The sequence below is a fragment of the Solimonas soli DSM 21787 genome, assembly GCF_000474945.1.
GTDB lineage: Bacteria > Pseudomonadota > Gammaproteobacteria > Nevskiales > Nevskiaceae > Solimonas > Solimonas soli.
Window position 1 is genome coordinate 168,557 of the sequence record NZ_AXDW01000007.1, and the last position, 53,940, is coordinate 222,496.

Sequence of the window (53,940 nt, forward strand, 5' to 3'; positions counted from 1 at the left end):
CGAGGCGCCTTCGCGCACGGTGACGAGGCGGTCCTTGGGCGTCATCACGCGCGACACCGGCTCGTCGTAGCGCGTCTCGAAGCGCACGTCGCGGCTGGTGACGATGCCGACCAGCTCCTTGCCGTCGACCACCGGCACGCCGGAGATCCTGTTCTTGCGCGTGAGCTTGACGACCTCGCCGATGGTCATCGTCGGCGGCACGGTGATCGGGTCGGTGATGACGCCGGCCTCGTGCTTCTTCACGGCGCGGACTTCGGCGGCCTGGCGCTCGGCGGTCATGTTCTTGTGCACGATGCCGAGGCCGCCTTCCTGCGCCAGCGCGATCGCCAGCTTGGCCTCGGTGACGGTGTCCATCGCCGCCGACAGCAGCGGGATGTTGAGGCGGATGCCGCGGGTCAGCTGCGAGCTCAGGTCGACCTGCCGCGGCAGGACTTCCGAATAGGCCGGAAGGAGCAGGACGTCATCGAACGTGAGTGCTTCGGACTGGATGCGCATGGCGGCTGCGGTCGTCTGGAAGCGCGCCATTATAGCGTAAAGCCGGACCCGGCGGCGGTCGCCGGGACGATCGCCTATGCTTGCGCGATGCCGATGCCTCCAACCGCGGACCGCAACGCCGGGCGCACGATCTACCAGGTCTGCGAACTCGCCGACGTGCTGCGCGGCCTGATCGAGGACAGCCTGCCGCGCGTCTGGGTGCAGGGCGAGATTTCCAATTTCTCGCGGCCGGCCTCGGGCCACTGGTACTTCACGCTCAAGGACGCGCGCGCCCAGCTGCGCTGCGCGATGTTCAGGAACGCCAATCTCTACGTGCGCCCGCAGCCGCGCGACGGCGACGCCGTGCTGATCCGCGCGCAGATGAGCTTCTACGCCGCGCGCGGCGATCTGCAGCTGATCTGCGAACACCTGGAGCCGGCCGGCGAAGGCGCGCTGCTGCGCGCATTCGAGGAACTCAAGCGGCGTCTCGCGTCCGAAGGCCTGTTCGACGAGCACCTCAAGCGCGAGCCGCCGAAGCGGCCGCGCGCGATCGGCCTCATCACCTCGGGCACCGGCGCCGCGCTGCACGACATGCGCACCACGCTGGCGCGCCGCTACCCGATCGCGCCGGTCTATCTGCTGCCGGTGCCGGTGCAAGGCGCCGACGCGCCGCCGGCGATCGTGCGCGCCCTGCAGCAGCTGCCGCGTCGCGCGCCGGTCGATGTCATCCTGCTGGCGCGCGGCGGCGGCTCGCTCGAGGACCTGTGGGCCTTCAACGACGAGCGCGTCGCGCGCGCGATCCGCGCCTGCGCGGTGCCGGTGATCTGCGGCGTCGGCCATGAAGTCGACGTGACGATCGCCGATTTCGCCGCCGACCTGCGCGCACCGACGCCGACCGCCGCCGCCGAACGCGCCGCGCCGGACATCGCCGACTGGCTGCTCAGCCTGCGCAGCCTCGATCAGCGCATCGTCGCCGCCACCGAGCGCCGCCTGCAGCGCGCCGCGCAGCGCGTCGACGAACAGAGCGAGCGCCTCCATGCGCAGCATCCGGGCCGGCGCCTGCACGAGCGCCGCGCGCGCCTGCGCGAACTCGACGCGCGCCTGCGGCGCGCCGCCGCGCAGTGCCTGCACCGCCTCGATCGCCAGCTCGATCATCGCCTCAGCCTGCTGCATGCGCAGGCGCCGACGCGCCGTCTCGCGCAGGCCCGCCACCGGCTCGAACGCCTCGAAGCGCGGGCGCAGGAGACGCTGCGCCTGCGTGCCGCCGCCGCACGCGCGCGCCTCGAACGCGCCGACGCCATGCTGGCGAGCCTCAACCCGCGCGCCGTGCTCGAACGCGGCTACGCGATCGCCCTCGACACGCAGGGCCGGCCGCTGACCGATGCGGCGCAGACGCAGGCCGGCGCCGCGCTGCAGCTGCTGCTGGCGCGCGGCAGCGTCGACGCCAAGGTCGAGCGCGCGCGGCCGGCTGCGCCCGACACACCGTCCGAAAACCAAAGATAATGCGCGGCCTCGCCGTCGCCGCGGCATCGGAATCCTTTCCGTCGCGCGCGGTCTGATACGGACGAACGGCCGCGCCGGGCGCGCGGCCGCATCACCATAAGAGACGTTCAAGAGACCCATGGCCTGGTTACAGCTGCGCGTCCACACGCGCCACCCCGAATTCGCCGACGAGATCCTGCAGGCGCACGGCGCCGCGGCCGTCAGCTTCATCGATGCCGTCGACGATCCGGTGCTCGAACCGCCGCCCGGCGAAACCCCGCTGTGGGCCAACACCGTCACGCTCGGCCTGTTCGCCGAAGGCACCGATCTCGAATCCGTGCAGGCGAGCCTGCGCGAGCTGCTGCCGGACGGCGGCGAGGCGCGCTTCGCGACCGAGCTGATCGAGGATCAGGACTGGGTGCGCGTCTGGCTCGAGGATTGCCCGCCGCTGCCGTTCGGCCAGCGCCTGTGGGTGGTGCCGCGCGAGAAGGTCGGCGAGGTCACGCAGGCCGACGCGGTGATCCTGCGTCTCGATCCCGGCCTGGCCTTCGGCACCGGCACGCATCCGACCACGGCGCTGTGCCTGCAGTGGCTCGCGGAGCTCGCCGAGCGCGGCGAGCTGGCCGGCAAGACCGTGCTCGACTACGGCTGCGGCTCCGGCGTGCTGGCGATCGCCGCGCTGCTGCTCGGCGCCGAGCGCGCGGTCTGCGTCGACATCGACCCGCAGGCCCTGCTGGCGACGCGCGACAACGCCGCCGAGAACGGCGTCGCCGACCGCATCGTCACCCTGCCGGCCGAGCATTTCGTGCCGCTGCCGGCCGATGTGGTCGTCGCCAACATCCTCGCCAATCCGCTGATCGCGCTGGCGCCGCGCCTGGCCAGCTCGATCCGCGGCGGCGGCCGCCTGGCGCTCGCCGGCCTGCTCGATCGCCAGGCCGGAGACGTGCGCGCGGCCTATGAACCGTGGTTCGACTTCGACGCCGACGCCAGCCGCGACGGCTGGACGCGCCTCGCCGCGCGCTGCCGCATGCCGGCGCTGATCAATCTGCGCCGCATCGATGCCGGGCTGCTGACCTCAGGCCAGCCGTGGCCCGAGCAATTCGGCGTGCTCGCCCAGAGCGGCGTCGACTTCGTCATCAATCTCGCCGCCTCGACCTCGCCGAACTATCTGCCCGACGAGGCCGCGCGCTGGCAGGCGCTCGGCGTGCGCTACGCGGCGCTGCCGATACCCTGGGACGCGCCGAACGCCGAGCACGTCGAGCGCTTCTTCGAACTGATGGACAGCCGGCGCGGCAGCCGCACGCTGGTGCATTGCGCCCTGAACCTGCGCGCCTCGGTGTTCGTCTACCTGTATCGCGTGCTGCGCCGCGGCGAGGCGCGCGACGGCGCATCGGCCGACCTGCACGCGGTGTGGACCCCGGACGCGGTCTGGCAGAAGCTGATCGACGACACGCTGGCGGCGGCGGACGGCTGAACGGGCCGCGTTGCGCGCCGGCCTCCGCGTATCGCCGTCCCAGACGCGGCATCGCGATGCCGGGCGCAGGGACTGTCACAATCGGCTTTTGCAGGCGGCGCGACGAGAGTATTATTGCCGCCCCCTTTTTCCGGTCAGGCCCGCGTCCACGCGCGACGCGGGTTGGAGACTCAAGTTATGTCATCGCTCCGGTCTTCGGACATCAAGCCGCTCGGCCACTCGGTCTCCGACAGCCTGGACGATTTCTTTCGCACACTGAACGGTCACGCGCCGAAGAATCTCTACGACCTGTTCCTCGATCAGGTCGAGCCGCCGCTGCTGAAGGCCACGCTGCGCTACTGCCACGGCAACCAGTCGCGCGCCGCCGAGATGCTCGGCCTCAATCGCGCGACGCTGCGCAAGAAACTCAAGCAGCACAAGATCAAGCCGGACGCGCCGAACTGAGCGGCGTCCCGCGTTTCCTCCTCTTCCGCTTCACACGAGCCGCCGCCCGATGACCACCACCGACCGCGCGCCCGTGCGCCGCGCCCTGCTCTCCGTGTCCGACAAGGCCGGCATCGTCGAGTTCGCCCGTGAACTCGCGGCGCGCGGCGTCGAGCTGCTGTCGACCGGCGGCACCTACAAGCTGCTGCGCGACTCCGGCCTCGCGGCGATCGAGGTTTCCGCGCACACCGGCTTTCCGGAAATCATGGACGGCCGCGTCAAGACCCTGCACCCGAAGATCCACGGCGGCCTGCTCGGCCGTCGCGACATCGACGGCGACGTCATGCAGCAGCACGGCATCGCGCCGATCGACCTGCTGGTCGTCAATCTCTATCCCTTCGAGGCGACGGTCGCCAGGCCGGATTGCACGCGCGAGGACGCCATCGAGAACATCGACATCGGCGGCCCGGCGATGCTGCGCGCGGCGGCGAAGAATCACGCCTGGGTCGCGGTGCTCACCGACCCGGCCGACTACGCCGCGCTGCTCGCCGAGATCGACGCCGGCGGCACCACGCTCGCCACGCGCTTCCGCCTCGCGACCAAGACCTATGCCTTGACCTCGCGCTACGACGCCGCCGTGTCGGCGTACCTGTCGAGCCTGCACGACGACGGCAAGCGCGATGCCTTCGCGCCGATCCTCGGCCTGCAGTTCGAGAAGCTGCAGGACATGCGCTACGGCGAGAACCCGCACCAGCGCGCCGCCTTCTACCGCGAGCGCAACGCGGAAGCCGGCACCGTCGCCGCGGCGACGCAGATCCAGGGCAAGGAACTCAGCTACAACAACATCGCCGATGCCGACGCCGCGCTGGAGTGCGTGAAGTCGTTCGGCAAGCCGGCCTGCGTGATCGTCAAGCACGCCAATCCCTGCGGCGTGGCCGTCAACGAATCGGGCATCAAGGACGCCTACGAGCGCGCCTTCCGCACGGACCCGACCTCGGCCTTCGGCGGCATCATCGCCTTCAACCGCGAGCTCGACGGCGAGACCGCGAAGCTGATCGTCGAACGCCAGTTCGTCGAGGTGATCATCGCGCCGCGCATCAGCGCGGCGGCCCGGCAGGCAGTCGCCGCCAAGCAGAATGTGCGCCTGCTCGAATGCGGCGACTGGCCCGCCACGCGCGCGCCGGCGCTCGACTACAAGCGCGTCGCGAGCGGCCTGCTGGTGCAGGATCGCGACGATCTGATCGTCACCCTCGACCAGCTCAAGGTCGTCAGCCGGCGCGAGCCGACCGAAGCCGAGCTGCACGATCTCGTGTTCGCCTACAAGGTCGCCAAGTTCGTGAAGTCGAACGCCATCGTCTATGCGCGCGAGCGCATGACGATCGGCGTGGGCGCCGGCCAGATGAGCCGCGTCTATTCGGCGAAGATCGCCGGCATCAAGGCCGGCGACGAGAAGCTCGAAGTGCCCGGCTCGGTGATGGCGAGCGACGCCTTCTTCCCGTTCCGCGACGGCATCGACGCCGCCGCCGCCGCCGGCATCACCGCCGTGATCCAGCCGGGCGGCTCGATGCGCGATTCGGAAGTGATCGCCGCCGCCGACGAGGCCGGCATGGCCATGGTCTTCACCGGCATCCGTCACTTCCGGCACTGAAGGCCGCACAGCGCGCGCACCACTGCGACATCGAGGCCGGCAGCGCCTTTTTCGCTTGCGCCGTGATAAATCCGTGAGGCTAATGTCACAACGGCGGCGTGCCGCTTTGTCTAGACTGCGGAGCCGTCGGCGTTTTGCGCCGGCCTTCCACCAGGACAAGGGGACCTCATGAAATCCGCAGTTCTCGCCGCGCTCGCCGCGGCCAGTCTCGTTGCAGCCGGCGCCGCCACCGCGGCGCTGTCGGCAGGCGATCAGTTCAATCTCGAGCAGATCCGTTCCGGCAGTCCGGGCGGCATCCGCGCGGCGTCGCAGAACATCGAAGCGGCGCATGCGGCACCGATCGAAGTCACCGACGCGCTCGCCGAAATGCTGCTGAAGAACCAGACGCAGAACAGCAACAGCTTCGTCGACGCGCTGTCCTGGGCTTGCAAGGCGCTGGCCGCCACCGGCAACAAGCGCTACTACACGACGCTCAAGCAGATCGACGACAACGCGCAGGCGCACAAAAAGACGCGCAAGTACTGCGGCAATGCCGCCGAGGCGCTCGGCGGCGCCGACGGCGAGCAGTACGCGCCCGGCATGGCGGCGAGCAGCGTCGCGGCACCGGCCGCCAAGGGCGGCGGGGCCGCCGCGGTGACGACGGCCGGCGACGGCAGCTTCAAGCCGATCACCGAAGTGAAGCCGGAAATGTCGCAGCAGCAGGCCTTCGCGATCGCCGGCCCGCCGACCTCGAGCAATGCGCACGTTACCGGCAAGGCCTGGATCCCGTTCAACTTCAAGGGCAGCGATTCGTATCGCACGATCGCGCATTACAAGGGCCAGGGCCGCATCATCTTCTCGAACACCAGCGCCTACAGCACCGGCCAGCGCGTGCTCGAAGTGCAGATCGATCCGAACGAAACCGGCTACTGAAACGCGCCGCGGCGCAAGGACAAAGGGCGTGGCCGCGGCCACGCCCTTTTTCGTTTGCGCCTGCGCTGCCTTCAGCGCCGCTCGAGGCGGATGTCGCCGCTGAAGGTGTGCAGGTCGATGTTGCCGCGGCCGCTGCCGAGCGTGGTCGACACCTTGCGGATCTCGCCGTCGTCGCGGTCGTCGCCGAAGCCGTTGCGCAGGGCGCCGCTGAAGGTCTTCATCGTCAGCCGCGCGTTCGGCGCCTTCGGCAGATGCAGCTCGATGTCGCCGGACAGCGTCTCGGCGCTGAGCGTGGCGGCGTCATCCAGGCTCAGGTCGAGATTGACGTCGCCCGACACGCTCTGCAGCGTGACGTCGCGGAAGCTGCCGCCCTGCACCGCCAGCTCGCCCGACACGGTCTCGGCCTTGAGCGTGCCGCGCACGCCGCTGGCGCGCAGATCGCCGCTCACCGAGTTGAGCGTGGTGTTGAACGACGGCGCCCTGACGGTCAGATCGCCGCTGACGGTGCTGGCGTTGATCTCGCCGCTGCCGACGTCGAGCCGCACGTCGCCGCTGACGCTCTTGGCGGCGATCGCGCCGCTCATTTCGGCGACGCTGATGTCGGCGCTGACCGCGTCGAGCTGCAGCTGCGCCCGCGCCGGCACGCGCAACTCGAGATGCGTGTCGTCGACACTGCCGCGCACGCGGCTCGGATAGCGCACGTTGATGTTCAGCGTCTTGCCTTCGGCGCTGATGTCGAGCTTCTCGACGTCGGCGCCGAGCGTGCCGCTGATCGCGACTTCGTTGCGGTCCCAGCCATGCACGACGATCGAGCCGGCGATGTTGTTGACGCTGACCGTGCCGTCGTTCGCCAGCGGCCGCGTCTCGTTGATCGGCGAACCCTCGCGCGCCCAGGCCGGCACCACCATCAGCAAGCCGAGCAGCATCGCGCCTACATGTTTCTTCATAGCGAACTCCAGCATTTCCGTTTCCATCATCAGGTGGCCTGCGCCGTCAGCAGGCGGCGCAACTCGTCGCTGCGCGCCTCGGTCGTCAGCAACAGGCGCCGCAGCGAGGCCGACTCCGGATCCTGCTGCAGCGCCTTGCGGATCTGCGTCTCCGAGCTGCGCGACAGCTGCAGATTGGCCTTGACCAGCGCGCGGCTGCCGGGCACCGCCTGCAGGTTCGCCGCCGGCATCGCGGCGAACGCCGCGGTCGTCGACGGCGCCTCGGCCGGCGGCAGCGGCCGCAGCACGCCCATGCCGACCACCACCGCGACGCAGGCCGCGGCGGCAAGGCTCATCCAGGCATTCGCCGAGACCGCGCTTCTCGGCCGCGGCGCGATGCGCGCCTCGATGCCGGACCACAGGTCGCGGCCGGGTTCGAGGTCGACGCGCAGCTCGCGCAGGCCGGCGATCGGCGCCTCGACTTCGTCGTCCCGCGGCTCTTGGGTGTGGTGCCTCATGACAGCCATTCCTTCATCAGTTTGCGGGCGCGGTGCAGCTGCGCCTTCGAGGTGCCGACGGCGATGCCGGTCAGCGCGGCGATCTCCTCGTGCGCGTAGCCCTCGATGTCGTACAGCATCAATACCGTGCGCGCGCCCTTCGGCAGCCTGGCCAGGGCGCGCTCCAGATCGAGACGATCGCCGAGGCGCTGCTGCGGATGCTCCGACGATGCGAAATCCGCGCCGCCTTGGTCGCCGGCCTCCCCGGCGGCGTCCTCGAACGTCACCCAGCGCTTCAGCAGACGATGCTCGCCGAGCACGAGATTGACGGTCAGCCGATGCAGCCAGGTCGCGAACTGCGCCTCGCCGCGAAAGCTGGCGAGCTTCTCCCAGGCGCGCACGAAAGCGTCCTGGGTGTATTGCTCGGCCTTGGCGCGGTCGCCGTCGACGAGCCGGACGCAGAGACCGAAGATGCGGCCGACATGACGACGGTACAGCTGCTCGAAAGCGCGCGCGTCGCCTTTCGTGGCGCGCTGCACGAGTGCTCCGTCGTCCGTCTCCGCGGCGCGCTGTTCGACCGCCTGCACGTCCACCCCCTGTCCGGCCACCGGGCCGTCGCGACCGCGCAGCCTAGCACCGGCCTCGCCATCCGCCCGGCGCGGCCAGGGCAGCGCCGCGGCCGCGGGTGTCACGAGATCGTAGGTGCCCGCCGTCATGGTCGCCGCAATGTCCATATGTTGTGCTGCATAGATGCGGCGCCGCGGAAAAGCGTTTAAAAATGCCGCGCCGCCCCTGAACGAATGCCCATGCGCCGCCTGCCGCGCTTCCTCGACGTGATCCGCTCCGTGCTCGCCAGCACCGCCGCCGGCTGGCGCGGCACGCTGGCCCTGCACCCCGCCGGGCGGCAGCCGGCCGAGCCGCTGCGGCTCTACGACATCGAAGCCTGCCCGTACTGCCGGCTGGTGCGCGAGACGCTCAGCGAGCTCGATCTCGACGTGCTGGTCTATCCCTGTCCGGCCGCGGTCGCCGCCGGCGGCAAGGCGCAGTTTCCGCTGCTCGTCGATCCGAACACCGGCCGCACGCTCTACGAGTCGGCCGACATCGTCGAATATCTGGCCGCCACCTATACCGGCCGCGCCGGCGGCCTGCGCGCACGCGCCTCGCGCGCCGCCGCGCAGCCGCTCGAGCTGTACAGCTTCGAGGCCAGCCCGTACTCGCGCCTGGTCCGCGAGCGGCTCTGCGAACTGGAGCTGCCGTATCTGCTGCGCAACGCCGGCAAGGGCCGGCTCAGCGACATGGGCGCGCCGTCCTGGCGCGATCGCGTGTTCAAGGGCGCCAAGGGCAGCAGCCGCAACCGCCGCGGCCTGCTCGAACGCAGCGGCCACGTGCAGCTGCCGTATCTGGTCGATCCGAATACCGGCGCGGCGCTGTTCGAGTCCGCCGCCATCCTCGATCACCTCGACGCGCACTATGCCGCCTGAGACGACGACGCGCGTGCGCGAGCCGGTCACCACCTGGTATCTGGAGATGCGCGCGCCCGGCGCGCTGCGCCGCGCCCGCGTGCCGCAGCCGGCGCCGCCGATCCTGCGCGCCGCGCAGGCGCTGCCGATGTTCAGCCGCTTCCTGTACACCGCCGTCGGCGGCCACTGGCACTGGCGCGATCGCCTCGGCTGGTCGTATGCGCGCTGGATGCGCTGGCTCGATCGCCCGGAGCTGCAGACCTGGGTGATGTACGTCGACGCCACGCCGGCCGGTTACATCGAACTCGAGAAACAGGCCGGCGACGACGTCGAGATCGCCTACTTCGGCCTGATGCGCGAATTCACCGGCCGCGGTCTCGGCGGCCATCTGCTGAGCGTCGGCATCGAGCGCGCCTGGGAGCTGGGCGCGCGTCGCGTCTGGGTGCACACCTGCACGCTCGACGGGCCGCACGCGCTCGCCAACTACGAAGCGCGCGGCCTCGTGCGCTACCACGAGGAGACGAAGATCGTCGAACGGCCGGCGGCACCGGACGGGCCGTGGCCGGGCTGGGACGACGAGGACGCCGGCCGTGGCGGCGGCTAGCGGCCTGGCGGTATTCGGCGCCGTCGCCGCCGCGCACGCGCTCGGCGTCGCCAGCCCGGGCCCGGACTTCGCGATCGTCACGCGCCAGTCGCTCGCCTACGGCCGCGCCGCCGGCGTGTGGACGGCGGCCGGCATCGGCAGCGGCATCGTCTTCCACGTCGCCTATGGCCTGTTCGGGCTCGGCTGGCTGCTGCGCACCTGGCCGGCGGCCTTGAACGGCATCGCGCTGGCCGGCGCCGGCTTCCTGATCTGGATCGGCGCCCGGGCGCTGCGCGCGCAGCCGCTGACCGAAGCCGGCGACGACGCCACGCGCGCCGCGCCGGGCGGCTGGCGGCGCAGCTACGCGATCGGCCTCGTCACCAACGTCCTCAATCCGAAGGCGACGCTGTTCTTCGTCGCCCTGTTCAGCACCGTGGTCAGCACGCCGATGTCGACAACACTGATGCTCGCCCTCGGCCTCTGGCTGCCGCTCGCCACCTTCGGCTGGTTCGCGAGCCTCGCCCTGCTGCTGTCGCACGCCGGACTGCGCCGCGCGCTGCGCCGTCACGCGCATCGCCTCGACCGGGCGATGGGCGCCGTGCTCGTTTCGCTAGGCATTTTCGTCTGCGTGCGCACGCTGGGCGCGTGGTTCTATCGCTGAGGTACGGCGAGCACGGATGGTGCGAGATCGGCCCGCGCGGCAGGCGGATTAAGGCCGGGGCTTGGAGATGGCGCGCCAGAGCATCTCGAACAGGGGATTCGCCTGCGCCACCAGCGAGTCCTTCATGCCGCGATGCACGTGCATCTGGATGACGCGCGCCAGCGTGCCCATGATGAAGTCGAGCACGTACTTCTCCTCGACCTCGTCGGTGATCACGCCTTTCTCGCGGCCTTCGCGCAGCACCTTCATGAAGGTGCCGAACAGCTGCGGATTGTCGAACTGCTCGTGCTTGCGCCAGGTGTTGACGTAGACCGAGCTCATCTGCATCTGCATGAGCTTGGGATTGCGTTCGTAGAAATCGAGGCACACCCAGAACACCTTGCGCAGGCGCTCCTTGTAGTCCTCGATGCCCTGCAGGTGGTCGAGCATGCGCGCCGCGAGCTTGCCGAGCCAGGCGTCGAGGCTGACGAACAGCAGCGCTTCCTTGCTGCCGTAGTACTTGTAGATGGTCTGCAGCGAGACGTTCGCCGCCCGCGCGATTTCGATCAGCCCGACGCGATGGAACTCGCGCTCGGCGAAGACCTCGAGTACGGCCTGCTCGATACGCGCCCTGGTGGCGGCGTCGAGCTGCGCGCGATCGGCGACCGCGGCATCGCTGCGTCGCATGTCTCTGCTCCTGTAGGACCTCGTTCACCGGCAATTCAGTAATGCTTGTTACGGCTTTTTCCGCAGCGCGCCATACGCTATGGTATTGCCCCACGCCGCGCGGCCCCGATGGGCATTCCCGAGGCGCGCCACGCCGGTGGTGCAGCGCAAACCGGCGTGCGCGGGGCGTCTGCCTCGAAGCGAATGGTAATTATGATTACCTTTGCCTGCAAGCGCCCGCGACGACACGATTTCATTTCGACGATGTGGAGGTAGCCATGTTCAGCGCCCTGATGAAGTGGATGCAGGCCAGGAAGATCCTGCCGCAGATTTCCGACACCGAGCGCCAGGCGCTCGAAGCCGGCTCGGTATGGATCGACGGCCAGTTCTTCGGCGGCAAGGCCGACTTCGAGAACATCCTCGCGCAGCCCTACGGCCGGTTGACTGCCGAGGAGCAGGCCTTTCTCGATGGCCCGGTCAACGAGCTGCTGGCGATGTTCGACCGCTACGAGATACAGCGCACCAAGCGCATTCCCGACGAGGTGATCGAGTTCATCAAGAAGAAGGGCTTCATGTCCTTCCTGATTCCGAAGCAGTACGGCGGCCTCGAGTTCTCGACCCTGGCGATCTCGACGATCATGGCCAAGCTCGGCGGCTACAACGCGACCATCGGCACCTTCGTCGTCATCCCGAATTCGCTGGGCGCCGCCGAGCTGCTGAAGCACTACGGCACCGAGGCGCAGAAGCAGGCCTATCTGCCGAAGCTCGCCAGCGGCGAGTACGTACCCTGCTTCGGCCTGACCGAACCGACGGCCGGCTCCGACGCGGCGAGCATCAAGGCCGAAGGCGTCGTGTTCCGCGATAGCGACGGCCAGCTCAAGATCCGCATGAACTTCCGCAAGCGCTACATCACGCTCGCGCCGATCGCCAATCTGGTGACGCTGGCCTGCCGTCTCAAGGACCCGGACAATCTGCTCGGCAAGGGCGAGGACGTCGGCATCAGCTGCGTGATGATCCACAAGGGCACGCCGGGCTTCACCAGCGGCGATCACCACGATCCGATCGGCGATCCGTTCTACAACGGTCCGCTGCTCGGCAAGGACGTGGTCGTGCCGGTCGACAACATCATCGGCGGCGTCGACTATGCCGGCCAGGGCTGGCGCATGCTGATGGAGCAGCTCGCCGGCGGCCGCATGGTCTCGCTGCCGGCCGGCGCGGTCGGCGCTGCGCGCGTCGCCGCGACCACGGTCGGCGCGTACTCGATCGTGCGCCAGCAGTTCGGCATCTCGATCGGCCACATGGAAGGCGTCGAAGACAAGATCGGCAAGATCGCGGCGCTGTCGTACATGATGGAAGGCGCGCGCGTGTTCGGCTGCACGGCGGTCGACCACGGCATCCAGCCGCCGGTCGTGTCCTCGGTGATGAAGGCCTACACGACCGACATCAGTCGCCAGCTGGTCACCGACGCCATGGACGTGTTCTCCGGCGCCGGCGTCATGCAGGGACCGAACAACATCCTTGGCATGGCCTACAAGTCGGCGCCGGTGTCGATCACCGTCGAAGGCGCCAACATCATGACGCGCACGCTGATGATCTTCGGCCAGGGCGCCACGCGCTGCCATCCGTATGCGCTCAACGTCGTGCACGCGGTCGAGAACAACGACGTGCCGAAGTTCCGCAGGAACCTGCTCGGCTGGATCGCGCATTTCATCGGCGGCATCGCCCGCGCCGAATGGCACTGGCTGACGCGCGGCGCCTTCATCAAGGTGCCGGACGTCGCGCCGGAGACGCGCAAGTACTACAAGCGCATCGGCTGGTCGGCGGCGCGCTTCGGCGTGCTGACCGACCTGGCGATGTTCGCGATCGGCGGCAAGCTCAAGGCGCGCGGCAAGCTGACCGGCCGCTTCGCCGATGCGCTGGCCTGGCAGATCCTGGCGATCGGCGCGCTGCGCCGCTTCGAGGCCGAAGGTCGCCGCAGCGAAGATCTGCCGCTCGTGCAGTACGCCTGCGAGTACGCGCTGGCGCAGACGCAGGAGGCCTTCGTCGGCATCTACGCGAACTTCGACGGTCCGCTCGGCGCGCTGATGAAAACCATCATCGCCTTCGAGGTGCGCGCCAACCCGGTCGGCACGCCGCCGAAGGATGAGCTGTCGGCGCGCGCGGCGCGCACCATCCAGCAGTACGGCGCGCAGTACGAACGCCTCGCCGAGAACGTCTTCCTGCCGAGCGACGCCAGGCTCGGCATCGGCCGCCTGCTGCGCGCCTTCAAGCTGATCAGCCAGACGCAGGATCTGCACGAACGCGTCGTGCAGGCGCAGCGCGCCAGGAAGCTGCCGCGCGGCCATGCACCGGGCGAGATCGCCGATCAGGCCGTGCAGGCCGGCGTCATCAACGCGAAGGAAGCGCAGCAGCTGAAGGACGCGCTTGCCGCACGCCTCGAGGCGATCGAAGTCGATGTGTTCACGCCGGAACAGTACTTCGGCGTGATCAACGACCAGGGCGGCGTCGAGTACCGCATGGCCGCCAACGGCTGAGGCGCGCCGGCAGGGCCGCGCCGTTCGTGGCGCGGCCCCGCCGCTGGTCGCATCACGGCGTTGGCGTCGTCAGTCGTCGCGTTTGATCGTCACCGTCACGCGCTCGGTTTCGTTGACGGAGCCGCCGTCAAGGGGAACCGTGCGCACGGATTGCGAACTCACGCTGCCGCTGCGCGGAATCAATATCGGTCCGTAGCTGTGATCGGCATTCAGCGGCAGCGCCGGCACCGACAGCGGCAGCAGAACCGGCGTGTCGGGATAGACCGCAGTCTGGCCGTCCCATCGTTGGACCGTCGCCGTCACCTCGAGCGGGATCAGCCGGTAGCCGTAGGCGTCCTGGCCGTAGGCGTGCAAGGTCAGCGAGAGTGAAGTGCTCGGCGTGCCGCTCTTGGTGCGGACCACGGGAATGGACAGGCCCCACACGCCCCATGGCGAGGTGTTGTCCTCCGGTACCCAGGAGGTGTGGTTGCTGCGGGTACCGCCGTTGCCATCGCTGCTGCTGAGCGTCTCGTCCAGCGTCGCCGTGCTCAGGTGCAGGTCGGAAATCAGCTGCGGCTCGTTAAGGCCAACGGTCGTTTCGCCTTCGACAATGGTGTGCTCGTTGGTGTCGTACGTCGCGCCGCCGGTCGACCAGCGTCCGCTGCGCGTGAAGTCCTGGCGGAAGCCGACCTTGAAGCGCGAGCACTGCGGCAGGATGTCCTGGAGTTCGGCGGCCTTGTCGCCGTGCCCGAGCAGCTGCAGCTGGCGGATGGTGCCGAGCATCAGCTGCAATTCCGGCGGGCCGCCGATGCTCCGGCATTGTTCGGCGACGTAGTCCGCATACGTGTCGAGCAAGCTGCTGATGCGCCCCTCGAGATCGCTCGCCACATCCGCCAGCGGACCGCCCGGCGCCGCGAGGCCGGTCAGCGCGGCATTGCGCAGGAAGCTGAAGCCGATCTGGATCGCCGCCGGAATCTGCGCCGGATCGCCATAGGCCGCGGCGAAGGCCGGCACCACGACGTCGTTGAAATAGCCGCGCAGCGGCGCCAGCTGCGGGCTCTCGTCCGTCTTGGCGACCGGTCGGGCAGCGAGCGGCCGCGCCGAGCGTTTGGCGGTGGTGACCGACGCCAGCGCCTGTGCACCCTCCCGCCATTGCGCGGTGAGCAGCGGCGCCAGCGCTGCGGCGAGCTGATCGCCGGTGTCGGTCGGCCAGGCGGCTGCCAGCGCCGCCTGCTGGTCCGCTGTCGCCACGGCGATGCCGACGATGCCGAGGTGATCGATCTGCATCGCCGGTCGCGACAGGCCGGTGCCGAAGTTGCCGTTCAGCAGCGGCACCAGATGCAGGTTGGCGCCGTCGCTGTCGGCCACCACGCCCACCAGCTGGTCGCGATCGACGCCGGCCATCACCGCGTCGGGGATGATGAAGCTGACGGTGATCGGCTTGTCGGCGAGCAGCTCGGAAGGCTCGACCCGGAGCGCCGCCAGCACGGCGCTGACCGGCGCGCCGAGATCGGTGATCTCGGTCAGCACGAGGCCGACTTCATCGCGAAAGGCCCCGCCGGGGAATTGCAGCCACGTTTTCGTGCCGTTGCCGTGGGTCAGCGCCGCGGTGCCGGACCAGGTGTCGGCCGGTGCCCAGGAGATGATCGCGCGATCCTGCTGGCTGCCGTTCACGGGCGTCGCGGCGAGGGGCGCCGGCGGGTGCGGGAAGGGCTCCACCGCGCCGGCGAGCGGCTGCAACCCGCCGGAGGCGGCACCGGCGATCACCGTCAGCTGCGCGGCGCTGCTCGTCACGCTGCCGGCGCTGTTGCTGACGACGGCCGAATACCAGCGGCCGTTCATGCCGGTATCGGTCGCGCCGGTCGCGTAGCTGGCGCCCGTCGCCCCGGCGATGTCGGTCCAGTCCGTGCCGTTGTCGGAGCTGCGCCACTGATAGGCCAGCGGCGCCGTGCCGCTGGCGACGACCGAGAACGTGGCGGGCGCCGGCGCGGTGACGGTCTGCGCCTGCGGCTGCGTCGTGATCGCCGGCGCCGTCGCCGCCGGCGGGTCGCCGTCGCCATCGCCGCCCGCCGGCGCGGACCCGTTCGATCCGTTGCCGCAGGCCGCCAGCGCCAGCAATGCCAGGGCGCCCAGGACCCCGCTCATGCCTTTCATCACGATCTCTCCCTCGAGGTGCCGGCACAATGCCGGTTCAGGGATACAGATGCGGAAAAACACGCCGCTTCGTACACGCCGCTGAAAATTTTTCTGGGATGATGGAGCCGGCCGCCGAGGCCGGGAGGGGCATCGATGAGGCCGCAGGCTGCCAGGGCATCGATCACCCAGTTGCTGGCGCGCGCGCGGGACGGCGACGCGCCGGCGCTGGATGAGGCGTACGCCGCCGTTTACGGGGAACTGAAACGCATCGCCCACCACCAGCTGGGGCGCGAGCGCGGCGCGTTCGACACCACCGCCCTCGTGCACGAGGCCTACCTGAAGCTCGCCGCCGGTGCACGACCCTCGGCCCATGACCGTCACCACCTGCTGTCCCTGTCGGCGCGCGCCATGCGCCAGGTGCTGGTCGATCACGCCCGCTACGTCCATGCGCACAAGCGCGACGCCGGCGCGCCGACCCTGAGCTTCGAGGACGCGATGGCCGCCACGACCGTCGACGCGCTCGACATCCTGACGGTGGACGACACCATCCAGGCCCTGCAGAACGTCGACCCGCGCATGGCGCGGATCGTCGAACTGCGCTGCTTCGGCGGCTACGACGTGACCGAGATCGCGCAGATCATGGCGCTGCCCGCCTACACCGTGCGCCGCGACTGGCGCAAGGCGCGCGCCCTGCTGCTGGCGGAACTCGGGGCATGAACGGCGGCGGCCCGGACCTGCGCCGCGCGCTGCAGGTCTTCGAGCAGGTCGCCGATCTCGCCGGCGCCGCGCGCGACGCGCAGCTCGATGCGCTCTGCGCCGCCGATCCGGCGCTGCGCGACCGGGTCGAACGCATGCTGGCCGCCGATGCGCGTGCCGACGATGCCGGCGACGGCCCTGCGGCACGCTGGAACATCGCGCTGCGGGCCGCGGCCGGCGACGATCCGATGCTCGGCCGCCTCATCGGCGCCTGGCGGCTGGTGGCGGTCGCCGGCCGCGGCGGCATGGGCGTGGTGTACGAAGCCGAACGCGCCGACGGGGCCTATGCGCAGCGCGCCGCGCTGAAGCTGATCCAGTCGAGCGTTTCAGCGGGCGTCCGCGAGCGCTTCCTGCGTGAACGGCAAGTGCTCGCGCAGCTGCGTCACGCGCACATCGCCGCGCTGCTCGATGGCGGTTTCAGCGACGCCGGCGAGCCGTACTTCGTCATGGAGTACGTCGACGGCCTGCCGATCGACCGCTGGTGCGACGCGCGCCGGCTCGGCGTGCGCGCTCGTGTCGAGCTGTTCGCGCAGGCGCTGGGCGCCGTCGGTTACGCGCACCGCAACCTGCTGGTCCACCGCGACCTCAAGCCGTCGAACCTGCTGGTCGACGCGGCGGGCCGCGTCAAGCTGCTCGACTTCGGCATCGTCAAGCAGCTGCAGGATCCCAACGTCACGGCGCTGCCCGATCGCGCCGCCACTTTCGCCTACGCGGCGCCGGAGCAGTTGCACGACGCGCCGATCACCACCGCGACCGATCTCTGGCAGCTCGGCGTCGTGCTGCACGTGCTGCTGTCCGGTTCGCACCCGTTCGGCGTCGCGCCGGCGATGCCGCTGGCGAAGCAGCTGCAGCAGATGGAACGCCCGCCGGAAACGCTGGCGCAGGCCGCCGCCCGGGCCGGCGACGCCGCGCTCCAAGCGCGCGGCGCCGGCAGGCCGGCCGATCTCGCCCGGCAGCTGCGCGGCGGTCTGGCGACGATCGTCGCCACCTGCCTGCGGCGCGATCCGGCACAGCGCTACGCCAGCGTCGATGCCCTCGCCGCCGACCTGCAGCGCTGGCTGCAAAGCCGGCCGGTGCTGGCGGCGAGAACCAGCCGCCGCGAGCGGGCGCGGCTCTGGCTGCGCCGCAACCGCCTGCTCGCCGCGTCCGTGGCGGCGGTGACGGTCGCCCTGCTCGCCGGCACCGGCGTCTCGCTGTGGCAGGCACGCCAGGCGCAGCGGGAGAGCGCGCGGGCGCGCGAATCGCTGCAGTTCCTCGCCGACACGCTGGCCGCGGCGGCGCCGGAACAGGCCCTGAGCCGCGAAGTCAGCGTGCGCCAGCTGCTCGACAGCGCGCGCCGGCAACTCGAGCGGCGCAGCACGACCGACCCGGCCCTGCTGCAGCCGGTGCAGCGCATGCTCGGCCGCCTGTACTTCTCGGTCGGCGATTTCCAGCGCGCCGCGCAACTGCTCGACGCCGGCACGCACGCTGTCGCGCCGCGCACGCGCGACGCGGCGCTGTCACTGGCCGACGATCTGATCGTCTATTCCGATGCCCTCGGCAACCTCGAACAGGGCGCGGCCAGCGTGGCGGCCTCCGAGCGCGCCGCCGCGCTGCGCGAGCGCTTCGCGCCGGACGATGCGGAACAGCAACTGCGCGCACTGGCGCATCAGACGCTGGGGCACGTCGAGAAGTACGGCTGGGAGGCCTGCCGCCGGCGCGCCGAACAAGCGCTGGCCATGGCCAGGCGCCTGCCGAATCCGCCGGTCGACGTCATGCTGCGCCTGTATTCGGATCTCGGCAGCGTCGCCAATTTCACCAACGACCGCAGCCGCCTGCTGTCGATCAGCGAAGAAGGCCTAGCCTTCGCCGACCGCCACGACGTCCCGCTCGAATCGCCGCTGCGCTTCAGCTTGCTCAGGAACCGCATCGAGGGCCTGATGCTCGATGGCCGGGCGCAGGAGGCGGAAACGCTGAGCCGCGATGCCATCGCCATGATCGAGAAGACCGGCGGCGTCGGCAGCACGCGGCTCGGCGTGCTGTGGAGCGCGCTGGGCATGGCCTTGCGCGATCAGGGCCGCTACCGGGACGCGCTGACGGCGATGTCGCGCGCGCACGAACTCGTGCGCGCGGACCATTCCGGCCCGCGCAACATCGCGGTCTCGCTGAGCAACATCGCCATGCTGCAAACGATGCTGGGCGATGACGCCAAGGGCCTGCGCATCGCCGACCAGTCGCTCGCCGAGCTGGACCGCGCCGGAGTCGGTGCCGAGGATCCGTTCCGCGTCTCGCCCGAGCGCATCCGCGTCCATGCCCTGCTCGCAAACCATCGCGTGAGCGAGGCCGCCGCGCGCCTTCAGACATGGCTGGAAATTGTCCGCCGCACGCAGGGCGCCGATTCCGAGGCCTATGTCAGTCTGCTCATCGAGAAGCTCGAAGCGACCCGTCAGGCCGGCGACGCCGCGCAGGGACAGCGGCTGCTGGCGGAAGTGCGCGAGCGCGCGGCGCGGCGCGGCATGGCGCGCACCTATCGCCTGGCCGCGCTGTTCCTGCGCTACGACGCCGCCTTCGCGCGGCTGCGCGGCGACCTGCCGGCCGCCGAAGACGCGCAACGCCAGGCGCTGCAGAACCTGCTGCCGGCCGGCAATGCCTTCGAGATCGCCATCGCCCGCGCCGAGCTCGCCGATATCCTGGGCCGGCGCGGCCATCGCGCCGAAGCCCGCCGCCTGCTCGCGCCGGCCTTGCCGGTGTTGCGGCAGGCCGTGCTGCCCGCGCAGCGCGATCGCCAGGCCGCCGAAGCGCTGGCGGCCCGCCTCGGCCTCGACGGCCAGGAGCGTGGGCGGTAGGAACCGTGCAGGCGAGGCAAAGCCGTTTCGGGACAGGTTCGGATGGCGATTTTGGGGCAATGGCAGGGACTCTTGGCCCGAAATCGGCGCCGAAGATGGCCGAAAGGGCGAAGCCGCAGCCGCGCGCGTTTCTACCGCCCACGCTCCTGGGTTTCGACGAGCCCGCGCAGGCGCGTCAGCGCCTCGTCCCATTGCCCGGCGATCTGATCGAGCGGCGCGCGCGTCTCGGCGAGGCGCCGCTTGTCCAGGCCCACCCGCTCTGGCGACCGCGGCGTTCGCCGCGCACCAGACCAGCGTCCTCGAGCACGCGCAGAGCTTGCTGACGGCCTGCCGCGAGACTTCGGCGCCCTCGGTAAGCCGCGCGATCGACTGCGGACCCTCATCGCAGCGACGAAGCGCAGGCGCGTGGGATCGCCGAGCGCGGCGAACACCGGCGCCGCCCCGACGAGCTTCGCCGTGGCGGGCATGCGGCGCACCGCCGCGGCGCCGACCGGCGCCGACACGCAAGCTCGAGCTTGCGTTTCTCGCGCTCGCTCCGCCGGCGTTCAGATTGCCGTGCGAGAATCGACGCGCCGTGCGCGTGTGAACTTCCTGGCGCGGCTTCGCATCCAAGGCTGGCCTGCCTCGTGTCCTGTCCGAATATGGTTTTACGCTGCTGCGCGCTGTTATTCGCCCTGATCCTGAGCGGCATCGCCGAGGCCGCGCCGGCCCCTTTCGATCTCGTCGGCCCGACGCTGGAAGTTGTCGTCAAGCGCGGCACCAGCATCCTGCCGGCCGCCGAGGTGCCGAATCTGGCCGCGGGCGACCAGCTGTGGATCAAGCCGGCGCTGCCGGCGACGCAGTCCGCGCACTACGTGATGGTCGCCGCCTTCCTGCGCGGCGCCACCAATCCGCCGCCGGACGACTGGTTCTATCCCTGCCGCGTGTGGAAGGAGCGCTGCGGCCGCGACGGCCTCAACATCACCATCCCGCAAGGCGCGCAGCAGGTGCTGATCTTCCTGGCGCCGGAAAGCGGCGGCGACGTGCAGACGCTGATCAGCGCCGTGCGCGGCCGGCCCGGCGCCTTTGTGCGCGCCACGCAGGATCTCAATCAGGCCGCGCTCGACCGCTCACGGCTCGACCGCTACATCGACGCCGTGCGCTACCTGAGCGCCAACGATCCGTACCGGCTCAAGGACGTCGCGCCGCTGCTGGCGCGCAGCCTGGCGATCAAGGTCGACGACAAGTGTCTCGACAAGATTCCCGAGCTGCAGGCGCCCTGCCTGATGCAGGGCCAGGAATCGCTGATCCTCAGCGACGGCCACAGCACCTCGATCGTCGAGGCGCTGACCAGCGGCCCGGGCGCCGATCTGGTGCTCGCCGCCAGCGCCACGCCGGAAGCCGGCTACGGCTACTACAGCCCCTACATTTCGTCGATCGTCGACATCGCGCGCATCTTCGACTCCTTCCACACCGCGCTGTACCAGTACATCCCGGCGCTGGCGCGGCACGAGGGCAGCAAGCTGAAGCTGATGCTCAACACGCCGCCCTCGTTCCATGACCCCAAGTCGGTGCTGGTCGCCGCGCTGCCGGCGATCGAACAGGCGCGCCTGCCGCCGCTGCACGCGGTCAATCCCGACGAGATCTACTGCGCGAGCCGCAACCAGCTGGTGCTGCCGGTCGACGGCGCGCCGCTGGCCTTCTCGACCGACTACGCGCACGCCATCACGCTGGCGGTGACCGGCAAGGACGGCAAGACCATCCAGCTGCCGGCGCACGCCGACGGCATGCAGGGCGGCTACGTCGTCGACACCACGAGCCTGCACGGCGCCGCGCTCGGCGACACGGTGCGCGCCACACTGCAGGGATGGTGGGGCTTCGAGCCCTACCAGGGCCCCGGCTTCCAGCTGCGCAACACGCACGCCAAGAGCTGGTCGCTCGCCGACAGCGACGACCAGGCGCTGTTCGTCGGTCGCCAGGAAGTCATCCATCTCACCGCCGACAGCGTCAGCTGCGTCGACGACATCATGCTCAAGGACCCCGCCGGCAAGGAGCTGAAGGCCGAGTGGAAGGTGGTCGCGCCGCATCAGGTCGAGGTCAAGCTGCCGCTGCAGGACACGCCGCCCGGCCCGATGACGCTGCTGGTCTCGCAGTACGGAGCCGAGCAGCCGCTGCCGATCGCATTGAAGGCGTACATGAACACCGGCCGCTTCGACGGCTTCGCCATCCACGCCGGCGATGCGCGCGGCGTGCTGAGCGGCAACCGCCTCGACCTCGTCACCAGCCTGACGCTCGGCGGCATCGTCTTCACGCCGGGCGAACTGAAGACCGACGGCGGCAGCGACCGCCTGACGCTCGCGACCGGCGACACGCAGGCCGCCGCCACCCTCAAGGCCGGCACGGCGCTGCCGGCGCAGCTGACGCTCAAGGACGGCCGCGTGGTGCGCCTCAACGTGACGATCGACGCGCCGCGGCCGCAGGTCACGCTGATCGGCAAAAGCGTGCAGCCCTCGCGCACCAGCGGCGACAGCCATATCGAGCTGGTCGGCGCCGAACAGCTGCCGCAGGACGCCCGTCTCACCTTCTCGATACGCGCACAGATTCCGGCGACGTTCACGCGCGAGCAGAGCATCGAAGTCGCCTCCTTCGACCAGGCTTTCGCGACCACGCTGAACATCGCCAACGGCGGCGTCCGCCTGGAGAACGGCAAGGTCGCCGTCGTCACCCTCGACCCGGCGAAGATGTTCGGCGCGTCGGCCTTCGGTCCGCTGCAGTTCCGCACCGTGGTCGGCGGCACCGCGAGCGACTGGCAGCCGCTGGTCACGCTGGTGCGCCTGCCTTCGCTGCAGGCCCTGACCTGCCCGGCCAGCGTCGAACTCGCCTGCAAGCTCAGCGGCAGCGATCTGTTCCTCATCGATTCGGTGGCCGGCGACGCCGCCTTCACGCACCCGGCGCCGGTACCGCACGGCTTCACCGATACCACGATGCTCGTGCCGCGCCCGGTCGATGGCCGCCTGTACGTGAAGCTGCGCGACGATCCTTCCCTGATCAGCGCCGTGAGCCTGCCGGTGCAGGCCCTGCCGCCGACGCCGGAGGAGCAGGCGCGCGCCGCGGCCAGGGCCAGGCGCGACGCCGACGCCAGTGCCGAGGGCGCAGCGACGGCGCCGCCCGCCGCGCCCTCGCCGACGTCGCCGGCTCCGCCGCAGCCGCAGCCGCAGCCGCAGCCGCAGCCGCAGCCGCAGCCGCAGCCGCAATAGGACCGCGGCGCGGAATCAGTGCGCGCCGGCGGCGGCGATCGCCGTCCAGCGCTGCTGCGCGTCGGCGAGCAGGGTCTGGAAGGCCGCATGCTCGGCATCGAGCCGCCTGGCGTCGAGCGCGGCGGCGCTGCTCCAGCTGGCGGCAAGATCGTCGACGCTCGCCGTGCCGCTGGCCGCGCCGTTGACGAGGCCGCTGCGCACGTCGATGAACTGCCCGCTCGCTTCGGCGCGCAGCCGCGCCGGCGCGGCCGGCGGCGCGCCGGGCTTGAGCAGCGACTGCGCCGGCACCGCCTTGCCGTCGATCTCGAACGTGGTACCGATCGAATAGACCAGCAGCACATCGGCGCCGAGCTTGGCCGCCGCAAAGCGCAGGTCTTCGATCGAATCGAAGGTCGGCGGCAGCGCGTCGGCGTCGAGGGTCGTCACGTCGGCGACGCCGGACCAGTGGCCGATGGCCGACAGCGCCGTCGCGTCGGCGGCCGGCGCGAGCACGCCGAAGCGGCCCTTGCCGTAGGCCTGCGCCGAAAACGAGCGATAGCCGGCCGCCTGCACGCGCACCAGCGCGAGGTGCGCGGGAAAGTCGAGCAGCGCGCCGCCGGCCGTCGCGCCGGCCGCCGGACCGTCGTCGAAACGGAACGCGGCGCCGGGCGTGCGGTAGCCGCTGGCGCAGGCACCGAGCAGCAGCGCGGCGGCAAGCGCGGCGGCGAGACGGCGGTGAACGGAGGGACGGGAGACGCGCGCGCGGCGCGACACGAGCGGCTGGACTGGCATGGCCGGAGTTTAGCGCGCGCCATGCCGGCGCCAAACTGAACGCGAGGCGGCGCGCGCCGCCGCATGGCGGACGCTTGGCATGTACATTGCCGTGCAAGCGAGGTCGCAAGGGCGCGATCCAGGCCGGCGACGCTGCCGGCGCCCATGGCCTGCACGGCCATCATTCACCCGGAGACTCTCATGCTGCGCTTCAGAACCCTACTCGCCCGCGCGGGCGGCCTTGCCCTGCTGCTCGCCGCGCTGCCGTCGCAGGCGCTGCTCGAGGACCAGAACCATTTCGTGCTCGACAAGAGCGGCGGCGCCTGCGTGCTGCGCCTCGATCCGCAGCGCGACGCGCTGAACGTGAGCTTCACCGGACCGAACACCCTGGTGCTCGAATCGAGCTACGAATTCATCGGCGGCTCCGGCATCAAGCTGAGCTTCGACGACGGCACCGAAGTCCACCTCAGCGGTTCGTCGAACAGCAGCCGCAAGATCATCGCCGCCATTCCGCCGGAGAAAATGGCCGGCTTCTCGAGCAACAAGCGCGTGAAGATCGGCGGTGAATCGAGCCGCGGCCCGCTATACCGGCGCATCCGCCTGCAGGACTTCGCCGCCGGCTACAGCGAGCTCGCGGGTTGCGCCGCGAAATGAATGACGGACGCGGCGGCGCCGGCGCGCGCGTCTGGAACCCTTCCAGCACGATTCTGCCGCGCGCCGTGCCGCTTGCGACGAGCGCATGCGCGCGCCCGAGGTTGGCGGCATCGGTGCGGCCGTAACGCTCGGCGAGCACCGTGCGCAGCACGCCGGCGCCGATCAGGCGCGCATCGCCGTCGGCGACCACCCGCAGCGCTCGCGCATGGGCCGCATCGTGCAGAGCGCGCTCGACGCCGCCGCGGCGCGCGGAGCGGCGCCGGATACGCGCGGCGCCGGCGACGCGCCGGCCGGCCGCGCTCGCGGATCAACCGGACGGCACCTCGCGGCAGCGCTCGCGATAGCTGACTTCCTGATCCGGATACTGGTCCTTGGCGACCTTGTTGCCGAGATAGGCGCCGCCCGCCGCGCCGGCAACCGTCGCCACGTCCTTGCCGTGCCCGCCGCCGATCTGGTGGCCGAGCACGCCGCCGGCCACGCCGCCGAGCACCGTGCCGGCCACCGCGTGCGTGCCCCATTCCTTGTTGGTCACCACGCGCTCGGTGCTGCATTCGGTGCGCGACGCGAGCTCATCGTCCTTCTTCGCATGCGAAGCAAACACCATGGCCGAGCCGGCCACGACCACAACGGCGACACCACCGGCAATACCCGCAGTCAGGTTGTTCATCGTCATACTCCTATGCATCGGCGCATCGCGCGCCTCGAGGGGCACGCTAGAGGCTGGCGATGAATCGAAACTGATCATGGCGATCAGCCGCGGTTCAGGACGCGCATCCGCCGGCGTCGGCGGCGCGTATGGGAATACGACAGGGGAGATCCATGCGCCACCGCATTCGCATCGTCACGGCACTCGTCGCCGCTCTGCTGGCGACAGCCTGCACGACACATCTGGGCAAGCCGGACACGGCGGCGGCGCCGCGGCTGAAAACCGATTACAGCGTCGTCCGCGACGTGCTCGTCTCGCCGGCGGACTGGCCGCAGCCTCTGCCGGCCGACATCTACCGGCCATGCGGCGATGGCCCCTACCCGGCCGTGCTGGTGCTGTACGGTGGCGGCTGGCGCGCCGGCGATCGCACGCAGCTCGCGGCCGTCGCGCGCACGCTGGCCGCGCACGGCTATGTCGCCGTCGCCGCCAGTTACCGCCTCGCGCCGCGCTACACCTTTCCGGCGCAGTTGCGCGACGTGCAGCTCGCGGTGCGCTGGATGCGTGCGCACGCTTCCGACCATGCGATCGACGCGCGGCGCATCGGCGCCTGGGGCTACTCGGCCGGCGCGCATCTCGCCGCCCTGCTCGGCGGCATCGGCCCCGGCGATGCGCTCTACGAGCCCGGCACGCGCATCGCCGCGGTGGTGGCGGGCGGCACGCCGACCGACCTGACGCAGTTCGCCGGCGGCACGCTGGTCCCGCAGTTCATCGGCGGCCGCTTCGAGGAGAAATCCGCCGCGTTCCGCGCCGCCTCGCCGGTCAGCCACGTCAGCGCCGACGATCCGCCGGTGTTTCTCTATCATGGCGGTGTCGACCGGCTGGTGCCGCTGCAGCAGGCGCGCGCCTACCATGCGCTGCTCGATGAGGCGCAGGTGCCGAACGAACTGATGATCCTGCGCGGCCGCGGCCACTACACGGCCTTCTTCAGCGACGGCGCGGCCGTCGACGCGGCCCTCGATTTCCTCGACCGCCATCTGCGCGACGCCGCAATCACGGTGCGACCGTAGCCTGCGGCGCGTCGCGCAGGGCGAGCTGACAGGTGAACTCGGCGCCGAGCAGGAAGATCTGCGCCGAGTAGTAGACCCACACGATCACGGCGATCAGCGTGCCGGCGGCGCCGAACGAAGACATGAACGCGGCATGGCCGATGTAGAGACCGATCAGCAGCTTGCCGATCGCGAACAGCAGGGCGGTGATCGCCGCGCCGCCGATGACGTCGCGCCAGCGCAGCTGCACGCGCGGCAGCACCTTGTAGATGAGCGCGAACAGCGCCGTGGTGACGATGAACCCGGCGACCGCGTTGAGCATGCGCAGCAGGAGCAGCGCGCCGCCGAGCCAGCCGCCCCAGATCGTCGCCACGGCGCTGATCGCCGCGCTGAGCACCAGCGACACGGCGAGCAGGAAGCCGACGCCGAGGATCACGCCGAACGACAGCAGGCGCGCTTTCAAGTACGCCAGCACGCCGCTGTGGCGCTGCCGCGGCGACTTCCAGATGCGGTCGAGGTCGTACTGCAGCTCGGCGAACACCGTGGTCGCGCCGATGAACAGCGTGGCGAAGCCGATCGCCATCGACGCCAGGCCGCCGCCGGAGCGCGCGGCGCTGGCCAGCACCGACTGGACGGCACTGGCGCCGTCGCGGCCGAGCAGATCGCCGATCTGCGCCATCAGCGCGCCGCGTGCCGCATCCTCGCCGAAGAACAGGCCGGCGACGCCGATGACGATCAGCAACACCGGCGCCATCGACAGCACCGTGTAGAAGGCCAGCGCCGCGCCCATGCTCGCCGCGCCGTCGTCGATCCAGGCGGCGAGCGCGCGCGTGCCAAGCGCGCGCAGATCGCGCAGGCGAGCCGATGCGGTGGCGGGCGACAGCGTCATGCGTGAGCGCCTGAGCGGGGCCGGCCTTCATCAGAGCGCCGCCACGCTGCACCGGCGATGAACACGTGCCGCGAACCACGACCCGACCACGCTAGAATTCGCATATGAATGTCTTCGTTCTGATCGGCGGCCTGATCGGTTTCGCCGTGCGCGGCTGGGCCGGCGCACTCGCCGGCGGCCTCCTTGCCTGGTTCCTGACGCGCTCGGCGCGCGGCTCGGTGCTCGGCGCGGCGCGGCGCATCCAGACGCAGTTCCTCGAATCGACGTTCGCGGTCATGGGCGCGGTCTGCAAGGCCGACGGCCGCGTCAGCGAGCACGAGATCCGCATCGCCGAGGCGATGTTCGATCGCCTGCGCCTGTACGGTGAAGCGCGCGAGGCGGCCAAGCGCGCCTTCAACCGCGGCAAGGCGCCGGGCTTCGATCTCGATGCCGAGGTGCGCGCGTTCGCGCAGCTGGCGCAAGGCCAGCGCGTGCTGCACCAGATGTTCCTGCAGATGCAGCTGTCGGCGATCGCCGCCGACGGCGAGGCGCATCCCGCCGAGCGCGAGATGCTGACGCGCGTCGCGCGCGGCCTCGGCCTCAGTGCGGCGGAGGTCGCGCAGCTCGAGGCGCTGCTGCGCGGCAGCGGCCGCGCGCCGTCGCGCGATCAGGTGGCCGATGCCTATCGCGTGCTCGGCGTCGAACCCTCGGTGTCGGACGCCGAGCTGAAGAAGGCGTATCGGCGCCTGATGAGCCAGAACCATCCGGACAAGCTGGCGGCCAAGGGCTTGCCGGAAAGCATGCGCGCGCTCGCCGAGCAGAAGACGCGCGAGATCACCGCCGCCTACGAACTCCTCGAACGCACGCGCGCCGCCGCGTAGTGCGGCTCAAGGCGCCGCCGTCACCCGCCACACCGTGTTGCCGACGTCGTCGGCCACCAGCAGCGCGCCCTGGCGGTCGAGCGCGACACCGACCGGACGGCCGTAGGCCTCGCCCTCGCCGCTGAGGAAGCCGGCCAGCACGTCGCGCGGCATGCCGCGCGGCCGGCCGTCGGCGAACGGCACGAAGACGACCTTGTAGCCGCTGTGCGGCTTGCGGTTCCAGGAACCGTGCTCGCCGATGAACATGCCGTCCGCGTATTCCGGCGGCAGCGTGTTGCCGGCGGCGCTGGCCAGGCCGAGCGCCGCGACATGCGGGCCGAGCGCGTAGTCCGGCACGATCGCCTGGGCGACCAGCGCCGGTTGCGGCGGCCGCACGCGCGTATCGACGTGCGCGCCGTAGTAGCTGTACGGCCAGCCGTAGAAGCCGCCATCGCGCAGCGAAGTGAGATAGTCGGGCACCAGGTCGCTGCCGATTTCATCGCGCTCGTTGACCACGACCCACAGCGTGCGCGTGCGCGGCTCCCAGGCCAGACCGTTCGGATTGCGCAGGCCGGAGGCATAGATCCTGTGCGCGCCGCTGGTGGTGTCGACCTCCCAGACGGCGGCGCGGCCCTGCTCGGCCTCGATGCCGTTCTCCGCGGCATTGCTGTTCGAGCCGACCGTGACGTAGAGCTTGCGGCCGTCGGCGGCGGCGATCAGGTTCCTCGTCCAGTGATGATTGCGCGGGCCGGCTGGCAGATCGACGAGTTTCTCGCCCGGCGCGACGATCTGCGTCTGGCCTTCCTGGTAGGGAAAGCGCAGCACGGCATCGCTGTCGGCGACGTAGAAGTCTTGGCCGACCAGGGCCATGCCGAACGGCGAATTCAGGTTCTGCAGGAAGACGCTGCGCAGGTCGACGACGCCGTCGCCGTTGCTGTCGCGCAGCAGGGTGATGCGGTTGGCGCTCGGCGTCGTCGCGCCGGCCTTGCCCATGACGCGCCGCATCACCCAGCCGCGCAGGCCGCGGCTGTCCTCGGGCTTCGGTGGCGCATTGGTCTCCGCCACCAGCACGTCGCCATTGGGCAGCACATACAGCCAGCGCGGATGCGCGAGGCCGTCGGCATAGGGTTCGACCGCCAGGCCCGGCGCGGCCTGCGGCTTGCGGCCGACCGCCCAGCCCACCGCCGGCGCGATGTTGATCACGGGCAGCAGCGAATCCTCGGGCGCCGGCAGCCGCGGATTCGGGCCGCTGCCTTCTTCGACGCTCAAGCGCGCGCTGCCGCCGCAGGCGCTCAAGACGCAGAGGGCGGTCAGCAGCGCCGCGCTCGTCGAGACTTGGGGTGACATATCGGCTTCCTCCCTGATCCATTGCATCCCGGCACCGACAGCGCTTCAGGATGGGCGACTCGCGCTGAGTCGAGCCTGAAGACGCGATTCAGCATCGGCTCAGTGCCGGCGACGATGCTCGAAGCAGGCAAAGCGAGGAGAGCGCCATGAGCGACGACAAGCAGCAAGGCCACGCGCCCGACGATCAGCGCATCAACGTTCACGAGGCCCACGAAGTGCGTTACTGGACGCGCATGCTCGACGTCAGCGAGGCGCGACTGCGGCAGATCGTCGAGCATGTCGGCACCTCGGTGAGCGCCGTGCGCAACGCGCTCGGCCGTTAGGCGGCGCACCGGCAAAGCCGCGCCGGCGCGCGGCGCTTACGCCTGCGATGTGCGCAGCGCACGACGCAGGCGCAGCTCGCCGCGGCGCAGATAGCGTCCGGCGGCGCTCTGCACGCCGATGCTGGCGCGGCCGGCGAAGGCGGGCGTCGCGCGGCGCAGCGGCGCGAGCAGCTTTTCCACGGGCTCGTGCTTCAGCGCGCGGAACTCCTCGGCCATGGTCGCCTGTTCGAGGGCGCTGAAGTGCTCGTCGATCAGCGCGAAGCTGCCGGTCTCCTCTTCCTTGATGTGATGGTCCAGCAACGTTTCGAGGACGCGCAGTTTTGCCGACCAGCGCGCACCGCCCGGACAGCCGGACGCCAGTTCCTGCAGCAGCAGGTCGGCGACATGGTGCTCTTCGTAAGCGGCCTGCGGCGCCTCGTCGTCCGGCACGCGCGCGCGCAGCGCGCGGTAGACGACTTCTTCCTCGGCGCGCGAATGCGCCTGCAGCAAGGCCTGCAGGCGCGTGAAGACGGCGACGCGCGACGCCGCATCGCGGCTGGGGATGCCGCGCAATGCCTCGAACAGGGCTTCGAGTGCGCGGTGATCGGTGGCGAGAGCGTCGGTGATCAGACGGCGGGGTGGCGACATGACGGGCTTCCTCCGGCGCGAAGACATGGATATCGGCGGCGCGGAGCCTCGCGGCGGCGCCAGTGCGCCGGCCGCGGCGATCCGCTGCCTCCCGACTCTACGCGCCGCAGCTGAATGCCGGCCGCCCTGGCGCGGGAACGCGGCTTGCGTCAGGGCGCGCCGGCGCTGCCGTCGGCGACGCGGATCACGACGCCATCGACGCTGTCGACGACCAGCAGGTAGCCGCTGCCCAGCCGTCCCGGCGCGGCAGCGCCAGCCACCAGCCAGCGCGTGCCCTGCCGATAGGCGCGATACGGCGCCTGCCGCGCGACCGCCTCGGCGCCATAGCGTTGCGTCCAGATGTCGCGTGCCGCGGCGATGGCGGCCTTGCCGTCGGCGATCGCGCCGAGCGGCGCCAGGCCGGCGACGCGCTCGTCGGCGCCGATGCCTTCGAGATAGCGTTTCGCCCAGGGCTTCCACTCCGCGTCGGCCGCGGCGGCGCTCGCCAGATGCGAGGACTGCGCCGCGCCGTCGCGCAGGTGCAGGTCATATGGCGGCGGATAGGACGCCGGCAGCGGCAGGGCGCGTTCGCCGAGCAGAGCGTTGAGCGTCTCGCGCACCGTCCTGGCGACGTCGATCGGCGACGGCGCGGAAGCCGGCCGCGTGTAGACGATGCGCTGCGCGCCGTCGATCACCACCAGCCACGGTGTGCGCTCGATGCCGTAGCGGTCGATCAGGGCATCGCCGTCGACCAGCAGCGGAAAACTCAGGCCGCGCTCGCGCATCGTTCGCACCGGATCGCCGCTTTCCTTGATGTTGATCGTCCACACGTGCACGCCGTGGTCGCGGTAGTCGCGCCAGATGTCCTGCACGTAGGGCTGCAGGGCGCGGCTGTACGGGCACCACGATGGCCAGAACAGCAGCACGGTCGGTTCGCCCCGCGCGTCCTGCGGATAGCGCACGAGCTGGCCGTCCGGCGTCTTCAGCTGCCAGGCCGCCGCGATCGCCGGTTCGGCGCGCGCCGCGCCGCCGAGCAGCAGGGCGAGCAGGCCGGCGCAGGCAAGCAGCGCGCGGCGCCGGACGGGCACCGCCACGCTCAGCCTGCCGCCGTGGCGAGCATGCGCGCGGCGCGCGAGAAGAGATCGTCGGCCGCTTCGGCGAGCATGCCTTCGAGGCCGAGCATCGCTTCCTCGTCGCCGCCCTTGTTGCGCACGGCGTCGGCGAGATAGGCCGTCATGCCTTCATGCAGGCGCGACAGTGGCACGCCGGCGCTGACGCTGTGATCGGCGAGCAGCAGCGCGACCGCATCGGTCAGGACCGCGAGCTGCGCGGAAGTCTGGAGTCGGAAAAGGCCTTCGTTCATCGGAGCAGGAGGTGCCGGCGGGGGGAAGGCCTAGCCTACCACCGGCACTCCGTCGCCGAGGCTCAGAAATCCTCGTCGAGATCGTCGACCGGCAGGGTGAGCTGATCGGGCCGCGCCCAGCCGACGCGGCCGGTACTGAGGGCGAGAATCTGCTGCCGCCAGGAATAGGCGCCGTGCGCATTGGGTCCGAGCAGCTGCATGCGCGACAGCACCAGCACCGGCTTGCCGCGCAGCGTTTCGAACTGCGGATTGAGCCTGGCGTCCGGCCGGAAGCGCAGGCGGACGCCGACCGGCCACTGGCTGGCGGGACGGCCCGGAACGTCGGCGATGTTCGAATGGCTCATGGCGAGGCTCGGCGGTGAAGATGCGCGATCATTGTCGCGAGGCGGCCGCGCCGCGCCATCGCGGTCGCCCCCGACCTCGCTGTCAGTTTTCGCGGACGAGCGCTGTAGGATCGCCGGTGTCACCGGCGGCGCGCCGTCATCCGCCCGCCGGGCCGACGCGCTATGCTGGCCTCCTACGCCGGACGGAAGATGGCCATGGCCGAGATCATCAATTTCAACAAGGCGCGCAAGCAGAAGGCGCGCGCCGAGGCCGAGCGGCAGGCCGCCGAGAATCGCGTGCGGCATGGCCGCAGCAAGGCGCAGAAGCAGCAGGACCACCTGGAGAGCGAACTCGCCGAGCAGCGCCTGGATCAGCTGCGCCGCGAACGGCGCGACGAGGAAACCGAGTAGTCCGTCCTTGCCGCGCGACGCCGACGCCGGCGCAGCCGGACGGCGACCGCGACGGCGATGAACAGCGGCCCGAGCATCGCGCCGCCCTCAGACCAGCGTGCGCAGCCGCGCACGCCAGCCGCGGGCGGCGCGCCAGTCGGCGAACATCGCCCACCATTCGCGGCCGACGAGGACCAGCGGCCGATAGGCCGGTGCGCGGCCGAGCACGCCGTAGCGCAGTTCTTCCGCCGGCGCCTCCGCGAAAGTGCCGAACAGGCGATCCCAGACGATCAGGATGCCGCCGAAATTGCGATCGAGCAGCTCGGCGTTGACGGCGTGATGCACGCGGTGATGCGCCGGCGTGTTGAAAACCCATTCGAGCCAGCCGAGACGGCCGATCACGCTGCTGTGCAGGATGAACTGATAGACGAGATTCAGCGCGAAGGCGCCGGCCACCAGCGGCGGCGACACGCCGAGCCACACCGGCACGAGCAGGAACAGCCAGGCCCCGGAGAACAGCTCGGTCCAGCCGAGCCGGTAGGCGGCCGACAGATTGAGCCGCGTCGACGAGTGATGGACGGCGTGCGTCGCCCACATCCAGCGCAGGCGATGGCTGGCGCGATGGAACCAGTAGTAGACGAAGTCGACGCCGATCATCAGCGCGACGAATGACGGCAGCCCCTGGAGCCGCAGATCGAACAGGCGGTGCGCGTAGACCAGGGCGAACAGCGGCGCCAGCAGCAGCAGGTTCAGCGGACGGATCAGCATGTTGCCGGCGGCAATGACGGTCGACGCCAGCGTCTCGCGCCAGTCGTAGCCGGCGCGGCCTCGCCAGGCGAGCCACGCCGCTTCGGCGGCGATGAGCAGCAGGAACACGGCGAGGACGATCGGGCGATGCGGGGCCGCGCCGGCGGAAAATTCGGGCATGGTCGTTCTCCGGAGGCGGCCGCCCTCGTGCGCGGGCGGCCGCTTCGTGGCGGATCAGTACGTGCGCGTGCGCTCGCGCACCACGCTGCCGCCGTCGGGGCCGGTCTTGGTGACTTCCGTGCTGAGCGTGCCGGTGGCCGGATCGTAGCTGCGCGTCGCCTCGCGGCTGGCGCTCGCGCCGTTCGGTCCGGTGACGCTGCCCAGGTGGCTGATGCTGCCCGGCGCGACCGTGGTCTGGCCGCCGCGCGTCATCGTCTGGCCATTCGGGCCGGTCGCGGTGACGCTGTGATAGGCCGTGCCGCTGGCCGCGTCGTAGCCGCGCTCGGCCTTGCGCGTGCCGCCGTTCGGGCCCTGCTGCGTGCGGCTCGCCTCGCGATGGCCGGGGCTGGCCTGCACGCGGGCGCCGCGTTCGACGCTGCGGCCGGCCGGGCCGGTACGCGACACCGAGTGCTGCCGCTCGCGCGCTTCGGCCGGCGGCGACAGCGCAACGCTGCCCGCGAACGCGGCGACCAGCAAGGCGGCAGCAGCGGCGCGGCCGGCGAAAATGCGGTTTGGAAGCGGATTTGACATGGTCGTGCTCCTGGAAAGTGGACGGCGGGAAATGCGGACGTCAGTGCGACTGACGCATCGCGCGGAAGTGCTCGATCAGCTCGCTGCGCGTCAGGCGGCCGTCGCCGTCGCTGTCGGCGGCCTGGAACTGCCGCATGCGCGCATCGACGAATTCGCTCTCGCTGAGCACGCCGTCGTGATTGGCGTCGAGCTTGGCGAACTGCGTCTGCAGACCGGCGCGCGCTTCGTCGGCGCTCAGGGCGCCGTCGCCGTCGCGGTCCATCGTCTTGAGCGGTCCGCCCCAAGTGTCCTGTGCCTGCGCGGCGGCACTGAACGCGAGGGCCGCGAGCAGCGCGGCGGTACTGCGAATGAGGGTCTGCTTCATCATCGGTCTCGTGTGGCGGCAGCGATCTGCCCGATGCGGCCAGATTGCGCCGCCGCCATCGCCGGCGGGTGACGCGCCGGCGTCGCCGTGTGACGGCGTGTAACAAGCGCCGCCGCGGCCGCGCGGCTCGGCTATAAAGCGATGACCGGAACGGCGGGCGGGAAACCTTTCATGAGCGTGGGCATGCGTATCGTCGTGGTCGAGGACGACCGTGAAATCGGGCCGCTGGTGCGCGGCCTGCTCGAGCGCGAGAACTTCATCGCCGAGTGGGTGCGCTCCGGCGCCGAGATGGACACGGCGCTGGCACGCCAGCGCGCCGACCTCGTGCTGCTCGATCTCATGCTGCCCGGCGAGGACGGCCTGTCCATCTGCCGGCGCCTGCGCGCCGCCGGCAACCTGCCGGTCATGATGCTGACCGCCAAGGGCGAGGACCTCGATCGCATCATCGGTCTCGAAGTCGGCGCCGACGATTACCTGCCCAAGCCCTTCAATCCGCGCGAGCTGATCGCGCGCATCCGCGCCGTGCTGCGCCGCGCCGCGCCGGCCGCCACGCAAAGCGCCGCCGGCCAGGAGCGCCTGCGCTTCGCCGGCTACACCTTCGATCTCGCGGCGCGGCGCCTGCACCGCGACGACGGCGGCGAGATCGAACTCTCGGCCGGCGACTACGATCTGCTCGCGATGTTCGTGCACCACCCGCAACGCGTGCTGACGCGCGAGCAGATCATGGAATTCACCCGGCGCCGCAGCTGGGAGGTCTACGACCGCTCGATCGACATCGCCGCCTCGCGGCTGCGCCGCAAGATCGAGCCCGATCCGGCCCATCCGACGCTGATCAAGACCGTGCGCAACGGCGGCTACCTGTTCGCCGCCGCCGTCGAGCGCGTGCCGACGTGATCGGCCTGGCGCTGCGCATCACCGTGCTGCTCGTCGCCACGCTGCTGCTGGCGACGATGACCATCGTCGGCGGCTTCTACCTGCAACACGTCAGCGACAGCGGCCTGACGGCGCAGACGCCGATCGGCGGACGCCTCGCCGCCGCCGTCGCCCTGCTCGACGCCGATCCGGCGGCGGCGGAGCAGCTGCTGCGTGCCGCGTCGTCGCCCGATTTCGATCTGAGCCTGCGCGACGGCACGCTGCCGGACGATCGCGGCGACTATCCGCGCCTCGCCGAACTGCTGCAGCGGCGCAACGCGGCGCTGCGCGACCGGGCGCTGCGCGTCACCGGCGGCGCACGCACCGCGGACGGCCTGCATGTCGAAGTCGGCCTGCGCGACGGCCGCGTGCTCGACGCCGCCGTGCGCGGCGCGACCCTGCGGCGCACGCTCGGGCGACCGTTCCTGATCGCGGCGATCCTGCTGGTCGGCGTGATCGGCCTCGCCGCGCTATGGGCCTTGCGTGCGCAGATCCGTCCGCTCGAGGCGCTGGCGCGCGAAGTCGAGCGCATCGGCACGCCGCACCCGGCGGCGGCCTTGCCCGAGCGCGGCGCGCGCGAGGTGCGCCAATTGCTGGTGGCGTTCAACCGCATGCGCGGCCGCATCGAAGAGCTGCTCGCCGCGCGCACGCGCCTGCTGGCGGCCATCAGCCACGATCTCGGCACCTATCTGACGCGCCTGCGCCTGCGCATCGAACTCATCGCCGACGACGAGCAGCGCGGGCGCGCCGAACGCGATCTGCACGAGATGCAGCAACTGCTGCGCGACACCCTGGCCCTGGCGCGCAGCGAGAGCATCGAGCGCGTCGACGGCGGCGTGGTCGATCTCGCCGCGCTGGCGCGCCACGAGACGGACGAGTATCGCGCGCTGGGCGCGGCGGTCACGTTGTCCGCCCCCGAGCATCTACATGTCGACGGCGACGCGCTCGGTCTCGGCCGCGTGCTGCACAACCTGCTCGACAATGCGCTGCGCTACGCCGGCGGCGCCGAGGTGCAGCTCGATGCCGACGGCGCCCAGGCGCGGCTCAGCGTCATCGACCATGGTCCGGGCATTCCGGCCGCCGAACGCGCGTCCGTGCTCGAACCGTTCTATCGCCGCGACGATGCGCGCACGCTCGACAGCGGCGGCGCCGGCCTGGGCCTCGCCATCGTCGCCGACATCGTGCGCCGGCATGGCGGCACGCTGCGCCTCGACGACACGCCGGGCGGCGGTCTCAGCGTCCAGATCCTGCTGCCGCTGGCGAGGCGCGGGCAATAAAAAACCGCGGCCGGAGCCGCGGTTCCTTTTACTGCAAGACCGCTTGCTGCAAGACTGGCTTAGATCGCGCGGATCTGGGTGGCCTGCATGCCCTTCGGGCCGCGAACCGCCTTGTACTCGACGCGCTGGCCTTCGGCGAGGGTCTTGAAGCCCGAACCCTGGATTTCCTTGAAGTGCGCGAAGAGGTCTTCACCGCCTTCGCTCGGCGTGATGAAGCCGAAGCCCTTGGCGTCATTGAACCACTTCACGGTGCCGGTCGAAACATTGCTCATGGATACATTCCTTTTAACGATTGAAATCGGGCAATCCCGCCCGCGGGGTGCATACGGTCAAGAGGAACGCATCGGGATTTCGTGCCACCGGAGGGTGGCGGACAAGACCTACGATTAACACTGCTTGAGGCGACTGCGGCGCACACACTACGCGATCGCCGCCGGTTTGTCGAATGGTCGGGCGTCCCTGCCCCACTTGCCGCACAAGGAAACGGACCGGCGTCCTGCCGGTCCGTGTGACGCGGAAAACCCAAGTTTTCAGCCCGCGCCGGCGGGCGCGTGGTCGATGACCAGCGCGACGCGGCGGTTCGGCTCGCCCTGCGCGCCGGTCGCGCCCGGCACGACCTGGCGGTTCTTCGCCTTGCCGTAGCTCACCGCGCGGATCTTGCTCGCATCCAGGCCGCCGTTCTGCACGAGGTAGTCGCGCACGGCATCGGCACGCTTCTGGCCGAGCTTCTGGTTGTAGGCGGCGCTGCCCGCCGGATCGGTGAAGCCCTCGACCGTGACGACGACGTCCGGATGGTGTTCCTTGATGACCGAGGCGAACTCGTCGAGCGCCGCCTTGTCCTGGTCGCGCAGCACGGACTGCGCCGTATCGAAGTGCGCCGCCAGATCGACGCGGACCCGACCCTGCAGCTGCGAGATCTTCGCGTCGTAGCCGGCAAAGCGGCTGTCCAGCTCGCTCTTCAGGCCGTTCAGATCGCTGCGCAGCGAAGCATCGTTGGCGCGCAGTTCCGCGATCGTCGCGTCGTAGTCCTCCTGTTTCACATAGTGATGACAGCCGGCCAGGACGACCGCCGTCATACCCACCGCCAGCTTTGCCGCCCATGTGTACGCGTTCATCATTGTTTCTCCATGTCATCTCGGACGCCCATCCGCATTGCGGCGGACAGCGCGCACGGTACGAACGCAAAGATGAAGTGGGACTGAATCGGCGATGAACTGTGCGCTCAGCGCAGCAGCTCGGCCGCCGTCACCCGATGCACGCCGGCCTGGTCCATCCACTGCCATGCGCCTGCCAGCGAACCGTCGAGATCGATCGCCCGGCAGGCATCGGCAATGACCGCCGTGGCGAAGCCGTCGGCGCGCGCATCGAGCGCCGACCAGGCCACGCAGAAGTCGAGGGCGAGACCGCAGCAATAGACCGTGTCGATGCCGCGCTCGCGCAAATAGCCGGCCAGCCCGGTCCGCGTGCGGCGATCCGCCTCGACGAACGCGGAGTAGCTGTCGATCTCGCGATCGCCGCCTTTGCGGATCAGCAGCCGCGCATGCGGCAACTCGAGCTCCGCATGCAGGGCGGCACCCTCGCTGCCCTGCACGCAATGGTCCGGCCACAGCGTCTGCGGTCCATAGGGGAGCGCGATCTGCTCGAACGGCCGGCGCCCGGCGTGCCGGCTAGCGAACGAGACATGATCCGCGGGATGCCAGTCCTGCGTGAGCAGCACGTTCGCGAAGCGCGCGCCGAGCCGGTTGATCAGCGGCACGACGGCATCGCCGTCGGCGACCGGCAGGCGCCCCGACGGCATGAAGTCATTCTGCACGTCGATGACGAGCAGCGCGGCACGCGGCGACGCCGGCGGCGCGAGCGAAGGGGCGGCTTGGGACATCGGCGAACTCGGCAAGAATCTGCCGCACAGCGTAGCGCGCGACCGGAAACGCGAAAGCCCCGGCCGAAGACCGGGGCTTTGCGGATCAGCGCGGCGCGCCGGCCTTCACATCACGGCCGCGATCGCCTTGCAGACGTAGCCCAGGTTCTTGCTGTTCAGCGCCGCGACGCAAATGCGGCCGCTGTCGACGCCATAGACGCCGAACTCGCTGCGCAGGCGCAGCATCTGCTCCTTGCTGAGGCCCGAGTAGCTGAACATGCCGACCTGCTGGGTGATGAAGCCCATGTCCTGCTTGACGCCGGCGGCCTTCAGGCCTTCGACGAGCTGGCTGCGCATCAGCTTGATGCGCTGGCGCATGCCGGCCAGTTCGTCCTCCCACTGTGCGCGCAGTTCCGGCGTGTTCAGCACCGCCGCCACCACCGCGCCGCCGTGCGTCGGCGGGTTGCTGTAGTTGGTGCGAATGGTGATCTTGAGCTGCGACAGCACGCGATCGGCTTCATCCTTGCTCGCGCACAGCACCGACAGCGCGCCGACGCGCTCGCCGTAGAGGCTGAAGCTCTTCGAGAAGCTGGTCGACACCAAGAAGGTCAGGCCGGCGGCGACGAACTTGCCGATCACCGCGCCGTCTTCGGCGAGACCCGCGCCGAAGCCCTGATAGGCCATGTCGAGGAAGGGCGTCAGCTTGCCCGCCTTGACGACGGCGATGATCTGCTCCCACTGCGCGGCCGTCAGGTCGTAGCCGGTCGGGTTGTGGCAGCAGGCATGCAGCACGACGATCGTGCCCGCCGCCGCGGCCTTCAGGTCGGCGAGCAGGCCGTCGAAGTCGATGCCGCGCCTGGCGGCGTCGTAATAGCGATAGCTGCCGACTTCGAAACCCGCCTGCGTGAACAGGGCGCGGTGGTTTTCCCAGCTCGGGTCGGAGATCAGGACCTTGGCCGACGGGTTCAGCTTCTTCAGGAAGTCGGCGCCGATCTTCAGGCCGCCGGTGCCGCCAATGGCCTGCACGGTCGCGACGCGGCCGCTGTTCAGCGGCTCGCTGTCGGCGCCGAACACCAGGCTCTTCACCGCCGCGTCGTAGGCGGCGATGCCGTCGATCGGCAGGTAGCCGCGTGCCGTCGGCTTTTCCATCAGCACCTTCTCGGCGGCCTGCACGCACTGCAGCAGCGGCAGCTTGCCGTCGTCGTCGTAATAGACGCCGACGCCAAGGTTGATCTTGTTCGGGTTCTTGTCGGCCGCGAACGCTTCGTTCAGACCCAGGATCGGATCGCGCGGCGCCATTTCGACGGCGGAAAAGAGGGACATGGGAAATCCTCGAGGAATGCCGGTCGGTCCCGAGCCGCATAAAAAAGGGCCTGCCTTCCGGCAGACCCTCCATGAATTGGCTCCGCGAGCTGGACTCGAACCAGCGACCCAGTGATTAACAGTCTTTATGGGACTGTATAAAAATCAATGGGCTACAGCTTGATTGTCTAACCAGATTCGCGGATCGGCAGGGGCGCGGATTGTAGCGTAATTTCCTTCGTTAGACAGGCTCTTCTTGAACTCTGCACGATGCTATATACTTTTGCCATACAGCATTTCGGAGTGTCGACATGGAAATCGCCAAAATCTTCTGGTCCGGCCGATCGCAGGCTGTCCGTCTGCCGAAAGCCTTTCGCATTGAAGGCGATCAGGTTCGCATCCGTCGTCACGGTTCTGCCGTAATCCTGGAACCGATGCCCTCTGATTGGGCCTGGCTCGATGCAATCAGCGGTCCCGTCGACGACGACTTCCGCGCGGCTGCGACCGCTCCGCAGCCGCCGGCGCAGCAGCGTGACGAGCTGCTGTAGTGCGCTACTTGTTCGATACGAATGCGTTGATTGCACTCCTGAACGATCCTGCCGGGCTGATCGGTCAGCGCGTGCGTCAGTACCAGCCGGAGGACTTCGGGCTTTCGGCGATCGTAGCTTTCGAGCTGTATTTCGGTGCCCATAACAGCCGTCGCAAAGCGGAAAATCTCAAGCGTTTGGACGGCCTACATTTCGAGATTGTGCCGTTCGATCTGGAAGACGCCCAGCACGCCGGTGAAATTCGTGCCGAGCTTGAAGCTGTTGGCACGCCGATCGGCGCTTGGGACGTGCAGATTGCGGGACAGGCCCGCGCCCGCGATCTGATCCTGATCAGTCATAATCTGCGCGAATTTCAGCGTGTGTCGAGGCTGCGTGTCGAAAGCTGGCAGGTGTAGTGATTCCGAAGATGAGCTTCGTCAGCGGATTAACGATCTTGCTGCTGCTCACGCGTCCTGCACTGCTGATGGCCTGCCGCCACCTACCGATTACGACCTGGAACTTCAGGCGCGCATGGTCAAAGGATTGATGGCGCCTGCTGAGGTCATCGAGGCTTTGAACAAGCACTATCTGCATGTTCAGATCAAACATTGATCGCTTTGGAGAGTTTCGCATGCGAAACTTTTTACGACATGAGCAAGCGCAATGATGAGGTCGGCACCGGAATCAAGGTGTTCAAGGACGCTGTCGAGGCATGCTTCGATCCCGATACCGCCTCTAAACTGCGCGCGCACGCTGAGACTGGAAGTCAGCTGTCGCTCCGCTACAAGCTGTATGAACTTCTTAGCCGCATGACGCCTGAGAACTGCCCTCCTGAAACCAATTGGGGCCGGGCTGTTGGCAAAGAGGTTCTTGGCGGCGACGAAATATAGCGCAGCTTACTGATCGGGCTTGGTTTCGCATGCGAAACTTTCTGCTGCCGAGGTTGTTCCGTTAACGCTCTGTAGGGCCAGGCGCAAGGTCGTTACAGGCAGCTCTTCCAACGACTCGAAGGCGCGGCCGAGCTTAATCCAGTGCTCAGCTTGACCCGCGAGTGAGCGGAAATTTTTCGCTGCTTCAGCTCGAAGCGTGGCGATCGTTTCGGCCTTGAGTTTGACGGACTGCGACATCTTTGATGCCCCTTGCGGTCATATTTGCATCCGTGTCGGAGTTTACTGATCAAATCCAGTTTCGCATGCGAAACTCAGAAGAGGCTGAGCTGCCCGGCGGCAGCTGCGACACCATGATCAATTCTGCATCTTCTGATCGTCAGCGCCGGCTTCCACATGTAGATGACGCGCGTGATGATCAGGGTTCGCTGCGCCTTGCGCGTCGGCGCGCGCAATCTATTGATGGCTTCCTTTGTCTTGGCCCAAGCCATCTTGATGAACTTCAGCATGGCGCTATCTCCGTTCCAGGTGGGGAGACCGAATCGCTTTTCGATTCGGCGGCCCCACATGGAATCGGAGATCAGATTTCGCGTAGTCGAGCACGTGTCAATGATCGCCCCGAAGGGGCCGCGCAGCGGTTTGTCGGGCCGCGCGCTTTTTTGCGGCGCGTCAAACGGTCATTGACTCGCGCGCAGCGGAGCGGAACGCCCTCCTTAGCCCTTTGGAAACGGTAGTGTTGCGTGAGCCTCCGGTGTATCGCGCACGCTCAACGCAGTGCGATTTCCCGTAATTCGCGAGCTCCGGCAATCATCGCCCTTGTTCAATCAATGGTTTACAGAATTGTTCGCGATAGACCGGAGGATGGTCGGTTTTACGGCCAGTTTCGCATGCGAAACTGAGCTACTGTCTCTTTACCATCTCCATCAGCGGCGGAGTGTGCAGCGCCCGGATCTGCGAGCTCCGCCGTGTTGAGATTGCCGCCGCGCACGCCGTACATGCCGCCGCTGGCGGTGTGGCGCTGTTTCTGACTCTAACTACGCCGCACGGCATCGGCGACGAGCTATCCGCGTTGCTCGGCAATCGTCGCCAGTCTGGTCGTGTCGGTCTTGCCGGCGCTATCGATCGGTTCCGTAATGATCGTCAGGTCAAGCACATCCTCCGCAAGGTCGGCCGCGTTGGCTTCATCCGCGCCACGGAAATCACCTATGGCACCAATGGCTGGCACCCGCACTTTCATGAACTCTGGTTGACCGACTGCGAGCAGGACGACCGCATTCGCGTCACCGTGCAGCGCCAGCTTCTCGACGTCTGGAAGCGCGTCTGCGTCATGTCCGGCCTTGCGGAACCTAATGAGCGTGGCGTCGATCTGCGCTGGTCGTGGGATGCCTCCGAGTATCTGAGCAAGATCGGGCATGAACAGACCTGGGGCGCTGCGCGCGAGCTTGCGTCCTCCGCGACCAAGCGTGGCCGCAAGACTAGCCGTAACGCATGGCAGCTCCTGCGCGACGCTGGCGACGGCGATCGGGCAGCGTGCATCGCATTCGGCGAGTTCGCGCAAGCAACACTCGGCCAACGTCAGTTGATATGGCAGCGCGGCCTCAAGGCCGCACTTGCTATTGAGGAGCGCTCCGACGAGCAGCTTGCCAAGTACGTAGACGAGGGTAGCTACCTCCTGAAGCTCATCTCTGCCGATCGCTGGCGTGCTCTGTTGCGGCTGTGGTCGCAAGTTCTCGACGCATTCGCGACTTTCATCGAGAACTTGCCAGTGCCCGAAATGGTGAACATGTGGGTTACGCATGCTGGCTCTATTCCCAGCACGATCGTCTGGTTCCTGACCATTCTGGAATTCAAGTTCGGCGTTACTGTGGTTGTTTCTGCACTGGTACTTCGCTGGCTTTTGCGCCGCATCCCGTTCTTTGGGTAGCTGAGCTCTTAATGGCGATCTATGGATACAGCGGAAAGCCCGGCGCCGGAAAGAGCTATAGCGTCGTGGCCGATGTCATCATTCCCGCGCTGAAGGCCGGCCGCACGATTTATCACAACATGATTTTGCACGAGGCTCCCTTGCGTGCGCTGGCGGGCCATGGCGGAAAGCTCTTCCCTTTTAGCCCGGAGGCGACCCCGGACGAGCTCGTGCGAGATGCGCCGCTAGGTGCTCTGGTCATCATTGACGAATCCGCCCGTTACTGGGGAGCTGGAACCAAGGTCAGCCAGGTTCCACCGGAACAGTTCGAGTTCTTCACGAAGCACCGGCATCGCGTCGGGGGCGACGGTATTGCGACCGACATTGTCGTCATCTGCCAGGACTTCGGATCGCAGTGTGCTGCATTCATCCGTGAGCTGATCGAGTACACGTACTACTGCGTCAAGCTCACCGCGATCGGCATGTCGAAGCGCTATCGCCTTGAGGTCTATTCCGGCTGCGTGAAGGGCGACAGTCCGTCGTCGAAAAAGCTCGTCAACAAATCCGTCCGCAAATATCGTAAGGAAATCTACGCCTGCTACGTGAGCCATACGCAAAGCGCGCGCGGTGTGGCCGGAGAGGAAATCCACGGGAAGGGCGCGACGGTTTGGACAAACTGGAAAGTGATTGCCGCACATGTTGCGGCTGTCGTCGTGATTCCCGTTCTGGTGTATTCCGTCTATGCGTCCGTGACGGGCTTCAAAGCCCAGGCGATCGCCAACACGAAATCGAAGGCGCCGACTGCGGCGCGCGGTGAGCATAGCGAACCCCGCGCCGCAGTGGCGCCTGCTCCTGTCGGCGAAAAGCCTGCGCGCGTCTCGACGCAATGGCGGCTCGCGGGAAACATCACGATCGGCGACCGTCGCGTATTCATCGTCGACGGCGACCACGGATCACGCTACGTGTCCCCTCACGACTGCAAGCGTGATCCAGCCGGCAATTTCACCTGCGTCGTCGATGGATTGATGGTTGCGGAATGGACCGGACCTGCTGTGCCTGTGGTCAGCGGTTGGTTCCGCGACACCGTTGCCGGCGGAACGGCAGAAAAGCTGATTCCGTCGCCATGATCTTCTTGACCGAAGGTGAGCTTCAGGAATTGACCGGCTACGTCAAGCCCGCTGCACAAGCGCGATGGCTCAAGCGCAACGGCATTCGTTTTTTCCGTCAGCGCATGACAGGTTGCATCAAGGTTCCGTGCGCGGCGTTGACTGGCACCGGCGACGCGACGAATGCCGTGGAAGATGGTCCGCGCTTGGACTGGATACATCGTGCAAGACAAGCGGCCTAAGCTGGCCCCTCGCTGCTAATGGAAGCACGGTGCCTACTGGTACGTTGCGCGCGAACCCAAAGCCAAGTGGATTCGGCTTGGGAAGACGGAAGCCGAAGCGTACAAAGCGCTCGCTGATCTACATGCGCCGAACCGCAACATGCTGGCGATTTTCGAGCGCTACGAGCGTGAGCGCTTGCCGAAGAAGGCCAAGGCGACGCAGGACGGCCAACGTCGCCAGCTATCGAACCTCAAAGCGACGTTCGGGCACATGGAGCCGCATAAAGTCCGTCCGGCGCATATAGCCGCCTTCCACGATGCGCTCGGGCAGACTGCGCCCGTGTCGGCCAATCGACACCTGGCCCTGCTGTCCGACGTGTTCAAATTCGCGCTTCGTATCGGCGCGGTGGATCTGAACCCTTGCCGAGGTCTCGGCCGCCGCGAAGAACGCCCCCGCGACCGATACGTCACGGACGATGAGCTGGCCGAACTACTGCCCCATGCTCCCGCTTGGCTGCAGGACTTCATGTCGATGGAACACCTGACCGGCCAGCGAGAAAGCAACTTGATCCGGCTCCAGGTGACGGACCTGCGCGATGACGGGATACCGTTTCCACCGCAAAAGCGTGGCCGTCCAGTGTTGATCGAGTGGTTGGAAGCCCTGACGGCTGTTGTCGATCGCGCCAAGGCCCGCAGGGCGTCGTTTTCGGACCGGAAGGTAGTTCCCCTCAATCTGCTGCTCAACGAGCGCGGCGACCCGATTACGGTCTCCGGGTTGCAAAGTGCGTTTCGGCGGCTCTGGGCGCGCTACGCGGCTCACTGCGAGGGAAAAGCCATCATTTCCCCGGTGCCTCGCTTCACGCTGCATGATCTGCGCGCCAAAGCCGGAAGCGATACCGGTAACGAAAGGATGCTCGGCCACAAGAATGTCTCGACATTCCGGCGCATTTACGACCGCAAGCCCGTGCGGGCCAAGCCGAGCAAATAAAAGGGACTGCCGTTAGACAATCCCTTGAAAGTTAGACAGACGACGGGAATCCCCGTCGTAAGTCATTGAATTGGCTCCGCGAGCTGGACTCGAACCAGCGACCCAGTGATTAACAGTCACTTGCTCTACCGACTGAGCTATCGCGGATCGGCAGGGGTGCGCATTCTAGTGAGCGCTGGCCGCCGATGCAATGCTCGGCGCCAAACCCTCGCGGCGCCGGCGATGCGCCGCACGACGCCGCGACAATGCCTGTCGCGTTGACGGCTTCGAGGGCCGGCTAGAATCCGCATCCCCTGCCGGAATCCCGCCGTGACCCTGCTCGCTCTCAAGAACATCACCCTGCGCTTCGGCGGGCCGCCCCTGCTCGACGGCGTCAGCTTCGCGATCGAGCGTGGCGAGCGGGTCTGTCTGCTCGGGCGCAACGGCGAGGGCAAGTCGACGCTGATGCGCGTCGTCACCGGCCAGCAGCAGGCCGACGACGGTGACGTGATCCGCACGCAGGGCCTGCGCATCGCCGAGATGCCGCAGGACGTGCCGAAGGGGCTCACCGGCAGCGTGCGCGAGGTCGTCGCCAGCGGCGCCGGCGACGTCGGCCGGGCGCTCGCCGAATATCACCATCTGCTGCTGCACGATCCGGATCGGCTCGACCGTCTCGGCAAGCTGCAGCACGTGCTCGACACGCAGAACGGCTGGGCGCTCGACGCGCGCATCGACGCGGTCGTGTCGCGGCTCGAACTGCCGCCGGACGCGCCGTTCGAGTCGCTGTCCGGCGGCCTCAAGCGGCGCGTGCTGCTCGGCCGCGCGCTCGCCGCCGAGCCGGATCTGCTGCTGCTCGACGAGCCGACCAACCATCTCGATGTCGATGCGATCGCCTGGATCGAGGACTTCCTCGCCAACTGGGATGGCGCGCTGCTGTTCATCACCCATGACCGCGCCTTCCTGCGTCGCCTGGCGACGCGCATCGTCGAGCTCGATCGCGGCCGGCTGACCAGCTGGCCGGGCGATTACGACAATTACCTGCGCCGCCGCGAGGAGCGCCTGCACGCCGAGGCGCAGGAAGTCGCGCTGTTCGACAAGAAGCTGGCGCAGGAAGAAGCGTGGATCCGCAAGGGCATCGAAGCGCGCCGCACGCGCGACATGGGCCGCGTCAAGCGTCTCTACGAAATGCGCGAGCAGTACGCGCAGCGCCGCAAGCTGCAGGGCACGGCGCAGTTCACCGTCCAGGAGGCGGAGCGCTCCGGCAAGCTCGTCACCGAGGCGAAGAACCTCACGTATCGCTGGGGCGACAAGCTCATCTGCCGCAATTTCTCGACGACGATCCTGCGCGGCGACAAGATCGGCGTGATCGGCCCGAACGGCGTCGGCAAGACCACGCTGCTGCGCCTGCTGCTCGGCCAGCTCGTGCCGGACAGCGGCGAGGTGCGCCTCGGCAGCAATCTCGAGATCGCCTGGTTCGACCAGCTGCGCTCGACGCTCGATGAGAACAAGCCGGTGTGGGAGAACATCGCCGGTGGCAAGGAGTTCATCGAGATCGGCGGCGGCCGCAAGCACGTGATGAGCTATCTGCAGGACTTTCTGTTCACGCCGGACCGCGCGCGCAGCCCGACGCACGTGCTCAGCGGCGGCGAGCGCTCGCGCCTCCTGCTCGCGCAGCTGTTCTCGCAGCCCGCAAACCTGCTGGTGCTCGACGAACCGACCAACGATCTCGACGTCGAGACGCTGGATCTGCTCGAAGAGCTGATCACCGATTTCGACGGCACCGTGCTGGTCGTCTCGCATGACCGCGCCTTCGTCGACAACGTGGTGATGCGCACGCTGGCCTTCGAAGGCGACGGCCGCGTCGGCGAGTACGTCGGCGGCTACACCGACTGGCTGCGCCAGCGGCCGGTGCCGACGCCGAAAGCGGCGCCCGCGAAACCGGCCGCGCCGGCCCCGGCGGCGGCGCCGGTCGCGGCGCCGCTGTCGAAATCCACGCTGAGCAACGACGAACGCCGCGAGCTGAAGAACCTGCCCGGCAAGATCGAGAAGTGGGAGGCGGAGCAGGCGGAGCTGGGCGCCCGGCTCGCCGCGCTCTACGCCGGCGATCCGGCGAAGGCCGGCGAGATCGAAAAGCGCCTGACCGCGATCGCCGCGCAGCTCGGCGCCGCCTACGCGCGCTGGGAAGAACTCGAGGCGCGCGGCTAGCCGCGCATCAGGGCGCGGCCGCGGTGGCCGGTTTCGCGGCGGGCGGCGTGCCCGCCTTGTCGACCGTCGCGGCGCCGTCCGCCGTGGCGGCGACGATGCCGTCCTGCGGCGTCAGCACGTCGCTGGCCGCGCTGCCGGCCGCTTCGCGCTGCATGTCGCTCTCCGTTTCGCGGTTCATGACGATGATGCTGATGCGGCGATTGATCGGGTTGTCGGGCTGGTCGCGGTCGAACAGCACGGTCGAGGCGAGGCCGACGATGCGGTCGATCTTGTCGGGGGTCATGCCGCCGGCGATCAGCGCCCGCCGCGCCGCGTTGGCGCGGTCGGTCGACAGCTCCCAGTTGGTATAGCCGCGATCGTTGCCGTACTGCGTGATGTCGGTATGGCCGGAAATGCTGATGTGATTGGGCACCGTGTCGATGAACTTGGCGAGTTCGGAGAGGATGGCCGTCGTGTAGTTCTTCAGTGACGCGCCACCGAGGTCGAACATCGGCCGGTTCTGCTCGTCGACGATCTGGATGCGCAGGCCTTCGCGGGTGATGTCGAGCAGCAGCTGATCCTTGAACGGCTTCAGCGCCTGGCTCTTGCTGATCGCCTCCAGCAGCTGCTGGCGCAGCGCTTCGAGCCGCAGGCGGTCCAGCTCGCGCGCCGCCTTGTCGATTTCCTCCGGCGTCTTCGGCACCGGCGCGCGCCGTTTGCCCTCGCCTTCCGGCTTCGGGCGATTCAAGGTGCCATTCAGGTTGACGACGGAATCCGCCGTGCCGCCCGGCCCGTTGGAGCCGGCGGCCGGCGTCTGCGACTTGCCGACCGTCGCGCTCGGGTTGTTGAAGTAGTCGGAGATCGCCGCGCGCTGCTGCTTGTCGCTGATGCCGACGATCCACATCACCATGAAGAAGGCCATCATCGCCGTCACGAAGTCGGCATAGGCGACCTTCCAGGCGCCGCCGTGGTGCCCGCCGCCCTGGATCTTCTTGACCCGGCGGATGACGATCGACGCCTGTTCGTTCGCCATGTCGCTTACCGGCTGCCCTTCAGGTGGGTTTCGAGCTCGGCGTAGGCCGGGCGCATCTTCGCGTCCAGCGACTTGCGCGCGAACTCCACGGCGACGATCGGGTTATAGCCGCGCAGGCTGGCGAGCAGCCCCGCCTTGACGCATTCGTAAGCGCGGCTGTCCTCGATCGCGCGCCCTTCGACGGCGGCCGACAGCGGGCCGATGAAGCCGTAGGCGAGCAGGATGCCCAGGAAGGTACCGACCAGCGCCGCCGCGACGTGGTGGCCGATCTCGTTGACCGGCCCGTCCAGCGAACCCATGGTGATGACGATGCCGAGCACGGCGGCGACGATGCCGAAACCCGGCAGGCCGTCCGACACCTTCTGCAGCGCGTGCGCCGGCGCCAGCGCCGCGTGATGGTGCGTTTCGAGTTCGAGCTCGAGCAGGGGCTCCAGTTCGTGCGGGTTGATGTTGCCGCCGATCATCAGGCGCAGGCAGTCGGTCATGAACTCGACGAGATGATGGTCGGCGAGCAGCTGCGGATATTTCTTGAACAGCTCGCTGTTGTCCGGGCTCTCGACGTCGTCTTCCAGCGACATGACGCCGGACTTGCGCATCTTGTTGAGCACGTCGTACAGCAGCGAGAGGATCGCCAGGTACTGCGGCTTGCCGTACTTGGGGCCCTTGAGGATGCCGATACAGCTCCTGAGCGTCTCCTTGACCACGGCCATCGAGTTCGAGGAGATGAAGGCGCCGAGCGCCGCGCCGCCGATGATCACCAGCTCGAACGGCTGCCACAGCGCACCGAGATGGCCCCTGGATGCGATGAAGCCGCCGATCACGCTCAGCAGGACGATGATGGAACCGACGATCGGCAGCATGGGAGGGATCCTTGAGGACGGGCCGATGGCGCCCGCATCCGCTCCTGTTATTGGCCGCGAACGGCAAATCTTGAGCCGCGGGCATAGCGGGGCGCGACGTTCATCGGGCGGCGGCGCGACGCCCTGCGGTAACCTGTATACCCCTTGATCGCGGCCCGAACGGCCCCAGAGTGAAGCGATGCAGGAAGCCCCCCGTGATGCGCTCAAAGATCGCCGCCTGAAGGCGCGCGACGCCCAGCGGTTCCATCTCAAGGCGAACTGGCCGCCGTCCGGCGACCAGCCGACGGCGATCGCCACCCTGGCCGAGGGCTTGCGCGACGGCCTCGCCCACCAGACCCTGCTCGGCGTCACCGGCTCGGGCAAGACCTTCACGATCGCCAACGTCATCAACGAGCTGCAGCGCCCGGCGTTGATCATGGCGCCGAACAAGACGCTGGCGGCGCAGCTGTACGGCGAGTTCCGCGAGTTCTTTCCGGACAACGCGGTCGAGTACTTCGTCTCCTACTACGACTACTACCAGCCGGAGGCCTACGTGCCGAGCAGCGACACGTACATCGAGAAGGACAGCTCGGTGAACGATCACATCGAACAGATGCGCCTGTCGGCGACCAAGGCGCTGATGACGCGGCGCGACACCATCATCGTCGCCTCGGTATCGGCGATCTACGGCCTCGGCGATCCGGAACAGTATTTCCAGATGGTGCTGCACCTCGTGAAGGGCGAACGTCTGCCGCAGCGCGAACTGATCCGCCAGCTGACGTCGATGCAATACACCCGCAACGAGGTCGCGCTCGAGCGCGGCACCTACCGCGTGCGCGGCGAGGTCATCGACATCCATCCGGCCGAGAGCGACGCGGCGGCGATCCGCGTCGAGCTGTTCGACGACGAGATTGACGCGATCTCCGAATTCGATCCGCTGACCGGCGAGGTCAAGCGCAAGCTGCCGCGCGTGACGATCTTCCCGAAATCGCACTACGTGACGCCGCGCGAGAAGATCCTCAACATGTTCGACGCGATCAAGGAAGAGCTCGAACAGCGCCTGAAGCTGCTCAAGTCGCAGAACAAGCTGGTCGAGGCGCAGCGCCTCGAACAGCGCACGAATTTCGATCTGGAGATGATCCGCGAGATCGGCTACTGCAACGGCATCGAGAACTACTCGCGCTACCTGTCCGGCCGCAAGCCCGGCGAGCCGCCGCCCTGCCTGCTCGACTACCTGCCGCCGGACGCCATCGTCGTGCTCGACGAATCGCACGTCACCGTTCCGCAGATCGGCGCCATGTTCAAGGGCGACCGCTCGCGCAAGGAGACGCTGGTCGAATACGGCTTCCGCCTGCCGAGCGCGCTCGACAACCGGCCGCTGCGCTTCGACGAGTTCGAGCGCATCTGCCCGCAGACCATCTACGTCTCGGCGACGCCCGGCGACTACGAGAAGCAGCATTCGAACGGCGCCATCGCCGAACAGGTCGTGCGCCCGACCGGCCTCGTCGACCCGCCGACCGAGATCCGCCCGGCGTCGAGCCAGGTCGACGACCTGCTCGGCGAGATCCGCATCCGCAGCGAGAAGAAGGAGCGCGTGCTGGTCACCGTGCTGACCAAGCGCATGGCCGAGGACCTCACCGACTACCTGCACGAAAACGGCGTCAAGGTGCGCTACATGCACTCCGACGTCGACACCGTCGAACGCGCCGAGATCATCCGCGATCTGCGCCTCGGCCTGTTCGACGTGCTGGTCGGCATCAACCTGCTGCGCGAGGGCCTCGACATTCCCGAGGTCTCGCTGGTGGCGATCCTCGATGCCGACAAGGAAGGCTTCCTGCGCTCCGAGCGCTCGCTGATCCAGACCATCGGCCGCGCCGCGCGCAATCTGCACGGCAAGGCCATTCTCTACGCCGACCGCGAAACCGATTCCATGAAGCGCGCGCTCGGCGAAACCGACCGCCGCCGCGCCAAGCAGATCGCCTACAACCAGGCGCACGGCATCACCCCGAAGGGCGTGCAGAAGCGCATCGCCGACGTCATGCGCTACGGCTACGAGGACTACCAGGTCGGCGCCGCCAACAACGCCGCGCTGAAGGCCGCCGAGCTCAAGGCGCGCTACGAGGTGGTTTCCCCGGCCGAGATGGCGAAGAAGATCGCCAAGCTCGAGAAGGAGATGAAGGCCCATGCCATGAACCTCGAATTCGAGGCCGCCGCGAAGAAGCGCGACGAAATCCGCAAGCTGCGCGAACAGGCCCTCGTCAACGCCGCCTGAGCGCGGAAAACCCGGCCGCCGCTTGCGCCCGGCCCGGCTACAGGGTATCTTTCGCGCCCTTCGAAAAGACCCACAGGCGCGTAGCTCAGCTGGTTAGAGCACTACCTTGACATGGTAGGGGTCGGAGGTTCGAGTCCTCTCGCGCCTACCAATGATGTTGGTACGAACAGCCCGCTCGACAGCGGGCTTTTTCGTTTCTGCGCCTGCTTGCGAGTCCGCGACCGTGGACGACCGCGGCGATCCGCCGCGGGACCATCGGCCGGCGTCGCGGGCCGGCGAGCGCTCGCGCAGCGCTCCCCGGATGCGTGCGCCGCCGCTGCTGGCAGCGCCGGCGCGGCGGCCCATCACGACTGCTTCACGATTGCAGCAGCGCGTCGATTTCCGTCAGGTCGGCGGGTCTCAGCGTCCCGGCCGCGAACTTCAGCCGCAGGACCCCGAGCAGATAGTCGTAGCGCGACTGCGCATAGTTGCGCTCGGCGTCGTAACGCTGCTGCTGCGCATTGAGCACGTCGATCGCCGAGCGCGTGCCGATCTGCAGGCCGGTCTTGTTGGCGTCGAAGGCCGAGCGGCTCGACGCCATCGCCTGCGCATACGCGCGCACGCGCGCCGCGCCGATGACGACGCTCTGGTACGCGGTGCGGATCGCGCGCTCGGCCTGGCGCTGCGCGCCCTCGTATTCGGCCTTGCGCTGCTCGCGCGTGGCGACCGATTCGCGGATGTCGGCCTGGACGCCGCCGCCGGCGAACAGCGGCAGCTTGACGCCGACGCCGACGGAGGTGCCGTCGGCGCGGTACGGGAACGAGCCGGACTGCACGTCGCTGTCGGTATACGTGACGTTGGCGCTGACGGTCGGCATGCGCCTGGCCTTGGCGACGTCGACGCCGCGCTCGGCGATGCGGAAATTCAGCAACGCGGCGATGACGTCCGGATTCTCGAGCCTGGCGTGGCCGACCCAGACGCGCACGTCGGCCGGCTGCGGCGCCGGCAGCGGAATCTCGTCGCGCAGGAAGGCGAGGCCCGTCTTCGGCGGCGCCTCGGGATCGACCGCGACGACGCGCACGCGCCCGTCGTCGACCGGCAGCGGCTCGTGCGTAATCTCCTCGAGCTTCTCGCGCGCTTCGGTCAGCGCCTGCTCGGCGGCGAGTTCGGACGCGACGCTGAGATCGTGGCGGGCCTGCACTTCCTGCAGGTCGGTGATGCTGGCAAGGCCGACGGCGAGATGCTCCTTCGCCAGATCGAGCTCGCGCGACAGCGCATCGGCCTCGGCCTGCGCGGTGCGCAGCGCCTCGCTCGCGTCGAGCACGCCGAAGTAGGCTTCGGCGACGCGCAGCACCAGCCGCTGTTCGCTGGTGCGGTAATTCAGCTCGGCGAGCGCGACCTGCTCGTCGGCCTGCTTGAGCTGGTACCAGCCTTCGAGGCTGAACAGCGGCTGCGTCAGGGTGACGCTGAGATTGCGGTCGGCGCCGTTGATCTTGCGCGTCAGGGGCACCGACGTGCCGGTGGTCGGCTCGGTGTACGTCACCGTCGCGTCGGCATCGTTGCTGACGTAGTCGTAACTGGCGCCGAGCTGCGGCAGCAGCAGCGCGCGCGCCTTCGGCTTCAGCTGCAGCGCGGCGTCGCGCGCGAAGCTGGCGGCGCGGAACGCGCTGTCGTTGCGCACGGCCTGGTCGTAGGTGCGTAGCAGGTCGTTGGCCTGCGCGAGACCCGGAGTGAGCAGCGCGAGGCACAGCAGGCGGATGCGGAACGTCATGAGGCTTACCGGAGAAAAATACTTGCGTGGTGGCCCGCCGCTTCAGGCGGCGCGGGCGGCAGCGGATGGCGGAGCGGGCTGCGCCAGCCGCTCGTGCAGGAATTCGACGAACGCATCGAAGCGGCCGTCGCTCGACAGCAGCCGCGGCAGGTTCAAGGTCAGCTCGACGCGATCGCCGGTGCAGACCAGGGTCGAGAACGCGCTGCCGGCGAGCGGCAGCACGAACAGGTTCTGCATCTCGAAGCCCGGCGCGCCGTATTCGGCCGGATCGACGCGGCCGAGATTCGAGATCACCGCCGTTTCCTTCGGCTTCTTCTTGCGGTAGTTGCCGGCGGTGCGCGACAGCAGGCGGTCGATCCACGCCGGCGGCAGCAGCTTGAACCAGTCGAGGTGCTTCGACCATGCCGCCTCCATGCGCGCCGCGAGCATGCGCTGCAGTCGTTCGCGGAACTGGTCGGCGCCTTCGCCGCGCTCGACGCGCACCAGCAGCATGCTGCTGAAGTTGCCGGTCGACACCAGGCCCGGCACGTGGCGGCGCAGGTCGACCGGGATGGCGATCAGCGCCGGCAGGTCGCTGTAGCGATGCGCGAACGCCGCCATCGCCGCGGCGACGTGGCCGAGCAGGTTCGGACGCGGCCGGCCGAGCGCGATGCGTCGCCAGTCGTCGCCCTGCGCGTCGCCGCGCGGCGGGCCGGTCAGCCAGCCGGTTTCGATGTGCTTCGATTCGCTCTGCGTCACGCCGAGGCTGCACAGCAGGTCGGCGTCGCTGTACGCGGCGTTCGAGCCGAGCAGCGCTTCGCCGCGCAGCGCGCGGAAGACCTCCTTGAGGAAATGCAGGCCGCCGCTGCCGTCCATGATCGCGTGATGCGAGCGCAGGATGACGAAGGCGCCGCCACTGCGCCGATAGGCGACGATCAGCTCGACGACCGGCCCGTCGCGCAGCGCGAGCGGCGGCTCGAAAATGAATTCGCTGCCCTGCCCGGACTGGCCGTCCCAGATGCAATCCTCGACGACGCGCAGGCGTGGCCCCGGGCCGTCGCTCTTCCAGCGCGCCGCGCGGCGATGGCCGTGCAGGCGCAGCCGCGCGCCCGGATTGGCGGCGGCCGCGGCGTCGAGCGCGCGCTGCCATTGCGACGGCAGCAGCTCATTGCGCGCTTCGAGCACGAACACCACGTCGCGCGGCGGTTCGAGCGTGCGCGGATGCGCGCCGATGC

General features: G+C 68.9%; 56 protein-coding genes, 2 tRNA genes and 2 pseudogenes (2 of these 60 only partly in view). 30 read left to right on the plus strand and 30 right to left on the minus strand.

The features are described from left to right. On the minus strand, window positions 1-495 hold the start of the coding sequence (gene guaB, locus K344_RS0105170) for an IMP dehydrogenase (protein WP_028079768.1). It extends 975 nt beyond the left edge of the window; 495 of the gene's 1,470 nt are visible here — the first part of the coding sequence; its start codon is at window positions 493-495; its stop codon lies beyond the left edge, outside the window. 93 nt (window positions 496-588) lie between these two features. On the opposite strand from guaB, the gene xseA reads away from it, so the two are divergent. The 5 genes and pseudogenes from xseA (at window position 589) to K344_RS22865 (ending at window position 6,413) form a co-directional block, all read left to right on the plus strand. Next, on the plus strand, window positions 589-1,977 hold the full coding sequence (gene xseA, locus K344_RS20335) for an exodeoxyribonuclease VII large subunit (RefSeq protein WP_043113887.1): 1,389 nt from the start codon (window positions 589-591) through the stop codon (window positions 1,975-1,977). Between the two features lie 118 nt (window positions 1,978-2,095). After that, window positions 2,096-2,968, plus strand: a pseudogene (prmA, locus tag K344_RS0105180) (50S ribosomal protein L11 methyltransferase); the annotation flags it as partial. Between the two features lie 639 nt (window positions 2,969-3,607). Continuing rightward, entirely contained in the window at window positions 3,608-3,874 is a 267-nt protein-coding gene (locus K344_RS0105185; RefSeq protein WP_028079770.1) for a helix-turn-helix domain-containing protein, read from the plus strand. A gap of 49 nt (window positions 3,875-3,923) precedes the next feature. Next, window positions 3,924-5,501, plus strand: a complete 1,578-nt coding sequence (gene purH / locus K344_RS0105190; protein WP_028079771.1) for a bifunctional phosphoribosylaminoimidazolecarboxamide formyltransferase/IMP cyclohydrolase — start codon at window positions 3,924-3,926, stop codon at window positions 5,499-5,501. A 168-nt stretch (window positions 5,502-5,669) separates the two neighbouring features. Beyond that, the gene (locus K344_RS22865) at window positions 5,670-6,413 is read left to right on the plus strand and encodes a hypothetical protein (protein WP_051361918.1); all 744 of its coding nucleotides are present in this window, start codon (window positions 5,670-5,672) and stop codon (window positions 6,411-6,413) included. A 71-nt stretch (window positions 6,414-6,484) separates the two neighbouring features. Here K344_RS22865 and K344_RS0105200 read toward each other — a convergent pair whose 3' ends face one another. The 3 genes from K344_RS0105200 to K344_RS0105210 are packed head-to-tail and all read right to left on the minus strand — an operon-like array spanning window position 6,485 to window position 8,570. Next, window positions 6,485-7,360 carry a DUF4097 family beta strand repeat-containing protein gene (locus K344_RS0105200; protein ID WP_169729248.1) on the minus strand — a complete coding sequence of 292 codons (876 nt, stop codon included), beginning with the start codon at window positions 7,358-7,360 and terminating at the stop codon, window positions 6,485-6,487. A gap of 29 nt (window positions 7,361-7,389) precedes the next feature. Then, window positions 7,390-7,857: a hypothetical protein gene (locus tag K344_RS0105205; RefSeq protein WP_028079773.1), complete on the minus strand. Its 468-nt coding sequence runs from the start codon at window positions 7,855-7,857 to the stop codon at window positions 7,390-7,392. Then, on the minus strand, window positions 7,854-8,570 hold the full coding sequence (locus K344_RS0105210) for an RNA polymerase sigma factor (RefSeq protein WP_245586116.1): 717 nt from the start codon (window positions 8,568-8,570) through the stop codon (window positions 7,854-7,856). The genes K344_RS0105205 and K344_RS0105210 overlap by 4 nt, the downstream gene beginning before the upstream one ends. 72 nt (window positions 8,571-8,642) lie before the next feature. Between K344_RS0105210 and K344_RS0105215 the strand changes: the two genes are divergently transcribed. The 3 genes from K344_RS0105215 to K344_RS0105225 are packed head-to-tail and all read left to right on the plus strand — an operon-like array spanning window position 8,643 to window position 10,540. After that, window positions 8,643-9,317: a glutathione S-transferase N-terminal domain-containing protein gene (locus tag K344_RS0105215; RefSeq protein WP_028079775.1), complete on the plus strand. Its 675-nt coding sequence runs from the start codon at window positions 8,643-8,645 to the stop codon at window positions 9,315-9,317. Continuing rightward, window positions 9,307-9,900 (plus strand): GNAT family N-acetyltransferase, encoded by a 594-nt coding sequence (locus tag K344_RS20345; protein ID WP_051361920.1) that lies wholly within the window; start codon window positions 9,307-9,309, stop codon window positions 9,898-9,900. The genes K344_RS0105215 and K344_RS20345 overlap by 11 nt, the downstream gene beginning before the upstream one ends. Then, the gene (locus tag K344_RS0105225; protein WP_051361921.1) at window positions 9,887-10,540 is read left to right on the plus strand and encodes a LysE family translocator; all 654 of its coding nucleotides are present in this window, start codon (window positions 9,887-9,889) and stop codon (window positions 10,538-10,540) included. Before K344_RS20345 ends, K344_RS0105225 begins: the two co-directional genes overlap by 14 nt. A 48-nt stretch (window positions 10,541-10,588) precedes the next feature. Here K344_RS0105225 and K344_RS0105230 read toward each other — a convergent pair whose 3' ends face one another. Then, entirely contained in the window at window positions 10,589-11,206 is a 618-nt protein-coding gene (locus K344_RS0105230; RefSeq protein WP_028079777.1) for a TetR/AcrR family transcriptional regulator, read from the minus strand. Window positions 11,207-11,463: 257 nt separating this feature from the next. Between K344_RS0105230 and K344_RS20350 the strand changes: the two genes are divergently transcribed. Then, entirely contained in the window at window positions 11,464-13,719 is a 2,256-nt protein-coding gene (locus tag K344_RS20350; protein WP_043113829.1) for an acyl-CoA dehydrogenase, read from the plus strand. Window positions 13,720-13,788: 69 nt separating this feature from the next. Here the strand turns inward: K344_RS20350 and K344_RS0105240 are convergent, their stop codons facing one another. Then, a complete protein-coding gene (locus K344_RS0105240; protein ID WP_157622780.1) occupies window positions 13,789-15,843 on the minus strand; it encodes a DUF8696 domain-containing protein in 2,055 nt (684 codons plus the stop codon). A gap of 144 nt (window positions 15,844-15,987) precedes the next feature. Between K344_RS0105240 and K344_RS0105245 the strand changes: the two genes are divergently transcribed. Together K344_RS0105245 and K344_RS0105250 are read left to right on the plus strand one after the other, a co-directional pair. Next, window positions 15,988-16,551 (plus strand): ECF-type sigma factor, encoded by a 564-nt coding sequence (locus K344_RS0105245; RefSeq protein WP_028079779.1) that lies wholly within the window; start codon window positions 15,988-15,990, stop codon window positions 16,549-16,551. Further along, a complete protein-coding gene (locus K344_RS0105250; protein WP_028079780.1) occupies window positions 16,548-19,415 on the plus strand; it encodes a serine/threonine-protein kinase in 2,868 nt (955 codons plus the stop codon). Before K344_RS0105245 ends, K344_RS0105250 begins: the two co-directional genes overlap by 4 nt. Before the next feature lie 131 nt (window positions 19,416-19,546). Here K344_RS0105250 and K344_RS24790 read toward each other — a convergent pair whose 3' ends face one another. Then, the gene (locus K344_RS24790) at window positions 19,547-19,669 is read right to left on the minus strand and encodes a hypothetical protein (RefSeq protein ID WP_281169424.1); all 123 of its coding nucleotides are present in this window, start codon (window positions 19,667-19,669) and stop codon (window positions 19,547-19,549) included. 372 nt (window positions 19,670-20,041) lie between these two features. On the opposite strand from K344_RS24790, the gene K344_RS20355 reads away from it, so the two are divergent. After that, complete coding sequence (locus K344_RS20355) at window positions 20,042-22,651, plus strand: hypothetical protein (protein ID WP_245586117.1); 2,610 nt, start codon at window positions 20,042-20,044, stop codon at window positions 22,649-22,651. Window positions 22,652-22,666: 15 nt separating this feature from the next. Here the strand turns inward: K344_RS20355 and K344_RS23865 are convergent, their stop codons facing one another. Continuing rightward, a complete protein-coding gene (locus K344_RS23865) occupies window positions 22,667-23,422 on the minus strand; it encodes a hypothetical protein (RefSeq protein ID WP_028079781.1) in 756 nt (251 codons plus the stop codon). A gap of 180 nt (window positions 23,423-23,602) precedes the next feature. On the opposite strand from K344_RS23865, the gene K344_RS0105270 reads away from it, so the two are divergent. Next, on the plus strand, window positions 23,603-24,055 hold the full coding sequence (locus K344_RS0105270; RefSeq protein WP_028079782.1) for a hypothetical protein: 453 nt from the start codon (window positions 23,603-23,605) through the stop codon (window positions 24,053-24,055). Between the two features lie 34 nt (window positions 24,056-24,089). Here the strand turns inward: K344_RS0105270 and K344_RS24930 are convergent. Next, window positions 24,090-24,227 (minus strand): annotated as a pseudogene (locus K344_RS24930) (zinc-binding alcohol dehydrogenase family protein); the annotation flags it as partial. A gap of 135 nt (window positions 24,228-24,362) precedes the next feature. After that, window positions 24,363-24,722: a glycine zipper 2TM domain-containing protein gene (locus K344_RS20360; RefSeq protein ID WP_245586118.1), complete on the minus strand. Its 360-nt coding sequence runs from the start codon at window positions 24,720-24,722 to the stop codon at window positions 24,363-24,365. Window positions 24,723-24,874: 152 nt separating this feature from the next. On the opposite strand from K344_RS20360, the gene K344_RS0105280 reads away from it, so the two are divergent. Beyond that, window positions 24,875-25,768: an alpha/beta hydrolase gene (locus K344_RS0105280; protein WP_028079783.1), complete on the plus strand. Its 894-nt coding sequence runs from the start codon at window positions 24,875-24,877 to the stop codon at window positions 25,766-25,768. Here K344_RS0105280 and K344_RS20365 read toward each other — a convergent pair. Next, window positions 25,752-26,636 carry a YihY/virulence factor BrkB family protein gene (locus K344_RS20365; RefSeq protein ID WP_051361923.1) on the minus strand — a complete coding sequence of 295 codons (885 nt, stop codon included), beginning with the start codon at window positions 26,634-26,636 and terminating at the stop codon, window positions 25,752-25,754. The two genes, K344_RS0105280 and K344_RS20365, sit on opposite strands and share 17 nt — an antisense overlap. A gap of 104 nt (window positions 26,637-26,740) precedes the next feature. On the opposite strand from K344_RS20365, the gene djlA reads away from it, so the two are divergent. Then, window positions 26,741-27,496 carry a co-chaperone DjlA gene (djlA, locus tag K344_RS0105290; RefSeq protein ID WP_028079784.1) on the plus strand — a complete coding sequence of 252 codons (756 nt, stop codon included), beginning with the start codon at window positions 26,741-26,743 and terminating at the stop codon, window positions 27,494-27,496. Window positions 27,497-27,502: 6 nt separating this feature from the next. Here djlA and K344_RS0105295 read toward each other — a convergent pair whose 3' ends face one another. Further along, on the minus strand, window positions 27,503-28,822 hold the full coding sequence (locus K344_RS0105295) for a PQQ-dependent sugar dehydrogenase (protein ID WP_043113832.1): 1,320 nt from the start codon (window positions 28,820-28,822) through the stop codon (window positions 27,503-27,505). 146 nt (window positions 28,823-28,968) lie between these two features. Here K344_RS0105295 and K344_RS23345 point away from each other — a divergent pair, with 146 nt between their 5' ends. Continuing rightward, the gene (locus K344_RS23345) at window positions 28,969-29,145 is read left to right on the plus strand and encodes a DUF3606 domain-containing protein (protein WP_084197021.1); all 177 of its coding nucleotides are present in this window, start codon (window positions 28,969-28,971) and stop codon (window positions 29,143-29,145) included. 36 nt (window positions 29,146-29,181) lie between these two features. Here the strand turns inward: K344_RS23345 and K344_RS22870 are convergent, their stop codons facing one another. The 4 genes from K344_RS22870 to K344_RS0105320 all read right to left on the minus strand — a co-directional run bounded on the left by K344_RS22870 (window position 29,182) and on the right by K344_RS0105320 (window position 31,458). Next, window positions 29,182-29,772: a hemerythrin domain-containing protein gene (locus tag K344_RS22870; RefSeq protein ID WP_051361924.1), complete on the minus strand. Its 591-nt coding sequence runs from the start codon at window positions 29,770-29,772 to the stop codon at window positions 29,182-29,184. A 149-nt stretch (window positions 29,773-29,921) separates the two neighbouring features. Further along, the gene (locus tag K344_RS0105310; RefSeq protein ID WP_028079786.1) at window positions 29,922-30,845 is read right to left on the minus strand and encodes a peroxiredoxin family protein; all 924 of its coding nucleotides are present in this window, start codon (window positions 30,843-30,845) and stop codon (window positions 29,922-29,924) included. A 2-nt stretch (window positions 30,846-30,847) separates the two neighbouring features. Beyond that, on the minus strand, window positions 30,848-31,114 hold the full coding sequence (locus tag K344_RS0105315) for a hypothetical protein (RefSeq protein ID WP_028079787.1): 267 nt from the start codon (window positions 31,112-31,114) through the stop codon (window positions 30,848-30,850). Between the two features lie 62 nt (window positions 31,115-31,176). Further along, window positions 31,177-31,458 carry a hypothetical protein gene (locus K344_RS0105320; protein ID WP_028079788.1) on the minus strand — a complete coding sequence of 94 codons (282 nt, stop codon included), beginning with the start codon at window positions 31,456-31,458 and terminating at the stop codon, window positions 31,177-31,179. A 195-nt stretch (window positions 31,459-31,653) separates the two neighbouring features. Here K344_RS0105320 and K344_RS0105325 point away from each other — a divergent pair, with 195 nt between their 5' ends. Beyond that, on the plus strand, window positions 31,654-31,848 hold the full coding sequence (locus K344_RS0105325; RefSeq protein ID WP_028079789.1) for a DUF4169 family protein: 195 nt from the start codon (window positions 31,654-31,656) through the stop codon (window positions 31,846-31,848). Window positions 31,849-31,935: 87 nt separating this feature from the next. On the opposite strand, the gene K344_RS0105330 is transcribed toward K344_RS0105325, so the two are convergent. Genes K344_RS0105330 through K344_RS20380 form a run of 3 tightly spaced genes read right to left on the minus strand, consistent with a single transcriptional unit; the run spans window position 31,936 to window position 33,688 of the window. After that, window positions 31,936-32,754, minus strand: a complete 819-nt coding sequence (locus K344_RS0105330) for a sterol desaturase family protein (RefSeq protein ID WP_028079790.1) — start codon at window positions 32,752-32,754, stop codon at window positions 31,936-31,938. Window positions 32,755-32,808: 54 nt separating this feature from the next. Beyond that, window positions 32,809-33,324: a hypothetical protein gene (locus K344_RS20375; protein ID WP_157622781.1), complete on the minus strand. Its 516-nt coding sequence runs from the start codon at window positions 33,322-33,324 to the stop codon at window positions 32,809-32,811. Between the two features lie 40 nt (window positions 33,325-33,364). Continuing rightward, a complete protein-coding gene (locus tag K344_RS20380) occupies window positions 33,365-33,688 on the minus strand; it encodes an EF-hand domain-containing protein (protein ID WP_169729249.1) in 324 nt (107 codons plus the stop codon). A gap of 171 nt (window positions 33,689-33,859) precedes the next feature. On the opposite strand from K344_RS20380, the gene K344_RS0105345 reads away from it, so the two are divergent. Together K344_RS0105345 and K344_RS20385 are read left to right on the plus strand one after the other, a co-directional pair. Continuing rightward, the gene (locus tag K344_RS0105345; RefSeq protein ID WP_028079791.1) at window positions 33,860-34,582 is read left to right on the plus strand and encodes a response regulator; all 723 of its coding nucleotides are present in this window, start codon (window positions 33,860-33,862) and stop codon (window positions 34,580-34,582) included. After that, entirely contained in the window at window positions 34,579-35,877 is a 1,299-nt protein-coding gene (locus K344_RS20385) for a sensor histidine kinase (protein WP_028079792.1), read from the plus strand. Before K344_RS0105345 ends, K344_RS20385 begins: the two co-directional genes overlap by 4 nt. A gap of 59 nt (window positions 35,878-35,936) precedes the next feature. Here K344_RS20385 and K344_RS0105355 read toward each other — a convergent pair whose 3' ends face one another. The 4 genes from K344_RS0105355 to K344_RS0105370 form a co-directional block, all read right to left on the minus strand. Continuing rightward, window positions 35,937-36,149: a cold-shock protein gene (locus K344_RS0105355; RefSeq protein ID WP_028079793.1), complete on the minus strand. Its 213-nt coding sequence runs from the start codon at window positions 36,147-36,149 to the stop codon at window positions 35,937-35,939. A 258-nt stretch (window positions 36,150-36,407) separates the two neighbouring features. Continuing rightward, on the minus strand, window positions 36,408-36,992 hold the full coding sequence (locus tag K344_RS0105360; protein WP_028079794.1) for an OmpA family protein: 585 nt from the start codon (window positions 36,990-36,992) through the stop codon (window positions 36,408-36,410). Window positions 36,993-37,099: 107 nt separating this feature from the next. Beyond that, a complete protein-coding gene (pncA, locus tag K344_RS0105365) occupies window positions 37,100-37,756 on the minus strand; it encodes a bifunctional nicotinamidase/pyrazinamidase (protein ID WP_028079795.1) in 657 nt (218 codons plus the stop codon). A 105-nt stretch (window positions 37,757-37,861) separates the two neighbouring features. Beyond that, window positions 37,862-39,058, minus strand: a complete 1,197-nt coding sequence (locus tag K344_RS0105370) for an amino acid aminotransferase (RefSeq protein ID WP_028079796.1) — start codon at window positions 39,056-39,058, stop codon at window positions 37,862-37,864. Window positions 39,059-39,348: 290 nt separating this feature from the next. On the opposite strand from K344_RS0105370, the gene K344_RS0105375 reads away from it, so the two are divergent. Genes K344_RS0105375 through K344_RS23875 form a run of 4 tightly spaced genes read left to right on the plus strand, consistent with a single transcriptional unit; the run spans window position 39,349 to window position 40,454 of the window. Beyond that, entirely contained in the window at window positions 39,349-39,585 is a 237-nt protein-coding gene (locus K344_RS0105375) for an antitoxin (RefSeq protein WP_028079797.1), read from the plus strand. Then, window positions 39,585-39,980, plus strand: coding sequence for a type II toxin-antitoxin system VapC family toxin (locus tag K344_RS23350; RefSeq protein WP_084197029.1), 396 nt, complete (start codon window positions 39,585-39,587; stop codon window positions 39,978-39,980). Before K344_RS0105375 ends, K344_RS23350 begins: the two co-directional genes overlap by 1 nt. Then, window positions 39,958-40,176 carry an antitoxin VbhA family protein gene (locus K344_RS23870; RefSeq protein WP_157622782.1) on the plus strand — a complete coding sequence of 73 codons (219 nt, stop codon included), beginning with the start codon at window positions 39,958-39,960 and terminating at the stop codon, window positions 40,174-40,176. Before K344_RS23350 ends, K344_RS23870 begins: the two co-directional genes overlap by 23 nt. A gap of 38 nt (window positions 40,177-40,214) precedes the next feature. Continuing rightward, window positions 40,215-40,454 (plus strand): AbrB/MazE/SpoVT family DNA-binding domain-containing protein, encoded by a 240-nt coding sequence (locus K344_RS23875; protein WP_157622783.1) that lies wholly within the window; start codon window positions 40,215-40,217, stop codon window positions 40,452-40,454. 6 nt (window positions 40,455-40,460) lie between these two features. Here K344_RS23875 and K344_RS23355 read toward each other — a convergent pair whose 3' ends face one another. After that, on the minus strand, window positions 40,461-40,691 hold the full coding sequence (locus K344_RS23355; protein WP_084197030.1) for a TA system antitoxin ParD family protein: 231 nt from the start codon (window positions 40,689-40,691) through the stop codon (window positions 40,461-40,463). A gap of 74 nt (window positions 40,692-40,765) precedes the next feature. After that, window positions 40,766-40,960: a hypothetical protein gene (locus K344_RS0105385; RefSeq protein ID WP_028079798.1), complete on the minus strand. Its 195-nt coding sequence runs from the start codon at window positions 40,958-40,960 to the stop codon at window positions 40,766-40,768. 503 nt (window positions 40,961-41,463) lie between these two features. Here K344_RS0105385 and K344_RS0105390 point away from each other — a divergent pair. From K344_RS0105390 to K344_RS0105400, 4 genes are all read left to right on the plus strand, one after another. After that, window positions 41,464-42,375: a rep family protein gene (locus K344_RS0105390; RefSeq protein ID WP_157622784.1), complete on the plus strand. Its 912-nt coding sequence runs from the start codon at window positions 41,464-41,466 to the stop codon at window positions 42,373-42,375. Between the two features lie 11 nt (window positions 42,376-42,386). Then, window positions 42,387-43,481, plus strand: a complete 1,095-nt coding sequence (locus K344_RS0105395; protein ID WP_028079800.1) for a zonular occludens toxin domain-containing protein — start codon at window positions 42,387-42,389, stop codon at window positions 43,479-43,481. Continuing rightward, window positions 43,478-43,702, plus strand: coding sequence for a DUF4224 domain-containing protein (locus tag K344_RS23360; protein WP_211234470.1), 225 nt, complete (start codon window positions 43,478-43,480; stop codon window positions 43,700-43,702). Before K344_RS0105395 ends, K344_RS23360 begins: the two co-directional genes overlap by 4 nt. Window positions 43,703-43,841: 139 nt before the next feature. Beyond that, window positions 43,842-44,669: a site-specific integrase gene (locus tag K344_RS0105400; protein WP_028079801.1), complete on the plus strand. Its 828-nt coding sequence runs from the start codon at window positions 43,842-43,844 to the stop codon at window positions 44,667-44,669. A 71-nt stretch (window positions 44,670-44,740) separates the two neighbouring features. Here K344_RS0105400 and K344_RS0105405 read toward each other — a convergent pair. Then, window positions 44,741-44,816 (minus strand) — tRNA-Asn (locus K344_RS0105405). Between the two features lie 162 nt (window positions 44,817-44,978). Between K344_RS0105405 and abc-f the strand changes: the two genes are divergently transcribed. After that, a complete protein-coding gene (abc-f, locus tag K344_RS0105410) occupies window positions 44,979-46,853 on the plus strand; it encodes a ribosomal protection-like ABC-F family protein (protein WP_028079802.1) in 1,875 nt (624 codons plus the stop codon). 7 nt (window positions 46,854-46,860) lie between these two features. Here the strand turns inward: abc-f and motB are convergent, their stop codons facing one another. Beyond that, entirely contained in the window at window positions 46,861-47,865 is a 1,005-nt protein-coding gene (motB, locus tag K344_RS20390; protein ID WP_084197031.1) for a flagellar motor protein MotB, read from the minus strand. Between the two features lie 5 nt (window positions 47,866-47,870). Continuing rightward, window positions 47,871-48,725 (minus strand): flagellar motor stator protein MotA, encoded by an 855-nt coding sequence (gene motA / locus K344_RS0105420; protein ID WP_028079803.1) that lies wholly within the window; start codon window positions 48,723-48,725, stop codon window positions 47,871-47,873. Window positions 48,726-48,903: 178 nt separating this feature from the next. Here motA and uvrB point away from each other — a divergent pair, with 178 nt between their 5' ends. Together uvrB and K344_RS0105430 are read left to right on the plus strand one after the other, a co-directional pair. Then, window positions 48,904-50,976, plus strand: coding sequence for an excinuclease ABC subunit UvrB (uvrB, locus tag K344_RS0105425; RefSeq protein WP_028079804.1), 2,073 nt, complete (start codon window positions 48,904-48,906; stop codon window positions 50,974-50,976). Between the two features lie 74 nt (window positions 50,977-51,050). Then, window positions 51,051-51,127 (plus strand) — tRNA-Val (locus K344_RS0105430). Window positions 51,128-51,331: 204 nt separating this feature from the next. Here the strand turns inward: K344_RS0105430 and K344_RS0105435 are convergent. Further along, on the minus strand, window positions 51,332-52,726 hold the full coding sequence (locus tag K344_RS0105435; RefSeq protein WP_028079805.1) for a TolC family outer membrane protein: 1,395 nt from the start codon (window positions 52,724-52,726) through the stop codon (window positions 51,332-51,334). Window positions 52,727-52,768: 42 nt separating this feature from the next. Further along, a protein-coding gene (locus K344_RS0105440) for a hypothetical protein (RefSeq protein WP_028079806.1) crosses the window boundary here: on the minus strand, window positions 52,769-53,940 show its 3' portion. The gene runs 97 nt beyond the window's last position; only the last 1,172 of its 1,269 coding nucleotides appear in the window; the start codon falls outside the window, past its right edge; it ends in the stop codon at window positions 52,769-52,771.

What these genes read in the sequence shown, in the direction of transcription:
- K344_RS0105330 (WP_028079790.1), bottom strand. Translation starts at nt 32,754, where the DNA reads ATGCCCGAATTTTCCGCCGGCGCGGCCCCGCATCGCCCGATCGTCCTC.
- K344_RS0105295 (WP_043113832.1), bottom strand. Translation starts at nt 28,822, where the DNA reads ATGTCACCCCAAGTCTCGACGAGCGCGGCGCTGCTGACCGCCCTCTGC.
- K344_RS0105360 (WP_028079794.1), bottom strand. Translation starts at nt 36,992, where the DNA reads ATGAACGCGTACACATGGGCGGCAAAGCTGGCGGTGGGTATGACGGCG.
- K344_RS0105435 (WP_028079805.1), bottom strand. Translation starts at nt 52,726, where the DNA reads ATGACGTTCCGCATCCGCCTGCTGTGCCTCGCGCTGCTCACTCCGGGT.
- K344_RS20350 (WP_043113829.1), top strand. Translation starts at nt 11,464, where the DNA reads ATGTTCAGCGCCCTGATGAAGTGGATGCAGGCCAGGAAGATCCTGCCG.
- pncA (WP_028079795.1), bottom strand. Translation starts at nt 37,756, where the DNA reads ATGTCCCAAGCCGCCCCTTCGCTCGCGCCGCCGGCGTCGCCGCGTGCC.
- K344_RS0105385 (WP_028079798.1), bottom strand. Translation starts at nt 40,960, where the DNA reads ATGCTGAAGTTCATCAAGATGGCTTGGGCCAAGACAAAGGAAGCCATC.
- K344_RS0105375 (WP_028079797.1), top strand. Translation starts at nt 39,349, where the DNA reads ATGGAAATCGCCAAAATCTTCTGGTCCGGCCGATCGCAGGCTGTCCGT.
- K344_RS0105230 (WP_028079777.1), bottom strand. Translation starts at nt 11,206, where the DNA reads ATGCGACGCAGCGATGCCGCGGTCGCCGATCGCGCGCAGCTCGACGCC.
- K344_RS0105205 (WP_028079773.1), bottom strand. Translation starts at nt 7,857, where the DNA reads ATGAGGCACCACACCCAAGAGCCGCGGGACGACGAAGTCGAGGCGCCG.
- K344_RS0105270 (WP_028079782.1), top strand. Translation starts at nt 23,603, where the DNA reads ATGCTGCGCTTCAGAACCCTACTCGCCCGCGCGGGCGGCCTTGCCCTG.
- uvrB (WP_028079804.1), top strand. Translation starts at nt 48,904, where the DNA reads ATGCAGGAAGCCCCCCGTGATGCGCTCAAAGATCGCCGCCTGAAGGCG.
- K344_RS0105185 (WP_028079770.1), top strand. Translation starts at nt 3,608, where the DNA reads ATGTCATCGCTCCGGTCTTCGGACATCAAGCCGCTCGGCCACTCGGTC.
- purH (WP_028079771.1), top strand. Translation starts at nt 3,924, where the DNA reads ATGACCACCACCGACCGCGCGCCCGTGCGCCGCGCCCTGCTCTCCGTG.
- motB (WP_084197031.1), bottom strand. Translation starts at nt 47,865, where the DNA reads ATGGCGAACGAACAGGCGTCGATCGTCATCCGCCGGGTCAAGAAGATC.
- K344_RS20365 (WP_051361923.1), bottom strand. Translation starts at nt 26,636, where the DNA reads ATGACGCTGTCGCCCGCCACCGCATCGGCTCGCCTGCGCGATCTGCGC.
- K344_RS23355 (WP_084197030.1), bottom strand. Translation starts at nt 40,691, where the DNA reads ATGTCGCAGTCCGTCAAACTCAAGGCCGAAACGATCGCCACGCTTCGA.
- K344_RS0105215 (WP_028079775.1), top strand. Translation starts at nt 8,643, where the DNA reads ATGCGCCGCCTGCCGCGCTTCCTCGACGTGATCCGCTCCGTGCTCGCC.
- K344_RS20360 (WP_245586118.1), bottom strand. Translation starts at nt 24,722, where the DNA reads ATGAACAACCTGACTGCGGGTATTGCCGGTGGTGTCGCCGTTGTGGTC.
- K344_RS23865 (WP_028079781.1), bottom strand. Translation starts at nt 23,422, where the DNA reads ATGCCAGTCCAGCCGCTCGTGTCGCGCCGCGCGCGCGTCTCCCGTCCC.
- K344_RS0105250 (WP_028079780.1), top strand. Translation starts at nt 16,548, where the DNA reads ATGAACGGCGGCGGCCCGGACCTGCGCCGCGCGCTGCAGGTCTTCGAG.
- motA (WP_028079803.1), bottom strand. Translation starts at nt 48,725, where the DNA reads ATGCTGCCGATCGTCGGTTCCATCATCGTCCTGCTGAGCGTGATCGGC.
- K344_RS0105370 (WP_028079796.1), bottom strand. Translation starts at nt 39,058, where the DNA reads ATGTCCCTCTTTTCCGCCGTCGAAATGGCGCCGCGCGATCCGATCCTG.
- K344_RS23360 (WP_211234470.1), top strand. Translation starts at nt 43,478, where the DNA reads ATGATCTTCTTGACCGAAGGTGAGCTTCAGGAATTGACCGGCTACGTC.
- K344_RS20345 (WP_051361920.1), top strand. Translation starts at nt 9,307, where the DNA reads ATGCCGCCTGAGACGACGACGCGCGTGCGCGAGCCGGTCACCACCTGG.
- K344_RS23875 (WP_157622783.1), top strand. Translation starts at nt 40,215, where the DNA reads ATGAGCAAGCGCAATGATGAGGTCGGCACCGGAATCAAGGTGTTCAAG.
- K344_RS0105355 (WP_028079793.1), bottom strand. Translation starts at nt 36,149, where the DNA reads ATGAGCAATGTTTCGACCGGCACCGTGAAGTGGTTCAATGACGCCAAG.
- K344_RS22865 (WP_051361918.1), top strand. Translation starts at nt 5,670, where the DNA reads ATGAAATCCGCAGTTCTCGCCGCGCTCGCCGCGGCCAGTCTCGTTGCA.
- K344_RS0105320 (WP_028079788.1), bottom strand. Translation starts at nt 31,458, where the DNA reads ATGAGCCATTCGAACATCGCCGACGTTCCGGGCCGTCCCGCCAGCCAG.
- K344_RS0105280 (WP_028079783.1), top strand. Translation starts at nt 24,875, where the DNA reads ATGCGCCACCGCATTCGCATCGTCACGGCACTCGTCGCCGCTCTGCTG.
- K344_RS0105400 (WP_028079801.1), top strand. Translation starts at nt 43,842, where the DNA reads ATGCTGGCGATTTTCGAGCGCTACGAGCGTGAGCGCTTGCCGAAGAAG.
- K344_RS22870 (WP_051361924.1), bottom strand. Translation starts at nt 29,772, where the DNA reads ATGTCGCCACCCCGCCGTCTGATCACCGACGCTCTCGCCACCGATCAC.
- K344_RS20380 (WP_169729249.1), bottom strand. Translation starts at nt 33,688, where the DNA reads ATGAAGCAGACCCTCATTCGCAGTACCGCCGCGCTGCTCGCGGCCCTC.
- K344_RS0105200 (WP_169729248.1), bottom strand. Translation starts at nt 7,360, where the DNA reads ATGAAGAAACATGTAGGCGCGATGCTGCTCGGCTTGCTGATGGTGGTG.
- K344_RS0105245 (WP_028079779.1), top strand. Translation starts at nt 15,988, where the DNA reads ATGAGGCCGCAGGCTGCCAGGGCATCGATCACCCAGTTGCTGGCGCGC.
- K344_RS20375 (WP_157622781.1), bottom strand. Translation starts at nt 33,324, where the DNA reads ATGTCAAATCCGCTTCCAAACCGCATTTTCGCCGGCCGCGCCGCTGCT.
- K344_RS0105210 (WP_245586116.1), bottom strand. Translation starts at nt 8,570, where the DNA reads ATGGACATTGCGGCGACCATGACGGCGGGCACCTACGATCTCGTGACA.
- K344_RS0105240 (WP_157622780.1), bottom strand. Translation starts at nt 15,843, where the DNA reads ATGAGCGGGGTCCTGGGCGCCCTGGCATTGCTGGCGCTGGCGGCCTGC.
- K344_RS23345 (WP_084197021.1), top strand. Translation starts at nt 28,969, where the DNA reads ATGAGCGACGACAAGCAGCAAGGCCACGCGCCCGACGATCAGCGCATC.
- K344_RS0105325 (WP_028079789.1), top strand. Translation starts at nt 31,654, where the DNA reads ATGGCCGAGATCATCAATTTCAACAAGGCGCGCAAGCAGAAGGCGCGC.
- djlA (WP_028079784.1), top strand. Translation starts at nt 26,741, where the DNA reads ATGAATGTCTTCGTTCTGATCGGCGGCCTGATCGGTTTCGCCGTGCGC.
- K344_RS0105345 (WP_028079791.1), top strand. Translation starts at nt 33,860, where the DNA reads ATGAGCGTGGGCATGCGTATCGTCGTGGTCGAGGACGACCGTGAAATC.
- K344_RS0105395 (WP_028079800.1), top strand. Translation starts at nt 42,387, where the DNA reads ATGGCGATCTATGGATACAGCGGAAAGCCCGGCGCCGGAAAGAGCTAT.
- K344_RS0105315 (WP_028079787.1), bottom strand. Translation starts at nt 31,114, where the DNA reads ATGAACGAAGGCCTTTTCCGACTCCAGACTTCCGCGCAGCTCGCGGTC.
- xseA (WP_043113887.1), top strand. Translation starts at nt 589, where the DNA reads ATGCCTCCAACCGCGGACCGCAACGCCGGGCGCACGATCTACCAGGTC.